A 57,671-nucleotide genomic window follows, 5' to 3' on the forward strand; every position below is an offset into this window, starting at 1 on the left:
GCGTGTCGACCACCAGCCGGGTGCCCTGGGCGGCCAGTTCCCGGGCCACCTCGCACGGGTCGGGCGGGGCGCAGGTGTCCTCGCCGTCGGTGATCAGCACGATCCGGCGGGCGGTCGTGCCGGTGCCGAGATCCCGGGCGGCGGAGCGCAGGGCCAGTCCGACCGGGGTGAAGCCGGTCGGCCGCAGGGTGGCCACCGCCGCCTTGGCCGCGGTGCGGTCCACCGGCCCGACCGGCACGATCTGCTGGGTGTCCAGGCAGCCCTGCTTCTTGTCCTTGCCCCGGTAGGTCGCGCCGAGCACCCGGATGCCGAGCTGGGTCTCCCCGGGCAGTGCGTCGACCACCTCGTTGAAGGCCTGCTGGGCGACCGAGATCCGGCTGCGTCCGTCGATGTCGTCGGCCCGCATCGACCCGCTCACGTCGAGGACCAGCTCCACCTTGGGCGGCTCGACGGGTTCCTCGTCGTCGGCGCGGGCCGGGGCGGGGCCGGTCAGCGAGGTCGCCGCCAGCAGTCCGATCAGGACGGCCGTCGATCGTCGTCTCGTGTTGATCACGGGGCGAAGTGTAGTGAGATCCACTGTGGAGTCCCGTCGGGGACCGCCCCGGACGCGCGACGTCGCGACCCCGGTGGTCGGGCCATCCGGATGGTGGATGGCGGACGTCCGTTCGACGGTCGGTAACCGTCCGTTAGATGCTAGATGTAAACTATTTGCCGTGCGAAGCATCAGTCGGAAATCTGACTGAAGTCGACCCGTTGTGCCGGTGGCACAAGGTGGCTAAGCTCTTTTTGCGCGCCCCAATCGCCCGCTTCCCCCGTGGCAGGCGATCGGGGCGCGTCCTTTTGCGCCGTCTTCCCGCCCGTTCTGCGCCGTCGCGGTCTCCCGCCGCCCGCGCTACGGCTCCGTGACCTCCCGCCGCCCATCCTGCGGCTCCGTGACCTCCCGCCGTCCGTGCTGCGGCTTCGCGGTCTCCGCCGCCCATCCTGCGGCTCTGCGGTCTTCCGCCGTCCGTGCTGCGGCTCCGACGCCCTTCCCGCCTTGCCGCGACCGGTGGCGGGTGGGGACCACCCGGCCGACCGACGGCAGGCCCGACGCCGGCCGGAATGCCGGGCGTCGGGACCGGGGTCGGATCAGATCCAGCGGCCGTCCAGCCACATCCGAGCGGACCAGTCGTCGTACGGCAGGAGGGTGCCGACGAAGATCGGGTAGAAGTACGCGAAGCAGAGCGCCACCAGCAGCACGTAGGCCCCGACGATGACCCCACCGATCAGTCGCCGGTCGGCGATCTGCTCGGCGGTGACCGCATCGACCTCCGCCCCCTCAGCGAGCACCACGGCGACCGGTTGCCGGCTGTCCGGTGCGGGGCCGTCCGGTGGGGAGCTGTCGGGGCGGAGGTCGTCCGGTGCCGGGGCGGCCCGGGCCGGGGTGGTGGGGCCGGTGGTGGTGGGGGTGGCGATCGCGCCGAGCACGTAGACCACCGCCAGCACCAGGAACGGCAGCGCCGGGGCGGCGTAGAAGGAGAACATCGTCCGGCCGTCGAGGGCGTACCAGAACCAGGGCAGCAGACCGGCCGCCACGGTCACCAGGATCGCCCCGGCCCGCCAGTCCCGCCGCGCCACCCCGAGCCAGAGGGTCGCCCCCAGGGCCGGCAGGAACGACCACCAGAGCAGCGGCGTGCCCAGCAGCAGGATCTCCGAGGCGCAGGTCGGAGCGCCGCACGCGCCGTCGCCCGACCAGTGGAACGCCACCGGTCGACCCAGCAGCAACCACTGCCAGGGCCACGACTGGTACTTGTGCGCGGTCTCTAGGCCGGTGTGGAACTCGAACGCCGCCTTGTGGTACTGGAACAGGTTGGTCAGCGAGCCGATGATCGGGGTGTCGCTCAGCCCCGGGAGGTTGGGGTACCGGGCCGCGGACCGGTAGTAGCCCTCGTCGGAGAGCAGCCAACCCGACCAGGTCGCCACGTACGTCCCGACCACCAGCAGCCCGGCGAGCACCAGCCAGGGCAGCTCGTCGAGGAGCGCGTCGCGCCACGGCCGGCGCACCCCGGCCGACCGGCGGACGCCGACCTCCCAGAGCAGGGCCAGCAGCCCGAAGGCCGGCACGAAGTAGATGCCGCTCCACTTCACCGCGCAGGCGCAGCCGAGCAGCACCCCGGCGAGCAGCCGCCACCAGGGCCAGTTCCGCCAGCCGCCGGCGGGGCGACCGGCCCGGCCGGGGGCGGTCGGGTCGAGCCCCGCGTCGAGCGCGCGGGACCAGCGCCGTCGGCGGGCGTCCCGGTCGAGCACCAGCGCGCCGAAGGCGGCGAGCACGAACAGCAACAGGAAGATGTCGAGCAGCGCGGTACGGGAGAGCACCAGGTGGAAGCCGTCCAGGGCGAGCAGCAGGCCGGCGGCGCAACCGAGCGTGGTGGAACGGAACATCCGGCGGGCGATGCGGGTCAGCATCAGCACCGAGAGGATGCCGGCCAGCGCCGCGCCGATCCGCCAGCCGAACTCCGGGGCGGTGGTCATCAGGTGGCCCGGTACGGAGATGTTGGTCTCCGCGTCCTGGTAGCCGAAGGCCCACTCGCCGAGCCCGATCAGCCACTTGCCCAGCGGCGGGTGGACCACGTAGGACGGGCCGTTGTCCTTGTAGTTCCACTCGACGCCCCGGTCGATCAGGCCGTAGGCGTCCCGGGCGTAGTAGATCTCGTCGAAGATCTTGCCCTTCGGGCTGCTCAGCCCGAGCAGGCGCAGGACGGCGGCGATCGCCACCACCACGGTGGTGGCGATCCACGAGTTCACGTCCAGCCGGGTCTCGACGGTGGCGAGCCGGCGGCGGACGATCGCCGGCACGCCACCTCCGCCGCCCTCGGGAGGGGGTGCCTCCGGGTCGGATCGGTCCGCGTTCGCACCCTGTGCTGTCGACGCACTCGTCACCCGGCGATCGTAGGCTGAGAAGGTGCCCGGTGGCGTCCATCGTCCCCGAGATTGGTACGACTATCGATGAAGGAGCACGTTTCGTGGGCGAAATGTCCGAGACTGGACGCCTGATCCTGCTCGGTGCGCCGTTGGGCAATCCGGCCGACGCGTCCGCCCGGCTCCGTGACGCCCTCGCCACCGCCGACGTGGTCGCCGCCGAGGACACCCGCCGGCTCATCCGGCTCGCCCGCGATCTCGACGTCACCGTCGGCGGCCGGATCGTCTCCTACTTCGAGGGCAACGAGGAACGGCGTACCCCCGAACTGGTCGACGTGCTCCGCGAGGGCTACCTGGTCGCCCTGGTCACCGACGGCGGCATGCCCAGCGTCTCCGACCCCGGATACCGGCTGGTCACCGCCGCGCTCGACGCCGGGGTGCCGGTCACCGCCGCGCCCGGCCCGAGCGCCGTGACCACCGCGCTGGCCCTGTCCGGGCTGCCCTGCGACCGGTTCTGCTTCGAGGGCTTCCTGCCCCGTACGCCCGGCGGCCGACGTGCCCGGTTGGCGGCCCTCGCCACCGAACCGCGCACCCTGGTCCTCTTCGAGGCCCCGCACCGGATCGCCGCCGCCCTGGCCGACCTGGCCGCCGCGTTCGGCGTCGACCGGCCCGCCGCGCTCTGCCGGGAGCTGACCAAGACCTACGAGGAGGTCGTCCGCCGGCCGCTCGGCGAACTCGCCGAGTGGGCCGCCCGGGGCGAGCCACGCGGCGAGATCACCCTGGTCGTCGCGGGAGCGCCGGAGACCCCCGCCGAGCGTCCCGACGACGACACGCTGCGCGCCGCGGTGGCCGAGCGGGAGGACGCCGGAACGTCCCGCCGGGACGCGATCACCGAGGTGGCCACCGGGTACGGGCTGCGCCGCCGGGACGTCTACACCGTCGTGCACCGCTGACGGACCACCCCGCGCGCCGCACCCGCACCAGCAAGCCCGGGACGACACTCACCCGGCGGCGAGGGGGCCTGCGGTGACCGTCACCGGGCGGCGAACAAGGGGCGATCCTCACCTGGCGGCGAGGGTGCCCGGGGCGATCCTCACCAGGCGGCGGCGAGGAAGCCCAGGGCGATCAGGGCCGGCCCGGCGTACCCGACGCCGGTCGCCCAGCGGCGGTGCCGGGGGTCGGCCAGCAGGGTCGCGCCGGTCCACCGGACGATTCCCGCCCCGCAGCCGGCCACCACCAGCAGGCCGAGCAGCCACCGCAGGTGCCTGCCCACCCCGGTGTCCACGTACGCGGTGTCCCCGCCCGGTCCGGTCACCCGCGCCGGCAGCGCCGTGCCGGTGTCGGTGCGCTCGGCCGGCACCCCGCTGACCCGTATCCCGTGGGTCACGAACCGGTCGTCCCCGGCGGCGAAGATGCCCCGGCAGCGCTGGGTCAGCCCACCGCCCGAACAGTCGGTGATCACCACCGTCCCCGCCGTGGAGTGCCCGACGGCCAGCCAGAGCGGCCCCGCGCTCACCCAGGCGAAGAACGCCGCCACCAGGCTCAACGTCAGCAGAACGGCGAGCCCTTGCAGCGGGTCCGGTGGATGGACGAGGCGGGTCGGGCGGGGTCGGCGTGGCGTTCGCCGTCGCTGCTTGGGCTCCTTGCGCAGCGGGGTGCCGTCCCAGTGCACCTGCTCGATCGGCGCCCAGAAGAACCCGTCGTCGTCCGGTGGCGTCCCTGCGGCGGCGCGGCGGGCGGAGCGCGGCTGCCGTACCGGCACCCGCCGGGGCACCGCGTCGACCGGTGCCCCGGTGGTCGGCTCGACCTCGACGGTCGCCTCGCCGGGGCCGGGACCGGGCCGGGGCTGCGGGGCGACGGCGGCCCCGCGTGGCCCCGAGCCGTCCCCGGTGCCCGGGGCGGGTGGTCGCCGGTGACCCGCCGTCGACTCGTCGTGCCCCGATCGTCTGCCCGTCACGACAGCCATTGGACACTGGGTGTCGCTCGGTGTCCGTCAGTTGACTCCGCGTGTCGGGCGGCAATTCCGGCGTAAGGTCGATTTCCGTCGTCGGGGCGTGCTGCCACCTATTGGTTCGCGGACGCCCCGCGCGGGTCACTAGGCTTGCTGGTCATGAGTCACGTTCTCGCCGCGGTCGCCTGGCCCTACGCCAACGGTCCGCGCCACATCGGCCACGTGTCCGGCTTCGGCGTTCCCTCCGACGTCTTCGCCCGGTACATGCGGATGGCCGGTCACGACGTGCTCATGGTCTCCGGCACCGACGAGCACGGCACCCCGATCCAGGTGCAGGCCGACGCCGAGGGGGTCACCCCGCGCGAGCTGGCCGACCGGTACAACCGGGTGATCGCCGAGGACCTGCTGGCGCTGGGGCTGTCGTACGACCTGTTCACCCGGACCACCACCCGCAACCACTACGCGGTGGTGCAGGAGCTGTTCACCGGGCTGCACCGCAACGGCTACATCGTCCCGAAGGTCACCACCGGGGCGATCTCCCCGTCGACCGGGCGGACCCTGCCCGACCGCTACATCGAGGGCACCTGCCCGATCTGCGGCTACGACAGCGCCCGTGGCGACCAGTGCGACAACTGCGGCAACCAGCTCGACCCGATCGACCTGATCAACCCCAAGTCCAAGATCAACGGCGAGACGCCGGAGTTCGTGGAGACCGAGCACTTCTTCCTCGACCTGCCCGCCCTCGCCGACGCGCTGCGCCAGTGGCTGGACACCCGGGAGGGCTGGCGGCCCAACGTGCTGCGCTTCTCCCGCAACCTGCTCGACGACCTCCAGCCCCGGGCCATCACCCGGGACCTGGAATGGGGCGTGCCGATCCCGCTGGAGGGCTGGCAGGACCGCGGCGACAAGCGGATCTACGTCTGGTTCGACGCGGTGATCGGCTACCTCTCCGCGTCCATCGAGTGGGCCCGCCGCACCGGCGACCCCGAGGCGTGGCGGAAGTGGTGGTCGGCCGACGGGCAGGGCAAGGACGCCCCGGGCCACTACTTCATGGGCAAGGACAACATCGTCTTCCACTCGGTGATCTGGCCCGCCCTGCTCGGCGGCTACTCCGGAGCCGGATCCCACGACGGCCAGCCCGGCGAGCTGGGCCGGCTCAACCTGCCCACCGAGGTCGTCTCCAGCGAGTACCTGACCATGGAGGGACGCAAGTTCTCCTCCTCCCGCAAGGTGGTCATCTACGTCCGCGACTTCCTGGAACGCTACGACGCCGACGCGCTGCGCTACTTCATCGCCGTCGCCGGCCCGGAGAGCAACGACACCGACTTCACCTGGGCCGAGTTCCTCCGCCGCAACAACGACGAACTCGTCGCCGGCTGGGGCAACCTGGTCAACCGCTCGGTCTCCATGGCGGCCAAGAACTTCGGCGCGATCCCACCGGTCGACCCGGCCGGGCTCACCGAGGCCGACGAGGCGCTGCTCGCGGTGGCCCGCGCCGGCTTCGCCACGGTCGGCGACCTGATCGGCCGGCACCGGCAGAAGCAGGCCATCGGCGAGGCGATGAAGGTCGTCGCCGAGGCCAACCGCTACCTGTCCGAACAGGCCCCCTGGAAACTCAAGGCCGAGGCCGACAAGCCCCGGATGGGCACCATCCTGCACGTCGCCCTCCAGGTGGTCAGCGACGCCAACACCCTGCTCACCCCGTTCCTGCCGCACTCCGCGCAGCAGATCCACGAGCTGCTCGGCGGCACCGGCGTGCACGCCCCGATGCCGGTGCTCGAAGAGGTCGACGACCTCGACGGCGGCCCGGGCTACCCGGTGCTCACCGGGGACTACACGGTCGGCGCCCGCTGGGAGTCCGTGCCACTGCCGGCCGGTCGGCCGCTCGCCGCGCCGAAACCGGTCTTCCGCAAGCTCGACCCGTCCATCGTCGACGAGGAGCTGGCCCGGCTGGAGGGCTGAGCGCGCGGGCGGACGACGGACGGCCGGATGACGGGCCTCGAACCCGTCACCGCGTGGCCGGACGACGAACCGGCCCCGGGGAACCCCCGGGGCCGCGTCGGCGTGACGTCAGGCGCGGACCATCGATGGTGCGCCGATGAACTCCATGAGCGCCTGGTTCACCTCGGCGGGGTGGGTCCACGGAATGCCGTGCGGGGCACCCCGCAGCGTGACCAGCCTGCCGTCGGGCAGCATCGGCGCCAACCGCTGGCCCGTCTTCGGGTACGGCAGCACGTTGTCCCTGTCGCCCTGGATGATCAACACTGGGACGTCGATGTTCGGCAGGTCGCCCCGGAAGTCGGTCTGCCAGGCGTCCACCGAGTCGTGGGTGCCCTTGGCCGACGCCTGCGCGCCGATCTGCCAGTGCGCCCGGTAGGCCTCCTCGCTGACCCACCTGCCCCTGTTCTCGCTGTAGTTGAAGAACGCGTCGCAGAACTGGGTCAGGTAGGCGAACCGGTCCGCGAGGATCGCCTCCTGGAACCCGTCGAAGAGGCTCTTCTCCACCCCTTCCGGATTGTCCCCCGTCTGCAACAGGTACGGCGCCAACGGCGCCATCAGCACCGCCCGGTCCACCCGGTTCGACCCGTACGTGCCCAGGTAGCGGGTCACCTCACCGGTGCCCATCGAGTGGCCCACCAGGATCGCGTCACGCAGGTCCAACTCGGTCATCAGCACGTCGAGGTCGGCGGCGAAGGTGTCGTAGTCGTAACCCGTGGCCGGCTGGGCCGAACTGCCGAAGCCCCGCCGGTCGTAGGTGATCACCCGGTACCCGGCCGCGAGCAGCGGACCGGACATCTTCTCCCAGGTCGCCCCGTTGAACGGGAAGCCGTGGATCAACACGATCGGCTGACCCTGGCCGTGATCCTCGTAGTACAGGTCGATCGGGGCGGAGTTCTCCGTACCCACGGTGATGAAGGGCATGTCTTCTCCTGATCCGTCGGTGTCGGACGCCCCGCGCTTTCCCCGACCGCCCCCCGGTATGCCCTCACAGCGCGTACGGCAGGTCCACCACCTGGTCGTCGGTCACCTCGGCGGCCGGTGCCCACGTCTCGTACACGCCCCGTTCATGGCACTGTGCCCCGGTGTCGAGCACCGCGTCCGGATCGGGCCGGCGCAGCCGCAGCCGCAGCCAGCCTCCCTCCTCCCGGAGCACCAGACACGGCACACCCCGCCACCGGACGTACCGCAGCCGCCGGGCCACCGAGTCCACCGGGTACCGGGCCGCCCGGGTCATCGCCAGTACCCGGAACCCGCCGGGCAGATCCGCCACCGCCTCGTACTCGCCGCCCGCGTACCCGCCGACGAGCTGGGTGGAGCGGGGCGCCTCGCCGGTCGGCACGTACTCCTGGTCGGGGGAGAGCCCCGGCACCGCCGCCAGCAGGTGCCGCCACTGTGGCCCCACCATCCGTAGCCAGCCCCGCTGCTCCGCCTGGTAGCTGTAGAGGACCACCTCGGTGCCCTCGGCGGTGTACGCCAGCAGGCTGGCGTTGGCGGGCATCGGCAGGTCGGCGAAGTCCCGGGTGACGAACTCGGGAACCAGCTGCGCCGAACTCGGCACGAACCCGGTGCCCAGCACCGGCGGGCCGAGCCGCTCCCGGGGCGGCAACCCCAGCAGGCCGCGGTGCGCGTCGCCCACCGGCACGTCGTAGTCGCCGGGATCGGCGGCCCGCCAGCGCAGCGCGTACCCGACGTCGGTGCCGTCGCCACTGGTGCCGTCGCCGCGCAGCACCGCCAACGCGGCCGGCGTCCGCAGGTGCGCCACGTCGTGCTCGCGGTAGCAGAACCCGTGCGGCAGCCAACCCCGCACGTAGCCGGCGAGCTGCCGCGCGGAGAGCACCTTGACCATCCGGGTGCCCCGCCGGAGCACCGCCGAGGCGCGCACCGCGGCCAGCGTCGGGTCGCCGGCCGCCGCCGGCTGCTGGCTGAGCTGGTGCACGTACGACCAGCCCCGCTCGCGGTGCACCGGCATCAGCAGCGCCGCCTCCGGCTCCTCGACCGGCTCACCGGTGCCGGTGACCTCGGTGACCTCGGTGGCGTGCACGAACCGCCGCCACGGCCAGGCCGAGCCCGGTCGGGGTGCCCACTCGAAGCCCGGTGCCGCCTCGGCGCTGTACAGCTCGTAGGCCGCGCCCCGGGCCAGTTCCCCGGCCGGATGGACCACCCCGCCGTACGTCACGCGCAACCCGGTCCGCTCGGAGGCCGCGTCGCTGGCCCGGTCGGTGACGCTCATCCCGGCGACGCTAAGCCGGTCAGATGCCGGCCCGGTGAACAACCGGTGGCGTCCCGGGAACGCGCCCCGGGGCCGGTCACCCCCGGCCCCCGCCGTCGTCGACCGTACCGACCGGTCCGGGCCGGTGCGGCCCGGAACGCCGGGGGTGTGTGATGCTGACCTCGATGACCGGACCGACCGAATCCCGCAAGCAGCGCGCCGCCCGCCGGGCCGGGGAGTTCCCGCCCGCCCCGCCGCCGCTGCCCCGTCCCGTGCTGGACAGCCACACCCACCTCGACATCACCGTCAGCGAGGCCGGGGTGCCCGGCGGGGGCGACGCCGCCGACCCGGTGGCCGCCGCGATCGAGGTGGCCGCCGCCGTCGGCGTGGACCGGCTGGTGCAGGTCGGCGTGGACGTCGACTCGTCCCGCTGGGGCGCCGACGTCGCCGACCGGTACCCGGCGGTGCTCGCCACCGTGGCGCTGCACCCCAACGAGGCCCCCCGGCTGGCCGACCTGGACGCCGCGCTGCGCGAGATCGAGACGCTGGCCGCCCGGGACCGGGTCCGGGGCGTCGGCGAGACCGGCATGGACTTCTTCCGCACCGGCGACGACGGTCGGGCCGCCCAGGAGGAGAGCTTCCGGGCGCACATCGCCATCGCCAAGCGGTACGGCAAGGCCCTGGTCATCCACGACCGGGACGCCCACGCCGACGTGCTGCGGATCCTCGACGACGAGGGCGCCCCGGACACGGTGGTGCTGCACTGCTTCTCCGGCGACGCCGACTTCGCCCGCGAGTGCGTCCGTCGGGGTCACCTGCTCAGCTTCGCCGGCACGGTCACCTTCGGCAGCGCCGCCGCGCTGCGCGAGGCCGCCGCGCTCACCCCGGTCGACCAGCTCCTCGTGGAGACCGACGCGCCGTACCTGACCCCGATGCCGCACCGGGGCCGACCCAACGCGTCGTACCTGATCCCGCTGACCGTGCGGTCGCTGGCCGAAACCACCCGGACCGACCTCGACGAGCTGTGCGCCGCCATCTCCGCCACCGGCGACCGGGTCTTCGGGCCGTGGTGAACGGCCCGGTGGCCGCGACTACGCTTCGGGGCGTGACCGGCCTGCTCGGCCCGGCGGAGATCCGGGAACTCGCCGCGCGCCTCGACGTCAACCCGACCAAGAAGCTCGGCCAGAACTTCGTGCACGACCCGAACACCGTCCGCCGGATCGTCACCGCCGCCGGCCTCACCGGAGACGACGTGGTGCTGGAGGTCGGCCCGGGCCTCGGCTCGCTCACCCTGGCCCTGCTGCCCGCCGCCGCCCACCTGCACGCGGTGGAGATCGACCCGGTGCTGGCCGGCGCGCTGCCGCAGACCGCCGCCGTCCACGCCGGCCCGGACGCCGCCCGACTCACCGTGCACCGGGCCGACGCGCTGCGGATCACCGCCGCCGGGCTGGCCGACCCGCCGCCCACCGCCCTGGTGGCGAACCTGCCCTACAACGTCGCCGTGCCGGTGGTGCTGCACCTGCTCGCCGAGCTGCCCAGCCTGCGGCACGGCCTGGTGATGGTGCAGAAGGAGGTCGCCGACCGGCTGGTCGCCGGCCCCGGCTCCAAGGTGTACGGCATCCCGTCGGTCAAGCTCGCCTGGTACGCCCGCTCCCGGGCCGCCGGCCGGGTGCCACCGAACGTGTTCTGGCCGGTGCCGAACGTCGACTCCGGACTGGTCGCCTTCACCCGCCGCGAGCCACCCCGCGACGACGTGCCCCGGCGGGCCGTCTTCGCCGTGGTCGACGCGGCGTTCGCCCAGCGGCGCAAGACGTTGCGGGCCGCGCTGGCGGGCTGGGCGGGTGGCCCGGACCGGGCCGCGGCGGCGCTCACCGCCGCCGGGGTCGACCCCGGTGCCCGGGGGGAGTCGCTCACCGTGGAGCAGTTCGCCGCGATCGCCGCGTCGGCTCCGACGCCCGCGCCCGCCGCACAGTAGGCTGACGCCGTGGCCGCCGAGGGGTGCGCCGCTGCTGCGCGTCCGACCTGGTTGCCGGCCGGTACGCCGCCGGCCGCCGACTCCGCCGAGGAGCTGATCGTGGAGATCCCGTTCGACATCCGCCCGTACCGGTGGGACGTCACCCGGTGACCGAGGCCTGGCGACCGGACGACGACGACCATCAGCGCCGGGGCAGCAGCGGGCCGGTCCGGGTCCGGGTACCCGCGAAGGTCAACCTGCACCTCGGGGTCGGACCACTGCGGCGGGACGGCTACCACGAGCTGAACACCGTCTACCACGCGATCTCGATCTACGACGAGCTGACCGCCCGCCGGGGCGACACCCTCACCCTGACCATGGAGGGCGAGGGCACCGGCGAGCTGGCCCTGGACGACTCCAACCTGGCCATCCGGGCGGCCCACGCCCTCGCCGGGTACGCCGGGGTGCCGCCGCACGCCCGACTGCACCTGCGCAAGCAGATCCCGCTCGCCGGTGGGCTGGCCGGCGGCAGCGCCGACGCCGCCGCCGCGCTGGTCGCCTGCGACGCCCTGTGGGGCACCGGGCTGTCCCGCGACGAGCTGGCCGGGATCGCCGCCGACCTCGGCTCCGACGTGCCGTTCCTGATCCACGGCGGGACCGCGCTGGGCACCGGCCGGGGCGAGGCGGTCAGCCCGGTGCTGGCCCGCCCCACCTCCTGGCACTGGGTGGTGGCCGTCGCCGACGGCGGCCTGTCCACCCCCGCGGCCTACCGGGAGCTGGACCGGCTCCGCGCCGCCGGCACCGCCGGTGCGCCGTTGGGCAGCACCGACGGGCTGCTCGGCGCGCTGCGCCAACGGGATCCCCGGGTGCTGGCCCGCTGCCTCGGCAACGACCTCCAGGACGCCGCGCTGTCGATGCGCCCGGCCCTGGCCGACACGCTGAAGGCGGGGGAGGCCGCCGGGGCGCTCGCCGGCATCGTCTCCGGCTCCGGACCGACCTGCGTGTTCCTGGTCCGGGACGCCGCCGACGCGGAACGGGTCGCCGCCGAGGTGGCCGCCGCCGGGGTGTGTCGGGAGACCAGGGTGGCCCACGGTCCGGTCACCGGCGCCCGCGTCGGCTGACCGCGCTGCCCGCGCCGGCTGACCCGCGCCGCCCACCGGCACCGTCGGGCCGCCGCGTACCCTTGCCCCAGGCGTCCCCAGGTGCCCGCCGGCACCGGGACGCCTTGATCATGGGAGATGAGGACGTGGCCAACATCGTCAACCTGGACCGGGTGTCCAAGGGGTACGGCGCCGCCGGGCCGCTGCTCACCGACGTCTCACTCGGCCTCGACGACGCCGACCGGATCGGTGTGGTCGGCCTCAACGGCGCCGGGAAGTCCACCCTGCTGCGGATGCTCACCAAGCAGGAGGATCCCGACGACGGCCGGGTCACCCACCGCCGTGACCTGCGGGTGCTCTGGCTGCCGCAGGCGCTCACCCTGACCCCCGAGGCCACCGTCCGGGACGTGGTGCTCGGCACCGCCTGGCTCGCCGAGGGAATGGGCGCCGAACACGAGTGGGCCGGCGACGCCGGGGTCCGCGCCATCCTCGACGGCCTCGGCATGCCCCACCTCGGCCTCGACCAGCCGGTCGGCCCGATGTCCGGTGGCGAGCGTCGCCGGGTGGCGCTGGCCGCCCTGCTGGTCCGCGAGTCGGACCTGCTCATCCTCGACGAGCCCACCAACCACCTCGACGTCGGCGGCGTCGACTGGCTGGCCAGGCACCTGGTCGGCCGCCGGGGCGCGCTCGTCGTGGTCACCCACGACCGGTGGTTCCTCGACGCGGTCTGCACCACCACCTGGGAGGTCGCCGACCAGACCGTCCGGGCCTACGAGGGCGGCTTCGCCGCCTGGACGCTGGCCCGCGCCGAACGGGAACGGGTCGCCGCCGCCACCGAGGCCCGCCGGCAGAACCTGCTCCGTAAGGAGATCGCCTGGCTGCGGCGCGGCCCGCCGGCCCGCACCTCCAAGCCGAAGTTCCGCATCGACGCGGCCAACGCGCTCATCGACGACGTGCCGCCGCCGCGCGACACCATGTCGTTGCAGCGGATGGCGACCGCCCGGCTCGGCAAGCAGGTGTACGACCTGGAGCACGTCCGGCTGCACGCCGGGCCGAAGGAGATCCTGCACGACACCACCTGGCAGGTCGGCCCCGGTGACCGGATCGCCATCCTCGGCCGCAACGGCGCCGGCAAGACCACCCTGCTGCGGCTGCTGGCCGGCATCACCCGCGCCGACGGCGGCCGGTTCCACACCGGCTCCACCGTCAAGCCGGCGTTCCTCTCCCAGGAACTCGCCGAACTCCCCAGCCACCTGCGCGTCCTGGAGGCCGTCGAGGAGGTGGCCCGGCGGGTGCAGCTCGGCGACCGGGAGATCTCGGCCGCCCAGCTCGCCGAGGTGTTCGGCTTCGACGACCGCCGGCTCTGGACCCCGGTCGGCGACCTCTCCGGCGGGGAGCGCCGCCGGCTCCAGATGCTCCGGCTGCTCGCCGGGGAACCCAACGTGCTGCTGTTCGACGAGCCCACCAACGACCTGGACACCGACACCCTCGCCGCGCTGGAGGACCTGCTCGACTCCTGGCCCGGCACGATCATCGTGGCCAGCCACGACCGGTACCTGATCGAACGGGTCACCGACGCCGCGTACGGGATGTTCGGCGACGGGCGGCTGGTGCACCTGCCCGGCGGCGTCGACGAGTACCTGACCCGCGCCGCCGGACCCGGACCCGCCCGGACCGCGCCCGGCCCGGACGCCGCCCCGGCCGCCCCGGCCGGGGGCGGGATGTCCGCCGCCGACGCCCGGCAGGCCCGCAAGGAGCTGACCCGGCTGGAACGGCAGATCGGCAAGCTCGACCAGAAGGAGGCCACCCTCCTCGACCAGCTCGCCGCGAACGCCACCGACTACGCCCGGGTCGCCGAACTCGACGCGCAGCTCAAGGAAGTACGCGCCGAACGGGAGCGGACCGAGGAGACCTGGCTGACCCTGGCCGACGAGATCCCGCCGCTGTAACCCCGTACCGCCCCCCGTGTGCGGCGTCACACCCTCGCGTACGGGACAATCGTCGGCGACCCTCACCCGAACGGCGTTGGAGACACAGTCATGGCCCACACCCCCGTCAACCACCCCGCGCGGCCGGTCTACCGGGCGATCGGCGGGCTCCTCGGTCTCTACCTCGTGGTCTTCGGCGTGCTCGGCGTCATCGCCAGCGCCGGCAACGACATCTTCGCCCAGGACGACACCAAGGTCCTCGGTCAGGGCACCAACCTCGGCTTCTCGCTGCTGTCCGTGCTGTTCGGGGTGGTCATCCTGGTCGGCACGGTGATCGGCCGCAACCTCGACGTGGCGATCAACCAGTGGCTGTCCTACACCCTGATGGTGATCAGCCTGGCCGGGCTGGCCTTCCTCCAGACCGACGCCAACGTGGCCAACTTCAGCATCCTCACGGTGATCGTGCTGATGACCCTCAGCCTCGTCCTGCTGATGGTCGGCATGTACGGCAAGGTCGGCACCGACGACGAGAAGGAAGCCTGGCAGAAGGCCCGCCTGGTGCTCTGACCCGTACCCGCGGGCAGGCCGGGTGCCTGGCGTTTCGCCCACGCCGGACGGCGGGACGGGGGACAATTCTCCCGATATCGCGTCCACGTGCAGGAGGGGCCATGGCGCACTTCCCGGTCAACCACCCGGCCCGCCCGCTGTACCGGGTCTTCGCCGGTCTCGTCGGCGTCTACATCCTGGTCTTCGGCGTCTGGGGCGTGGTGCAGACCTGGGGCGAGCCGCTGTTCGCCCGGGGCAGCCACTGGGCGCTGGGCCTGCGCACCAACCTGGCGTTCTCGCTGGTCTCGGTGGTCTTCGGGCTCGTGTTGATCGTCGGGGCGTCCCGGCGCGGCAACCTCGGCCACGTCATGAACCTCACCGCCGGGGTGGTCTTCATGGTCACCGGCATCGCGATGATGAGCGTTCTCCAGACCCGCGCCAACATCCTCAACTTCTCGATGTCGACGGTGATCGTCTCGCTGCTGTTCGGGCTGCTGCTCCTCGCCACCGGCCTGTACGACAAGATCGGCACCGACGAGCACGCCGAGCGGGAGCGGGCCGACCGCCTCCACCCGGCCCGCTGACCGGCCCGCCGCTCGTCCTGCTGTCCCGGTGCCCGGCTGCCACTTGCCCCGCTCTCCCGGGGCCCGGCCCGCCGGGGCCGACCGCCGGTCAGCCGGGCTTGCGTACCGTGGTCAGTCCCGGCCCGGCCTCCAGATGGGACAGCCCGTTCCAGGCCAGGTTCACCAGGTGCGCCGCCACCGTCTCCTTGCCCGGCTTGCGGACCTCCAGCCACCAGCGGCCGGTCAGTGCCACCATCCCCACCAGCGCCTGCGAGTACAGTTCGGCCAGCTTCGGGTCGTAGCCCCGGCTGGAGAACTCGGCCCCCAGGATGTGCTCCACCTGGTGCCCCACGTCGTTCATCACGCTGCTGAAGTTGCCGGTCGCCGACATCAACGGCGACTCCCGCACCAGCACCCGGAACCCGCTGGTCTCCTCCTCGATGTAGCCCAGCAGGGCCAGGGCGGCCTGCTCCAGCAGCTCGCGGGGGTCACCCGCGGTCAACGCGGTGGTGATCCGGTCCAGCAGGGCCCGCACCTCGCGGTCGACGACCACCGCGTACAGGCCCTCCTTGCCGCCGAAGTGTTCGTAGACGACCGGCTTGGAGACCCGCGCCCGCGCCGCCACCTCCTCGATCGAGGTCGCGTCGAAGCCCTTCTCGGCGAAGACCTGCCGACCGATCGCGATCAGCTGCTCGCGTCGCTGCGCGGCCGACATCCGTACCCGGGACGCCGGTTTCGCGCCCGCCGCCGGCACCGACCGTCGTCGCGCGCCGGGACCGTCCCCGGTCGGGGTCTGGGCCATCTCGTCACCTCGCCGGCGCTCGGTGACGCCCTGTCGTGGAATGCTCCGGTCGTGCCCGTCTGTCTCGGTCACCCGGCCATCCTGCCAGGTGGAGCCCCGCGGCACCGCCGGGTTCGCTGCGCACCGGCTTCCCCGGGGTGATGTCGTACGGGTGTTCTAGTCTTCCGGCCATGACCGATCCGACGGCCGCTGAGGTGCGCCGGCTGCGCGCCGGGGAGGGGCTCTCCGTCCGCCAGATCCAGGCCCGCACCGGTCTCGGCCGCAACCGGGTGTACGCGCTGCTGCGCGGCGTCCCGCCACCGGCGTGGACCCGGAGGCCGACCGCCAAGGACGAGCTGCGCACGGCGGCGGTGGCGCTGCGCGGCGAGGGCCGCTCGGTCGACGACATCGCGGCCCGGTTGGGGGTGGCGAAGTCGACCGCCTACCTCTGGGTCAGGCATCTCCCCCTCGACCCGGACGACGATGCCGCCCGGGAACGTCGGCGGGCGCGGGCCAGGACGATGGCGGACAGCCGGTGGGCAGCGCACCGGGCCGCGCGCGACGCCGCCCAGGAGCAGGTACGAACCCAGATGCGGGAGCTGGTGGGTCAGCTCGGCGACCGCGAGGTGCTGCTGCTCGGTGCGGCCCTCTACTGGTGCGAGGGCACCAAGTCCAAACCCTGGCGCCGCCACGACCACGTACAGTTCGTCAACACCGATGCCCGGCTACTGCGGTTGTTCCTCCGCTTCCTCGCTGCCTGCGGGGTCGACCGGAATGTTCCCACCTACCGGGTGAGCATCCACGAGTCGGCCGACGTCGCGGCGGCGGAACGCTGGTGGGTCACGACCCTTGAGCTGCCGGCTGACCGGTTCCGGCGGGCCACCCTCAAGCGTCATCGGCCGACGACCCGCCGCAACACCGGCGAGGACTACCACGGTTGCCTGGTCATCGACGTGCCGAAGAGCCGGGAGCTGTACTGGAAGATCGAGGGCATCGTGGCGGCACTCACCGGGGAGATCACATAGGGGTGGGGGCGGCCTCGGTGGAGGCGCTAAGCTGTCTTGCGTCACATTCGGCCGTGGTGTAATTGGCAACACCCGGGTCTTTGGTACCCGTATTTCAGGTTCGAACCCTGGCGGCCGAGCCGTCTGTCGTGTTTTCCGTCGATCGGGGTAAGGGGCCAGGTGTCCCCGCAGTCTGGTTAGCATGGCGGCGAGACTGTCGCCTTCCCCGACGGGAGCCCACCCGTGTCCCAGCCCCACCGCCGTACCGTCGTCGTGCTCGCCGCGGGGGAGGGCAAGCGGATGAAGTCGGCGCTGCCCAAGGTGCTGCACCCACTGCTCGGCCGTACCCTGCTGGGCCACGTGCTGGCGGCGGCCGGGCCGCTGCGCGCGGACCGCACCGTGGTAGTGGTCGGGCACGGGGCGGACCAGGTCCGCGCCCACCTGGCCGAGGTCGCCCCGGACGCCACCGGAGTCCTCCAGGCCGAGCAGCTCGGCACCGGGCACGCGGTGCGGATCGCGCTGGACGCCGTACCGGACGCCACCGGCACCGTCGTGGTGATCAACGGTGACGTCCCGCTGCTGCGGACCGGGACGGTGGAGGCGCTGGTCGCGGCGCACGAGGGTGAGGGGGCGGCGGCCACGGTGCTCGCCGCCGAGGTGCCCGACCCGACCGGGCTGGGGCGGATCGTCCGGGACGCCGCCGGCCGGCTGGAGCAGATCGTGGAGGAGCGCGACGCGACCCCGGCCCAGCGGGCGCTCCGGGAGATCAACGCCGGCATCTACGCCTTCGACCTGGCCCGGCTCCGGGCCGCGCTGGGCAAGCTCTCCACCGACAACGACCAGGGTGAGGAGTACCTCACCGACGTCTTCGGGCTGCTCTTCTCGGCCGGTGAGCCGGTCGGCGTGCACGTGGCCGCCGACCACGTCGAGACGTTGGGCTGCAACGACCGGGTGGAGCTGGCCGGGTTGCGTGGGCTGCTGCGGGACCGGGTGAACGAGGCCTGGATGCGGACCGGGGTGACGATCCTGGACCCGGCGACCACCTGGATCGACGTGACGGTCAGTGTCGGGCGGGACGCGGTGCTCGACCAGAACACCCAGCTGCGGGGGGCCACGGTGGTGGGTGCCGAGGCGGTGGTCGGGCCGGACGTGACGTTGGTCGACACGGTGGTGGGTCCGGCGGCGACCGTGCTGCGCAGCCACGCGGTGGGCGCCGAGGTGGGACCGGGTGCCAGCGTCGGCCCGTACGCGTACCTGCGGCCGGCGGCGCGGCTGGCCGAGAAGGCGAAGGTGGGCACCTTCGTCGAGGTGAAGAACTCCGACGTGGGGCCGGGCGCGAAGGTGCCGCACCTGTCGTACGTGGGGGACGCGACGATCGGGGCGAAGGCGAACATCGGCGCGGCGACGATCTTCGTGAACTACGACGGGGTGAACAAGCACCGCACGGTGGTCGGTGACGGCGCGTTCGTCGGCTGTGACACCAACCTGATCGCACCGGTCGAGGTGGGCGCCGGGGCGTACGTGGCGGCGGGCAGCGCGCTCAGCCAGGACGTGCCGCCGGGTGCCTTGGGGGTGACCCGCGCACCGCAGCGCAACATCGAGGGCTGGGTGCTGCGCAACCGGGCGGGGACGGTCTCCGCGCGGGCCGCCGAGCAAGCGCGAGCCGCTGCCGAGGGTGCGTCGGACGGTTCGCCGTCGACAAGCGAAGGTGAGGCAATCCACGGGGGTGCCGAGGCGGTGTGAGGGTCGTCGGTGTCGGGGCATACTGCAACCGAATAGCCCCGGCCCACCGCCGCCGGGCACCACCGACCAACGGGAGCAGACGAGCCCATGGGTAGCATCGTGGCCGAAAACCGCAAGAGCCTGATGCTCTTCTCCGGACGTGGCTTTCCGGAGTTGGCCAAGGAGATCGGTGAGGTGCTCGGTGTAGCGCCGACCCCTTCCGACGCGTACGAGTTCGCCAACGGGGAGATCTTCGTCCGGTTCCGTGACTCGGTACGCGGTTCGGACGCCTTCGTGGTCCAGTCCGTCACACACGGGGTCAACACCTGGGTCATGGAGACCCTGATCATGATCGACGCGTTGAAGCGGGGCTCGGCGAAGCGGATCACCGTCGTGCTGCCGTTCTACCCGTACTCCCGGCAGGACAAGAAGCACCGCGGCCGGGAGCCGATCTCGGCCCGGTTGGTGGCGGACCTGCTCAAGACGGCCGGGGCCAACCGGATCCTCACCGTGGACCTGCACACCGCGCAGATCCAGGGTTTCTTCGACGGCCCGGTGGACCACCTGTTCGCGATGGACATCCTCGCCGAGTACGTGGAGCGCAAGTTCGCCGGTCGGCCGATGACCGTGGTGGCGCCGGACTCGGGCCGGGTGCGGGTGGCGGAGCGCTGGACGGACCGGCTCGGCGGCTGCCCGCTGGCGTTCATCCACAAGACCCGGGATCCGTTGAAGCCGAACCAGGTGGTGGCGAACCGGGTGGTCGGCGAGGTCGAGGGGCGGGTCTGCCTGATCGTCGACGACATGATCGACACTGGTGGGACGATCACCAAGGCGGCGGACATCCTCAAGGAGTCCGGCGCGGCGGAGATCGTGGTGGCCTCCACCCACGCCCTGCTCTCCGACCCGGCGACCGAGCGGTTGAAGAACAGCCCGGTCACCGAGGTGGTGGTGACCAACACGCTGCCGCTGCCGCCGGAGAAGCAGTTGGACAAGCTCACCGTGCTGTCGATCGCGCCGCTGCTGGCGCGGGCGATCCGGGAGGTCTTCGACGACGGGTCGGTGACCACCCTCTTCGGCGGGCTCAGCTGACGCCCGGACCGGGGGCCGCGCCGGCCGGTCGGCGGTGACCGGACCGGGGGCTGCGTCGCCCGGTCGGCGGTGACCGGACCGGGGGCTGCGTCGCCCCGTCGGCGGCGGCCGGGCCGGCACCGACACGCGGGGTGGCGGGGCAAGACGGGGACTGCCGGAGAGCCCGGAAAGACCTCGGGTAGACTGGTGCGGTTGCCACGGCGAGGGTGCCCGGCGGGTCGCTGACAGAGCGCCGCACGGAGGCACCGTCATCGACGCGGTGCTCCGGGCAGTCGTTCATGACGCATGAGCCCCAAGCGAGCCCCTCGCCCCAGCACCGCCAGACGACAAGCCGCCGTAGCGTTAGCATCAGGAGTTTTCCCGTGTCCGAGGTAAAGATCAGCGCCGAGCCCCGTACGGAGTTCGGCAAGGGTGGTGCCCGTCGTACCCGCCGAGCCGGCAAGGTGCCCGCTGTGCTGTACGGCCACGGCGAGAAGCCCAAGCACATCGCGCTGCCGGCGCGGGAGTTCGCCGCCGCCATCCGTAAGGGCGGGGCCAACCAGCTCTTCGCGATCGAGGTCAGTGACGGCACCCAGGTGCTGGCGCTGCCGAAGGCGATCCAGCGTGACCCGATCCGGGACAGCTTCGAGCACGTGGACCTGCTGCTGGTCCGTCGGGGCGAGAAGGTCACCGTCGAGGTCCCGGTCCAGCTGACCGGTGAGGCCGCGCGGGACACCCTGATCGTGCACGACCACGACACCCTGTCGGTGACCGCCGACGCCACCAAGGTGCCGGACCACCTGGAGGCGTCGATCGAGGGGCTGGAGGCCGGCAGCCAGGTCACCGCCGCCGACGTCGAGCTGCCCGCGGGTGTCGAGTTGGCGGCCGACGCGGAGCAGACGGTCGCCTCGGTGACCGCCGCCCCGACCGCCGAGCAGCTCGAGGCCACCCTGCCGGAGGTCGAGACCCCCGAGGAGCCGGAGGCCGCCGAGGCCGCCGAGGGTACGGAGGCCGCCGAGACCCCGGCCGCCGAGGGTGCCGAGAACGCCGAGGCGAAGACCGAGGCCTGATCGGCCGCATCGTTTCACGGCAGGCGCTCCCGTCGCGGGGGCGCCTGTCGGCGTATCGGGGCACCGACGGTGAGGGGAGGTACGGGACGTGACGGACGAGACGGGGCCGTGGCTGGTGGTCGGCCTGGGTAATCCGGGTCGGGAGTACACCGGGAACCGGCACAACGTCGGCTTCATGGTCGCCGAGTTGCTCGCCGTACGGCTGGGCGCGCGGTTCGGCCGGTACAAGCGGGTGGTGGCGGATGTCGCCGAGGGGCGGATCGGTTTCGGCGGCCCGAAGGTGGTGCTGCTCAAGCCGCAGACGTACATGAACCTGTCGGGGGGGCCGGTGGCCGCGCTGGCGCAGTTCCACAAGATCCCGGCCGACCGGGTGATCGCCATCCACGACGAGCTGGACATCCCGTACGGGCAGGTGCGGGTGAAGCTGGGCGGTGGCGAGGGGGGGCACAACGGTCTGCGCTCGATGTCGAAGTCGTTGGGGACGAAGGAGTACGCCCGGGTGCGGTTCGGCATCGGCCGGCCGCCGGGGCGGCAGGATCCGGCGGACTTCGTGCTGTCGGACTTCGGCGCGGCGGAGCGCAAGGAGTTGGCGTTCCTGGTGGACCGGGCCGCCGACGTGGTGGAGTCGGTGGTCACCAAGGGTGTCGAGCCGACCCAGAACGCGTATCACGGGGCCTGAGGCGCGGGGGCGTACTCGAAGCGCGGTGGAGGTGCCGGTAGTCTGCGCCTTCTGACGTGGCCCGACCCCCGCGCGGGCCGTGGTGCGGCGACGGGAGCGAGTTCGTGGGCAGTCCTCCGATGATCGACGGCGCGTTCGCCCGATGGCTGGCGGACCGGGCCGGGCAGGCCCTGGTGGAGCTTCGGGCCGAGCTGGGGTTCGCGGACGCCGGGGCGTTGAAGTCGGCCGGGGACAAGGTCTCGCATGATCTGATCCGCAGCGAGCTGGCGAAGTGGCGACCCGGTGACGCCGTCCTCTCCGAGGAGGACGAGGGGTCACGGCTGGTGGGCGCCGGCGGGGTGTCCCGGTTGACCGCCGACCGGGTGTGGATCATCGACCCGTTGGACGGCACCCGGGAGTTCTCCGAGCCGGGGCGGTCGGACTGGGCGGTGCACGTGGCGCTCTGGGCGCGCAACGCGCCGTCGCCGCACGGGCTGGTGGCGGGCGCGGTGGGTCTGCCGGCGCAGCACCGGGTGCTGGCCACGGACTATCCGCCGGCGTACCCGCCGATGACGGTGGAGGCGGCCACCTCGGGGGCGCGCACGCTGCGGTTGGCGGCGAGTCGGAGCCGGCCGCCGGCCTTCCTCACCGCGCTGGCCGAGGACGTGGGCGCGCAGTTGGTGCCGATGGGTTCGGCGGGGGCGAAGATCGCGGCGGTGGTGACCGGGGACGTGGACGCCTACATCCACGCGGGCGGCCAGTACGAGTGGGACTCGGCGGCGCCGATCGCTGTGGCGACGGCCACCGGCCTGCACGCTTCCCGAATCGACGGTTCTGCGCTGAGATACAACGAGGCGGATCCGCGCCTGCCGGACCTGCTGGTCTGCCGTAAGGATCTCGCCAGCCGGTTGCTTGCAGCGTTGCAGAGACATTCCGGGTAGCCTGAGCGCTGTTTTTGATTTATCCGACCGGAAAGGTCTGGAATCCATGAGCGGATCCGCGCCGATCGAGCCCCTGGCATGAGCGCCCCCACCCACTCCTACCAGGTCTCCCACCTCGACGCCCTGGAGGCGGAGAGCATCTTCGTGATGCGTGAGGTGGTCGCCGAGATGGAGCGGCCGGTGCTGCTCTTCTCGGGTGGCAAGGACTCGATCGTGATGCTCCGGTTGGCGCAGAAGGCGTTCGCGCCGGCGAACATCCCGTTCCCGGTGATGCACGTCGACACCGGGCATAACTTCCCCGAGGTGCTCGACTACCGCGACCAGCGGGTCACCGAGCTGGGTCTGCACCTGATCGTGGCGAGCGTGCCCGACGCCCTCGCGGCCGGGACGGTCCGCGAGTCGGCCGACGGGATGCGGAACCGGATCCAGACGCCGGTGTTGTTGGACGCGGTGGAGAAGCACCGGTTCGACGCGCTGTTCGGTGGGGCGCGGCGGGACGAGGAGAAGGCGCGGGCGAAGGAGCGGGTCTTCTCGTTCCGGGACGAGTTCGGGCAGTGGGATCCGAAGAACCAGCGGCCCGAGTTGTGGTCGTTGTACAACGGTCGGCACCATCCGGGTGAGTCGATCCGGGTGTTCCCGTTGTCGAACTGGACCGAGTTGGACATCTGGCACTACATCGCGCGGGAGCGGGTGCCGTTGCCGTCGATCTACTACGCGCACGACCGGGAGGTCGTCGAGCGCGACGGCATGTTCTACGCCGTCAACGAGTTCTTCACCCCCCGGGCCGGTGAGGAGCCGTTCACGGCCCGGGTCCGGTACCGCACCGTCGGGGACGCCTCCTGCACCGCCGCCGTCCGCTCGGACGCGGACACGGTGGAGAAGGTGATCGAGGAGGTCGCGTCGACCCGGATCACCGAGCGGGGCGCGACCCGGGGCGACGACCGGGTCAGCGAGGCCGCCATGGAGGACCGCAAGCGGGAGGGCTACTTCTGATGAGCACCGACATGCTGGCACCGGCCGGCTCCCCGACCGAGGCCCGGCCGATGGACCTGCTGCGGTTCGCCACCGCGGGCAGTGTCGACGACGGCAAGTCGACCCTGATCGGGCGGCTGCTCTACGACACGAAGTCGTTGTTCACCGATCAGTTGGCGGCGGTGGAGGCGGTCAGCGCGGCCCGGGGTGACGAGTACACCAACCTGGCGTTGCTGACCGACGGTCTGCGGGCCGAGCGGGAGCAGGGCATCACGATCGACGTGGCGTACCGCTACTTCGCCACGCCCCGCCGCAAGTTCATCATCGCCGACACCCCGGGGCACACCCAGTACACCCGCAACATGGTCACCGGTGCCTCCACCGCCGACCTCACCCTGGTGCTGGTGGACGCGCGGAAGGGGCTGGTGGAGCAGTCGCGGCGGCACGCGTTCCTGTGCTCGCTGCTGCGGGTTCCGCACCTGGTGCTGTGTGTCAACAAGATGGACCTGGTCGACTTCTCGCAGGAGGTCTTCGAGCAGATCGCCGACGAGTTCACCGCGTTCGCGGCGAAACTCGACGTGCCGGACCTGACCGTGGTGCCGGTGTCGGCGTTGCAGGGCGACAACATCGCCACCCGCTCGGAGAACATGCCCTGGTACGAAGGCCCGTCGCTGCTGCACCACCTGGAACGGGTGCACATCGCCTCGGACCGTAACCTGGTCGACGTCCGGTTCCCCGTGCAGTACGTGATCCGCCCGCAGTCGACCACGGTCACCGACTACCGCGGCTACGCCGGTCAGGTCGCCTCCGGCGTCCTCAAGCCCGGCGACGAGGTGATGGTCCTGCCGTCCGGGTTCACCAGCCGGATCAGCGCCGTGGAGACCGCCGACGGACCGGTCGACGAGGCGTTCCCCCCGATGTCGGTCACCGTCCGCCTCACCGACGAGATCGACATCTCCCGCGGCGACATGATCTGCCGACCCCACAACGCCCCCACCCCGACCCAGGACATCGAGGCGATGGTCTGCTGGATGGACGAGACCCGACCGCTCCAGGTCGGCGGCAGGTACACCATCAAGCACACCACCCGGACGGCGCGGACGATCGTGCGGGGCCTGTACTACCGCCTCGACATCAACACCCTGCACCGCGACGAGACCGCCAGCGAGCTGCGGCTCAACGAGATCGGCCGGGTGAGGCTGCGCACCACCGTGCCGCTGCTCGCCGACGAGTACCGCCGTAACCGCACCACCGGCGGCTTCATCATCATCGACGAGGCCACCAACCGCACGGTGGCCGCCGGCATGATCGTCGACACCGCCTGAGGCCGACCCGCACCCACCCCGCCGTGGTCAGGGCAGGCGGGTGGTGCCGGGGGCGGGGAGGGCGGTCAGGGTGCCGGGGGCGGGGAAGCCGCGCTCGGCGTACGCGGCCGTGACGGCGGTCGCCACCGTGTCGGAGCGGTCCGCCTCGACCAGGGCCAGGACGCAGCCGCCGAAGCCGCCGCCGGTCATCCGGGCACCGAGCGCGCCGGCCGCGAGCGCCGCCTCGACGGCGGTGTCGACCTCGGGGACGGTGATCGCGAAGTCGTCCCGCATGGAGGTGTGCGAGGCGGTCAGCAGCGGCCCGATCTCGCGCACCCGGCCGGCGCGCAGCAACGCGACGGTGTCGAGTACCCGCTGGTTCTCGGTGACCACGTGCCGGACCCGGCGTCGGGTCTCGTCGTCGGGCAGCCGGCCCAGGGCGTCGTCGAGGCCGGCGGCCGGTACGTCGCGCAGCGCGGGCACCCCGAGCAGGTCGGCGGCGCGTTCGCAGGCGGCGCGGCGGGAGGCGTACTCGCCGTCGGCGTGCCGGTGCGGGGCGCGGCTGTCGATCACCAGGATGGCCAGGCCGGCGGCGTCCAGGTCGAACGGGATGTGGTCGACGGACTCGTCGCGGCAGTCGAGGAAGAGGGCGTGGCCGGCGCGGCAGCGGATCACCGCGGACTGGTCCATGATCCCGGTGGGTGCGCCGACGTAGGCGTTCTCGGCGCGCTGGGCCAGCCGGGGCCGGCGCTCGGTGGGCAGGTCGAGCCCGGCCAGGTCGGCCAGGGCGGTGAGCACCGCGGCCTCCAGCGCCGCCGACGAGGAGAGCCCGGAACCGAGCGGCACGTCCGAGGCGATCGCCAACCGGGCACCGGGTACGGCGTACCCGGCCTCGCGCAGCGCCCAGACCACTCCGGCGACGTAGCCGCCCCAGCCGGTGACCCGCCCGGGGGCGTCGACCTCGGCGGCCCCGAAGTCGACCGGTCGGTCGGCGATCTCCGACCGGACCGTCCAGTGTTCGTCGGGCCGGGGGCTGGCGGCGACCACGGTACGCAGCGGAAGGGCGAAGGGGAGCACGAATCCGTCGTTGTAGTCGGTGTGCTCGCCGATCAGGTTGACCCGTCCGGGTGCGGCCCAGCGGCCCGCCGGCTGCTCGGCGTACCCGGAGCGGAAGGCGGCGGTGGCGCGGTCGGCGACGTCGGTCGTGGCCGGGGCGGCGGTGGCCTGCCCGTCCGCTGCCGGCGTCACGACTGCTCCAGGACGTGCGCGCGGTAGAAGGCCCAGGCGTCGCCCACCATGTCGGTCAGGGTGGGTTTCTCGGGCACCCAGCCGAGTTCCTGGCGGGCCAGGTCGGCGGAGGCGACGAGGGCGGCCGGGTCACCGTCGCGGCGGGGCGCGATCTCGACCGGCAGCGGGTGGCCGGTGACCTCGCGGACCACGTCGACGACCTGGCGGTTGGTGAAGCCGCTGCCGTTGCCGAGGTTGTAGATGCGGTGCCGGCCCGGCACGGCGGCGGTGAGGGCCAGCAGGTGGGCACGGGCGAGGTCCTCGACGTGGATGTAGTCGCGGACGCAGGTGCCGTCGGGGGTGGGGTAGTCGTCGCCGAAGAGCTGGAGCTTCTCCCGGCGTCCGGCGGCGACGTCGAGGGCGATGGGGATGAGGTGGGTCTCCGGGTCGTGCCGTTCGCCGATGGCGAGCCCGTCGCGCAGGTACGCCCCGGCGACGTTGAAGTAGCGCAGCGAGACGGCGGCCAGGTCGTGCGCGACCGCCTCGGAGGTGAGGACCAGGTCGACGGCGAGTTTGGTGGCCCCGTACGTGTTGGTGGGGGCCTTGACGGCGGTTTCCGGGATGGGCAGCTCGACCGGATTGCCGTAGACGGCGGCGGTGGAGGAGAAGACCAGGCGCGGCACCCGGGCGTTCCGGACGGCGTCGACCAGCGCGATCGAGCTGACCGTGTTGGCGTGCCAGTACGCCTCGGGGCGGACCATCGACTCACCGGCGGCGATCAGCGCGGCGAAGTGCAGGACCCCGTCGTAGCCGGCGTCCGGGGTGAGCACCTGGGCGGCTTCGTGCACCGGCAGGTCGACGTGGGTGGCGTCGGGGGCCAACGCGGCCCGGTGGCCGGTGCGCAGGTCGTCCAGGACGGTCACCCGGTGGCCGGCGTCGAGCAGCATCCGGGTCACCACGCTGCCGATGAACCCGGCACCGCCGGTGACGAGCAGTTTCACGTCGGTCCTCCTGCCTGGCCGCGCCCGCTGCGGCCGTTCGTGGTCACCCTACGGCGGGGTGCTGTCGCCGCGCTGTGCGTCGTCGGTGGCCACTATTCCATCATGAACCTTCATGACTGAACAGATCCGCACATTGCCCGCGTCCGGTGACCGGCGGTCCTACCATCACTTCCATGCGGGAGGCGGGTGGTCCCGGGGCCGGCCCCAGGAGACGTACGCCGGCACGGAGCCGGCGCGCACCCGGGCCGGTGGCCCGCGGTGTCGCCCGGTTGGTCGTCCGGGCCGCCGACGGGGCCACCCGGCTGGTCACCGGTCTGCTCGGCGCGAGCCCCGCCGCCGGGCGGGAACGGATCAGCGAACACGAGCTGCGCGACCTGGTCGCCGCCAACACCGTCATCGATCCGGACGAGCGGCGGATCATCGACGAGGTGCTGGTCGCCGGGGCCAGTCTGGTCCGCGAGGTGATGATGCCCCGCACCGAGGTGGTCTTCCTCGCCGCCGGGCTGACCCTCGCCGAGGCGGAACGGCTGGTCCGGATGGAGCCGCACACCCGCTATCCGGTGGTCGACGGCACCCACGACGACGTGGTCGGCTTCATCCACCTGCGGGACGTGCTGCTCCGCCCCGACCTGGACCCGACCACCACGGTGGGCGGGCTGAGCCGGGAGGTCAAGCGGCTGCCCGGCAGCAAGCGGGTGCTCGCCGCGCTCACCGAGATGCGCCGCGAGGGCCACCACCTCGCCGTGGTGGTCGACGAGTACGGCGGCACGGCCGGCATCGTCACCTGCGAGGACCTGATCGAGGAACTGGTCGGGGAGATCTACGACGAGCACACCGGCCCGCCCGAACCGGCGTCCGCCGGCCTGCCGGCCGTGGTGGACGGCCGGCTCAACCTGGCCGACTTCGCCGAGCGGACCGGGGTGCCGCTGCCCGCCGGACCGTACGAGACGGTCGGCGGATACCTGATGGCGGCCCTTGGCCGGCTGCCGGTCGCCGGGGACGAGGTTCCGGTCGGCTCGTCGGACGATCCACCGCCGACGGAACCGGCCGACGGGTGGTTGCTGCGGGTGCTCGCCCTCGACGGCCGTCGGGTCTCCCGGGTCGCCGTGTCCGCCGCCCGCCTGCCGGAGCCGCGCCGGGGCGCCACCGTGCCCACGGAACCGTCGGGACGCGGGGGCACCGTGCCGCCGGAACCGCCGGGACGCGGGGGCACCGTTCCGCCGGAACCGCCGGGACGCGGGGGCACCGTGCCCGTGGAGCCGTCGGGAGGCGAGGTCACCGCCCCGGCGGGACAGGCGGCGAGTCGACCCGCCGGCCCGTCATGACGTACCCGGGGCGTTGCTGACAGAATTGCCGTCATGTCCGACGTTCCCTCCCGTCCCCGCGTCTTCTCCGGCATCCAGCCGACGGCCGACTCGTTCCATCTCGGCAACTACCTGGGCGCGGTACGGCACTGGGTGGCGTTGCAGGACACCCACGAGGCGTTCTACTGCGTGGTCGACCTGCACGCGATCACCGCCGGGCACGACCCGGCGGTGCTCCGGCAGCGCACCCGGGTGGCCGCCGCGCAGCTCTTCGCGGTCGGCATCGACCCGGACCGCAGCGCCCTGTTCGTCCAGTCGCAGGTACCCGAGCACGCGCAACTGGCCTGGGTGCTGGGGTGCATCACCGGTTTCGGCGAGGCGAGCCGGATGACCCAGTTCAAGGACAAGTCGCAGAAGCAGGGCAGCGACCGGTCCAGCGTCGGGCTGTTCACCTACCCGATCCTCCAGGCCGCCGACATCCTGCTCTACCAGGCCGACGCGGTGCCGGTCGGCGAGGACCAGCGGCAGCACCTGGAGTTGTCCCGCGATCTGGCCCAGCGGTTCAACTCGCTGTTCGGGCCGACCTTCACGGTGCCCGCCCCGCACATCGTCAAGGACACCGCGAAGATCACCGACCTGCAGGAGCCGACGGCGAAGATGTCGAAGTCGTCGTCCTCGCCGGCCGGCATCATCGACTTGCTGGAGGATCCGGCCCGCTCGGCCAAGAAGATCCGCTCGGCCGTCACCGACACCGGTCGGGAGATCGTCTTCGACACGGAGACCAAGCCCGGGGTGTCCAACCTGCTCACCATCCACTCCGCGCTCTCCGGTCGGAGCATCGACGACCTGGTGGCCGCGTACGCGGGGCGGGGCTACGGAGACCTCAAGAAGGACCTCGGTGAGGTGGTCCGCGAGTTCGTCACCCCGATCCAGGAACGCACCCGCACCTACCTCGACGACCCGGCCCAGCTGGACAAGCTGCTCGCCGCCGGGGCGGAGAAGGCCCGTGCGGTCACCGTGCCGACCCTGCGGACAGCGTACGAGCGGGTCGGGTTCCTCGCGCCGGTCCGCTTCGAGTAGCGGTGGGCGGGGCGGCGGTACGGGTCGGTACGACGGGCGGAGGGGTGGCGCGGAGCGTGGACCGCAGGGACGGGGTTCCGGTGACCGGCGAGACCATCCAGATCGGGATCGCGGTGGACATCCCGCAGCCCTGGGGTGAGCAGCTCACCCGACGCCGGGTGCAGACAGGTGATCCGCAGGTCGTCCCGGCGCACGTGACCCTGCTCGGCCCGACCGAGATCCCGGTGGAGGCGCTGGGCGCGGTCGAGGCGCACCTGGCCGAGGTCGCCGCCAGCCACCTGCCGTTCACCCTGCACCTGCGGGGCACCGGCACGTTCCGGCCGGTTACCCAGGTGGTCTTCGTGGCGGTGGCGGCCGGGATCAGCGAGTGCGAGCTGCTCGCCGCGGCCATCAACGCCGCGCCCGACCTGCGCCGGGAGCTGCGCTTCCCCTACCACCCGCACGTCACCGTGGCGCAGGACGTCGCCCCCGAGGCGCTGGACCGGGCGTACGAGGATCTCGCCGACTTCTCGGCGATGTTCGAGGTCGAGGGGTTCACCCTCTTCTCGCACAGCGGGCAGACCCGGTGGCAGCCGCGCCGGGACTTCCGGCTCGGCGGCTGACCGGTCCACCGGTGACCGTTCCGACGGCTCCCGGTCCGTCGGAGGCCGGTCGGGCGGTCCGTGGTCCGTCGGAGGTCGGTTGGTCGGCACCGGTGACGACAGATCGGCGAGGATGACGTGGTGGACGCGTGGGACCGGTGGACCGCCGGCATGGACCGCCGGTTCACCGTGGCCCGGCACCGGTGGCCGCGGCTCGACCACGTCTGGCGGGCGGTGGATCTCTACGGCGAGGTGCTGGGCGGTCGGTTGGCCGCCGCCATCGCGTACTACGGATTCTTCGCGGTCTTCGCCCTGGCCCTGGTCGCCTACTCGGTCTTCGGGGCGATCCTGGAGGACAACGACGAGGTCTCCGACGCGGTGGCCGAGTTCCTGCGGGACAACCTGCCCTTCCTCGACCCGCAGCAGATCGCCGAGAGCAGCAACGCCGTCGGGGTGGTGGGTCTGGTCATCCTGGTCTTCACCGGGATCGGCTGGGTCGAGGCGATCCGGTCGTCGCAGCGGTTGATGTACGGCTTCAACCAGCAGCCGGGCAACCTGGTGGTCCGCCGGCTGGTGGACCTGGGCGTGCTGCTGCTGGTCTTCGTGATGCTCGGTGTCTCGGTGGCGGCCGTGGACGCGTTGGAGTCGGTGCTGCGGTTCCTGCTGCGGGCCACCGGCTCGGTGGGGCTGACCACCGTCAGTGCCGTCCTCAGCGTGCTGGTCAACGCGGTGCTGGCAACGGCGCTGCTGGTGGCGGTGCCCCGGCTCCGGATGAGCCGGCGACGGCTGCGGCCGGTGGTGCTGCTGGTGGCGGTCGGGATCACCCTGCTCAACACGGTGGGGCGGTTCTACATCGTGCGGACCGAGCGGAACCCGGCGTACGCGGTGGTGGCCGGCGCGGTGGCGGTGCTGCTCTACCTGTACCTGCTCAACCAGTTGGTGCTCTTCGGTGCCGCGCTCGCCGCCACCAGCCGGCACGGCCGGGTGGTGGACCTCTCCGAGGGGGCGGTGATGCGGCAGGTCAACGTCGAGGCCGACGTCGACACCGAGACCGACCCGGGCACTCCGGGAGGCGCGGGCTGACGCCGGGTGGTGTGCCCGCCGGGCGGACGCCGGGGAGGGGGCTGAGGGTCGTGACCGGCGCGGGTCACCCGGGTCCGGCGGTCGCTGGAAAAGATGAACGGGGACGGATGCCGCCGTGGGCTCCGGTCGCGCCGCCCATGATGAACCGGTGGGCGCACTCGTGACGCTGGACCTGCCGGACGACTCCCCGTTGCTCGGGCTGCCCTGGATCATCACGGTCGGCCCGCTCGCCGACCCGGTGGAGTGGGAACCGGTGGTCTGCGGGCCGTACGAGCGTCCGCACGCGTTGGCGCTGGCCGAGGCGGTGGTGGCCGACGAACAGTTGATGGCGGTGGTGGAACCGCTGGTGCCCGCGCTGTCCGCCGAGGAGATCCGGGGCGAGGTCGCCGCCGCGCAGCGCGCCGCCGACGACGAGGCGGCCGGGATCGAGGCGGCCGACCTCTACGGTGACTTCGACCAGGTGCTGGACGAGCAGGACGACGGGCCGGGGGAGGCGTGGGCGACGGCCACGGCCGGGGCGACGTCGCCGGAGCCGCTGCCGGTCCCGACTGAGGAGCAGGTCCGGGCGGGCTTCGGGCGGATCGCCGGGCTGCTGCGCGCACGGTGATGGCGCCACCGGCTCGCCGGCCCGGCGGAGCACCCGTGGCGCGACCGGCATCCGGTGGCGCGAGGGGGAATCCGGTGGGCTGCCCGTGGCGGGACCGGTATCCGGTGGCGCACCGGTGGCCCGGGGAAGCCACTTCCCGGGACACCGGTGCCACCCTCACCCCCCACCACAAGGGGTCGGCAGCCGGTCGCCCGTCGGCGCGGGGCACAACGGACGACCAGGTCACAGGCGGGTTACCCGGCTCAGCGCCGTTCGAACCACGCGGCGGCGTCCACCGGCAGGACGTGTCCGGCGTCCTGCGCGGTGAGGTCTGCGCTGGCCACCACGGGGTGGCCGTACCCGTCGATCCGGGCCGGAGCGCCGCTGAGGTTGACCACGCAGGTCAGCACCGCGTCGTCGGCGCAGCGGCTGAACGCGAGCAGGCCGGGACCGGCCTCCTGCCAGGTCACCGGACCGGCGGCGGTCGCCAGCGCGGGGTGCTCGTGCCGGATCCGCAGCGCGGCCCGGTACAGCTCCAGCGTCGAACCGGGCGTCCCGGTCTGGGCGGCCACCGAGAGGGCACGCCAGGTCGCCGGGGCCGGCAGCCAGCTCAGCGCGCTGCCCGCCGGACCGAAGCCGTACGGGGCCAGCTCGCCACTCCACGGGATCGGCACCCGGCAGCCGTCGCGGCTCTCCCCGGTCCGCAGGAACGCCGGGTCCTGCCGGAGCGCGTCGGGCAGGTCCAGCACCTCCGGCAGACCCAGCTCCTCGCCCTGGTAGAGGTAGGTGGAGCCGGGCAGGGCCAGCATCAGCAGGGCGGCGGCCCGGGCCCGGCGCAGGCCCACCTCGCCGTCGCCGTACCGGGTGACGTGCCGCTGCCGGTCGTGGTTGGACAGCACCCAGGTGGTCGGTGCGCCGACGATGGTCGACTCGGCCAGCGCGGTGTCGATCACCTTGCGGAACGAGTCGGCCGACCAGGTGGCGTCGAGGAAGTCGAAGCTGAACGCCTGGTGCAGTTCGTCGGGGCCGATGTAGCGGGCCAGCCGTTGCGGGGTCTCGGCCCACGCCTCGGCGACCGCCATCCGACCGCCGGGGTAGCTGTCCAGGATCGGCCGCCAGGCGCGGTAGATGTCGTGCACCTCGTCCTGGTCGAAGTAGGGCAGCCGGCCCTTGCCGAGCAGCTCCGACTGCCGCCGCCCGGTGGTCATCGAGCTGAAGCCGACGTCCGGCAGCCCCTCGGCCTTGATCATCCCGTGGGCCACGTCGATCCGGAACCCGTCGACGCCCCGGTCGAGCCAGAACCGGAGCACGTCTTCGAACTCGGCGCGCACCTGCGGGTGCCGCCAGTTCAGGTCCGGCTGGGCCGGGTCGAACAGGTGCAGGTACCACTGGCCGTCCGGCAACCGGGTCCAGGCTGGTCCGCCGAAGATGCTCTCCCAGTCGTTGGGGGGCAGCTCACCGTTGACGCCCCGGCCGTCGGCGAAGAGGTAACGCTGCCGTTCCGGGGAGCCGGGGCCGGCGGCGAGGGCGGCGGTGAACCAGGAGTGCGCGCTGGAGGTGTGGTTGGGCACCAGGTCCACGATGATGCGCAGGCCGAGCGCGTGCGCATCGGTGATCATCGCGTCGAAGTCGGTGAGACTGCCGAAGAGCGGGTCGACGTCGCGGTAGTCGGCCACGTCGTAGCCACCGTCGATCTGCGGCGAGGTGTAGAACGGGGTCAGCCAGAGCGCGTCCACGCCGAGGTCACGCAGGTAGGGCAGGCGCTGCCGGATGCCACCGAGGTCGCCGACGCCGTCGCCGTCGGAGTCGGCGAAGCTGCGGACGTACACCTGGTAGACGACCGCGGCACGCCACCAGTCGTGGTCGGAGGTGCGGGGCGTGGAGTGGGCGGCGGTCATCGGTGGGGATCCCCGTTCTGCGGCGGCACGGTGGTACCCGCACGGTGCCGGGTGCCGGGTGCCGGGCGCGGGTGCTGAGAGAATGCCGGCCGGATCCTGCAAGCGTCAAGCATCTCTTGCGCAAGAAATGACGTCCGTCACCTGCGGCCAGGGTCGGGCGTGCTTCCGGGCCGTCCCATCAACCGGGAAGCCGGCCGCGCCCCGCCGGGACAGCGGTCAGGTCGGGACGGCGGTCAGGTCGTGGCGGCGGTCAGGCCGGGACGGCGAGGGCGGGCGACGCCGGACGCTGCCGGCCGGCGTCGGCCTGGCGTACCACCGCGGTGGACCCGCGCACCACCAGCTCCGGGCGGAACAGGTATTCCGAGTGCGGGGCGGCGTGCCCGTTGATCTCGTCCACCAGCGCCCGGACCGCGGCCACCGCCATCGCGGCCACCGGCTGCCGCATCGTGGTCAGCGGCGGATCGGTGAAGGCCATCAGCGGCGAGTCGTCGTAGCCGACCACCGACAGGTCACCGGGGACGGACCGGCCGCGTTGCCGGGCGGCCCGGACCGCGCCCAACGCCATCAGGTCGGAGCCGCAGACGATCCCGGTCACCCCACGCTCGATCAACCGGCCGGCGGCGGCCTCGCCGCCCTCGACCCCGAACAGGGACAGCTCGGCGAGCGCGTCCAGCTCGGTCCCGGTCGCGCCGAGGCGGGTCATCGCGGCCCGGAAGCCGGCCACCCGGCGCTGCACCGGCACGAACCGGTCCGGCCCGGTGACCAGGCCGATCTGCCGGTGCCCGAGGGCGACCAGGTGGGCCACGGCCAGCTCGGTGGCCTCCCGGTCGTCGCACGAGACGAAGGGCGCGGCGATGCCGGGGGCGTACCCGTTGATCATGACGACCGGCAGCGGGCGGGCGATCAGCGCGCGGTACCGGTCGTGGTTGGCCGCCGTGTCGGCGTGCAGGCCGGAGACGAAGACGATGCCGGAGACCTGGCGGTCCAGCAGCATCTCCACGTACTCGTCCTCGGTGACCCCGCCCGGGGTCTGGGTGCACAGCACCGGGGTGAACCCGCTCTGCGCCAGGGTGGACTCGATCACCTGGGCGAACGCCGGGAAGATCGGGTTCTCCAGCTCGGGCACCACCAGCCCGACCAGTCCGGCGCTGCGCTTGCGCAGCCGGGCCGGACGCTCGTACCCGAGCACGTCGAGAGCGGTCAGGACGGCCTGCCGGGTCTCCGGGGCCACGCCGGGGCGGTCGTTGAGCACCCGCGACACCGTGGCCTCGCTGACTTCGGCCTGTTGGGCGATGTCGGACAGTCGAGCGCGCATGGCCGAACTTTAGCCCACGGGCAAGTTCTTGCGGGCGCTTCTGCAAGCCCTTCCATTGGCTGCAACCTCTTGCTAACGTCCCGGCAACACACGAGAGCAGCGACCCGGCCGGTCCGGCGTCGGTTGGCAAGAACTTTCAGCTTTTCCCAGGGCGGGCCGCCCTCCCCCGGCGGTTCGCCATGACGACAGGAGTACCGATGCGCATCCGTACCGCGGGTGTGGTCACCGTCCTCGGCCTGGCGCTCGCCGCGTCGGGCTGCGGCGGCGACACCAGCAACGACGAACCGGCCGCCAAGGCGACCACCCCGGCCGCGAGCGGCAAGCTCGTCATCTGGGCGGACGACAAGCGGACCGCGGCGCTCAAGCCGTTCGCCGAGAAGTTCGGCCGGGACAACGGCGTCACCGTCGAGGTGCAGGCCGTCTCCAAGGACCTCCAGACCAACTTCGTCACCGCCTCGCAGCAGGGCAGCGGCCCGGACGTGGTGGTCGGCGCGCACGACTGGATCGGCAACCTCGTGCAGAACGGGGCCATCGACCCGGTGCAGCTCGCCGCCGAGCAGAAGTCCGGCTTCAACGAGACCGCGATCAAGGCGGTGACGTTCAACGGCCAGCTCTACGGCGTCCCGTACGCCACCGAGAACATCGCGCTGATCCGCAACACCGCACTGGCCCCCGACGCGCCGAAGACGATCGAGGACCTGGTCGCCACCGGCAGGAAGCTCAAGGCCGAGAAGAAGGCCAGCGAGATCCTCTGCCTCCAGTCCGGACAGAACGGCGACGCCTACCACATCTACCCGCTGTACACCTCGGCCGGCGGCTACCTGTTCGGCACCGCCGCCAACGGCGACTACGACCCGAAGGACCTGGGCGTGGGCAAGCCGGAGTCGATCGAGGCGTTCAAGAAGATCGGCAAGCTCGGCGAGAAGGGCGACGGCGCGCTGAAGCGCTCCATCACCGGCGAGAACTCGATCGCCACCTTCACCGGCAAGAAGTGCGCGTTCCTGGTCTCCGGCCCGTGGGCGATCGCCGACGCCAAGAAGGCCGGCATCTCCTACGACATCTCCCCGGTGCCCGGCTTCGCCGGTGGCAAGCAGGCCCAGCCGTTCGTCGGCGTCCAGGCGTTCTACGTGGCCGCCAAGGGCAAGAACAAGGCGCTGGCCCAGGAGTTCGTCACCAACTACGTCACCACGCCGGAACTGGCGGTGGCGCTCTACCAGGCCGAACCGCGTCCGCCGGCGCTGACCGCCGCGTTCGACCAGGTCAAGGGCACCGACCCGGACCTGGCCAAGTTCTCCGAGGCGGGCAAGGGCGGCCAGGTGCTCCCGGCGATCCCGGCGATGGCCGCGATCTGGGACCCGTTCGGCAAGGCGGAGGCCGCCGTGATCGGTGGCGCCGACCCGGCGAAGACCGTCACCGCCGCGGGTAAGACGATCTCGGGTCAGATCAAGTAATGAGCACGCTGTCCGGCCCGGGGCCTGCCCAGCAGGCCCCGGGCGGCGGGCTTCCGGGCACGCCGCGCACCGTGCGCCACCACGCGCCGATCACCGCGACCGGTCTGGTCGTCAAGGTGGTCCTGCTCGGCCTGGTGGCCGGGATCGCGATCTGGGCGGCCTTCCCGCTCGTCGCCGCCCGGCTCTGGGGCGGACTGGCCGTCCTGGCGGTCACCACCGTCGGCCTGGGCTACCTCTACCTCACCCGCCGGCACATCCCGGCCAAGTACCTGGTGCCAGGAACGATCTTCCTGCTCGCCTTCCAGGTCTTCCCGGTGCTCTACACCGCGAGCACCGCGTTCACGAACTACGGCGACGGCCACCGGGGTTCCAAGGACGAGGCGATCGTCGCCATCGAGAGCTCCTCGGTCAAGCAGGTCCCCGGCTCCACCGAGTACGCCCTCGCCGTCGCCACCAGGGGCGACCCGGCCACCGGCCCGCTGGTCTTCCTGGTGACCGACCCGGCGGCCGGCACGGTCTCCGCCGGGGACGCCGACGGGCTGCGCCCGCTCGCCGCCGCCGACGTGACCGTCACGCCCGGCGGCCGGGTCACCGCCGCCCGGGGCTACACGGTGCTGACCTTCGGCCAGGCCAGCGTCCGCAGCGAGGAGATCACCGGCCTGGTGGTGCCGACCCCGGGCGGCGCGCTGCGCGCCACCGGCCTGTCCCGGGCCTACGAGGGCAGGGCGATCCGGGCGTACGACCGCAAGTGCGACTGCGTCACCGACAGCGAGACCGGCCGCACCTGGACCGCCGACCCGAAGACCGGTGCCTTCGTCGCCGCCGACGGCGAGCGGCTCGCCCAGGGCTGGCAGGTCGGCGTGGGGCTGAAGAACTTCGCCCGGGTGCTCACCGACCCGGACATCTCCGGCCCGTTCTTCGGCACCCTGCTGTGGAACTTCGCCTTCGCGATCGGCTCCACCGGGTTCACCTTCATGCTCGGCATGGCCGTCGCGCTGGCCCTGCACTCGCCCCGGATGCGGGGCACCAACCTCTACCGGGTCCTGCTGATCCTGCCGTACGCCATGCCGTCGTTCGCGATGCTGCTGGTCTGGCGGGACATGTTCAACACCGACTTCGGCCTGGTCAACAACCTGTTCGGGCTCGGTGTCGACTGGTTCGGCGAAGCCTGGTCGGCCCGGCTCGCGGTGCTGCTGGTGCAGCTCTGGCTGGGGTACCCGTACATGTTCCTGGTGGCCACCGGTGCGCTCCAGGCCATTCCGAAGGAGCTGACCGAGGCCACCTCGGTCGACGGGGCGTCGCCGTTCCAGTCGTTCCGGGCGGTCACCCTGCCCCTGCTGCTGGTCGCGCTCTCGCCGCTGCTGATCGCGTCGTTCGCGTTCAACTTCAACAACATCAACGCGATCTGGTTGACCACCGAGGGCGGCCCGTTCGCGCCGGACAACCCGACCAACGGGGCCACCGACCTGCTGATCACGTACACCTACCGGTTGGCCTTCGGCGCGCAGGGTGCCGAGTTCGGCCTGGCCGCCGCGGTGTCGATCTTCATCTTCGCGATCGTCGCCACGGTCTCGGCGGTCAGTTTCCGGCGTACCCGCCAGCAGGAGGAGGTCTACTCGTGACGACCCACCCGAACGTCGCCGGGGCGGCCGCGCCCCGGCGGGACGCGGCCGGCCCGCCCGATGCCCGGCCGGGCGCCGGAGGAACGGCTGCGGTCCGGCCGGGCCGCACCGGGCGTGGCCGGGGCGGCCCCGGGCGGCGCGCGGGCCGGTGGCTCGCCCAGGTCGGCTGGCGGCACGTGGCCGGCGCGCTGGCGGTGGCGTTCAGCCTCTTCCCGATCCTGTTCGTGCTCTCCGCCGCGCTCAACCCGCTCGGCACGCTCTCCTCGACCGAGCTGCTGCCGACCGGAGCCTCGCTGGAGAACTTCGGCAACCTGTTCGAGCGGACGGAGTTCGGCCGCTGGTTCCTCAACTCGCTGCTCATCGCGGGCGGGGCCAGTCTCGCGTCGATCTTCCTGTCCTCGCTGGCGGCGTACGCGTTCTCCCGGATGCGCTTCGCCGGACGGCGGTTCGGGCTGCTGACCCTGCTGCTGATCCAGATGTTCCCGCAGTTCCTGGCCATCGTGGCGATCTTCCTGATCTTCAGCCGGGTCACCGACCTGTGGCCGTCGATCGGCTTCAACACCCCGTGGGGCCTGTTCCTGCTCTACCTGGGCGGGGCGCTGGGCATGAACACCTGGCTGATGAAGGGCTTCTTCGACACCCTGCCCCGCGAGCTGGACGAGTCGGCCACCATGGACGGCGCGAGCCACGCCCAGGTCTTCTTCCGGATCATGCTGCCGCTGGTGGCGCCGATCCTGGCGGTGACCGCGCTGCTGTCGTTCATCGGCACGATCAACGAGTTCATGATCGCCAACGTGTTCCTCACCGACACCGGGTCGAAGACCCTGGCGGTCGGCATGTTCGGCCTGGTCGCCGGGGAGCGGAACAACAACTTCGGGATCTTCGCGGCTGGCACCCTGCTCACCGCGGTCCCCACCGTGCTGGTCTTCCAACTGCTCCAGCGCTACATCGTCTCCGGCCTGACCGCCGGCGCGGTCAAGGGCTGACCTGACCCACCGGACCACCGTCGTGTCGTCGTGTCGCCGGGCCGGTGCCCGTGCGGGGCGGGGCCGGCGGTGGTCCGGGTTCCGCGCGGCGGACGACCGCCCCGCCGCCGTCCGACCGGGAGGTCGCACCATGTCCCTGCCGCCGCACCACGACGGCTCGGCGCTGTACGTGCCCGAGCAGGAACCCGCCCTCGGGCAGCGGGTGCCGGTCTTCGTCCGGGTGCCCCGGGACGGCGACGTCCGGCAGGTGCACGTCCGGACCACCGGCGACGGCGAACCCCGCTTCGTCGAGGCGACCGTCGACCGCCGCGACGACCACGAGGTGTGGTGGCGGGCCGACGTCGAGGTGCGCAACCCGGTCAGCAACTACCGCTTCATGCTCACCGGGGAGACCGGCTACCGCTGGCTCAACGCCGCCGGTCAGGTCGACCACGACGTGCCCGACCACGGCGACTTCAAGCTGGTCAGCCACGCCCCGCCGCCTCGCTGGGCGCGGGACGCGCTGGTCTACCAGATCTTCCCCGACCGGTTCGCCCGGTCCGCCGCCGCCGACGGCCGCACCCCGCCGGACTGGGCGGTCCCCTGCGACTGGGACACCCCGGTCGTCGGGCGCGGCCCGCAGACCCCGTACCAGTTCTACGGCGGTGACCTGGACGGCATCACCGAACGGCTGGACCATCTGGACCGGCTCGGCGTCAACACGGTCTACCTGACGCCGGTCTTCCCGGCCCGCTCCAACCACCGGTACGACGCGGCCAGCTTCGACACCGTGGATCCGCTGCTCGGCGGGGACGCGGCGCTGGTCCGGCTGGCCGACGCCGTCCGGGCCCGGGGCTGGCGGCTGCTCGGCGACATCACCAGCAACCACACCGGCGACGCGCACGAGTGGTTCACCCGCGCCCTGGCCGACGTCGACGCCCCGGAACGGGAGCTGTACTACTTCGACGTGCCCACCGGCGGCGGGGAGCCGACGTACGAGTCGTGGAACGGGGTGCGGTCGCTGCCCAAGCTCAACTGGGGCAGCGCGGAACTGCGCCGCCGCTTCGCCACCGACCAGGACTCGCCGCTGCGCCACTGGCTGCGCCCGCCGTACGGGTTGGACGGGTGGCGGGTGGACGTGGCCAACATGACCGGCCGGCGGGGCGCGGACGCGTACACCCACGAGGTGGCGCGGCTGCTGCGGGAGGTGGTCACGCAGACCCGGGCCGACGGGCTGCTGCTCGCCGAGCACGGCCACGACCACACCGGCGACCTGGACCGCGACGGCTGGCACGGCACGATGAACTACGTCGGCTTCACCGACCCGGTCTGGTCCTGGCTGCGCCGCGACGGCACGTCACCCCACCCCGGCGAGCCCTCCCACCGGTCCGCCGACGAGCCGGTACCGAACTTCCTCGGTACCCCGGGCGGGGTACGACGGCGGGACGCCCCCGCGGTGCTCGCCACCATGGACAGCTTCCGGTCGCTGGTCTCCTGGCGGTCGTACACCCACTCGTGGCAGCTGCTCGGCTCGCACGACTCGGCCCGGATCCGCACCGTGGTGGGGGACGCCGCCCGGCAGGAGGTGGCTGCCGGGCTGCTCGTCACCATGCCCGGCACCCCGGTGGTCTTCGCCGGTGACGAGCTGGGGCTGACCGGTGTCAACGGCGAGGGCTCGCGTACCCCGATGCCGTGGCACCGACCGGCAAGCTGGGACGTCGGCACGTTCGCCGCGTACCGGGCATTGCTGGCGCTGCGCCGGGACACCCCGGCGTTGCGGCACGGCGGGCTGCGCTGGGTGCACGTGGACGCCGACACGCTCGTCTTCCTGCGCGAGGCGACCACCGGCGCGGTGCTGGTGCTGGCCCGCCGGGCGGCCGGCGTACCGGTGCGGTTGACCGGCCTGCCGCCCGGGACTTCCGGTGCCTTCAGGACCTCCGGTGCCTCCGGTGCTTCCGGTGCCTCCGGTGCTTCCGGGGCGGGAGGCGGGCACGGTGAGAACGCCTACGGTGGCGCTCCACCCCTGCGGAGGGCCGCCGACGGCGCGGTGACCCTCCCTGGTGACGGTCCCACCTTCCAGGTCTGGCACCTCTGACCACCCACCCCGCACCCGCACCTCTCGTGGGATGTCTGTTGGAAGATCGTGCTCGATCCTTGTTGTAGTGGCCTGTCCGCGCGCGAAAGCCACTACAACAAGGATCGAGCGCGATCTTGAGCCGCGGATCATGCGGTGGGCGGAGTGGTGACCGGGGGAGATCACGGATTGAACTCAGCCGGCGGGCCACCTACTACAAAGTGTCGTTGATGGGGGAGGATTGCCGACGTGGAAGCTCTTCGACTGATCCTTCTCTATGTCCATCTGATCGGGTTCGCGCTGCTGCTCGGCGGCGCGGTGGCCCAGTACGTCAGCGGCAAGCTGCGGATCAACGCGGCGATGCTCTGGGGCTCGGTGATCCAGTTGCTGACCGGCCTGGGGCTGTCCGCGCCGCTGCGGGACGGCGACGAGCCGGCCCCCGCCAAACTTGTTACCAAGTTGGTGCTGGCCCTGCTCATCTTCGTCATGGTCTTCTTCTCCCGTAAGCGGACCCAGGTCGCCCGGGGTCACTTCCTGGCGATCATCGGGTTGACCCTGGTCACGGCGGCCGTGGCGGTGTTCTGGCGATAGCCGGTGGGGGCGGTGGGTGGGCCGGAAACCCGGCGTTCACACCTCCCGGCCGGTCCTCACCAGGCATGGTGAGTGATGTGCCCCACCCCAGGGTTACGCCGGGATAACGAGCGTTCAACAGTCGTGCACGATTGGCGGCCGGTGGGTGGGCGTGGGGCTACGCTCCCGTCCGTAACGTGGGATGCCGGCAGCACACGCTGGTCGGTTCAAGGGCTGCCACCGCACGAGGCGGTGTGCAATGGAAGGAGACGTCTTGCGCTCTGTGCGTGGGATGCGGATCGCCTCTGCCATCGCGGCGGGTGGGCTCGTGCTGGGTGCCGCCGCGTGCGGTGAGGCGCCCGACGACGACAACAACGCCGGTGGCAGCGGCGACAAGAAGTACAGCGCCTGCATGGTGACCGACGTCGGCGGCATCGACGACAAGTCGTTCAACACCTCCGCCTGGAAGGGCCTGGAGGAGGCCAAGAAGGCCAACGACAACATCGACATCAAGTACGTCGCGTCGAAGGCCGAGGCGGACTACGAGGTCAACCTGACCGGGTACGTCAACCAGAAGTGCGACTTCATCCTGGCCGTCGGCGGCCTGATGTCGGACGCCACCAAGAAGATCGCCGCCGCCAACCCGAACCAGCAGTTCGGCATCGTGGACGCGAACCCGGGCACGGCCAACGTCTACCCGATGCAGTTCGACACCGCCCAGGCCGCCTTCCAGGCCGGCTACCTGGCCGCCGGGATGAGCAAGAGCGGCAAGGTCGGCACCTACGGTGGCCTGCCGATCCCGCCGGTGACCATCTTCATGGACGGTTTCGCCGACGGCGTGGCGCACTACAACAAGACCAAGAGCAAGAACGTCCAGGTGCTGGGCTGGGACAAGGCGACCCAGAAGGGTTCCTTCACCAACGACTTCGCCAAGCAGGACGAGGGCAAGAAGGTCTCCGACGCGCTGGTCGCCCAGGGCGCGGACATCGTCATGCCGGTCGCCGGCGGCGCGGGCCTCGGCACCACCTCCGCGGCGAAGGCCTCGGGCGGCAAGTACTCGGTCGTCTGGGTCGACGTCGACGGCTGCGAGAGCACCCCGGACTGCGCGGCGCTGCTGACCACCGTGGTCAAGAACATCCCGGACGCCGTCAAGGACGCCGTGCTCAAGGCCGCCGGTGGCGAGAAGCTCGCCGCCACCCCGGGCTTCGTCGGCAACCTGGCCAACAACGGTGTCTCGATCGCCCCGTACCACGACTTCGACAGCAAGGTCCCGGCGGACCTCAAGGCCGAGGTCGAGAAGCTGAAGGCGGACATCGCCGCCGGCACCATCACGGTCACCTCGAAGGCCCAGCCGACCAAGTGACCGCCGCGTCGGCCGTCGCGATGGGATCATCGGCAGCGGCGGCCGGCGGGCACCGGGCATGACGACCGGCCGTCCCGGCGTCCGTGGGGGAACCCGCGGGTGTCGGGGCGGCCGGTCCGCGCACCGGTCGACCGGCGACCCCGGTGGCCGGCAGCTAGGCTGCACCATCGCTCGCACTCCAGGAGGTTGCGCTGAGACTCGAACTGCGCGGCATCACCAAGCGGTTCGGTGATCTGGTCGCCAACGATCACATCGACCTGACGGTGGAGCCTGGAGAGATCCACGCCCTGCTCGGCGAGAACGGCGCGGGCAAGTCCACCCTGATGAACGTGCTCTACGGGCTCTACCAGCCCGACGAGGGCGAGATCCTGGTCGACGGCCGGCCGCTGAAGCTCAGGGGCCCCTCCGACGCCATCGCCGTCGGGATCGGCATGGTGCACCAGCACTTCATGCTGGTGCCGGTCTTCACCGTGGCCGAGAACATCATGCTCGGCGCGGAGCAGGTCCGCGGCGGCATCGTCGGCTTCCTGGACCGGCGGCGGGCCCGCCGCGAGGTGGCCGAGGTCTCCGCGCGGTACAACCTGCGGGTCGACCCGGACGCGGTGATCGAGGACCTGCCGGTCGGCATCCAGCAGCGGGTCGAGATCGTCAAGGCGCTCACCCGCGACGTCGACCTGCTGATCCTGGACGAGCCGACCGCCGTGCTCACCCCGCAGGAGACCGAGGAGCTGCTCACGGTCATGCGGTCGCTCAAGGCGGCCGGCAAGTCGATCGTGTTCATCACCCACAAGCTCGGCGAGGTCAAGGCCATCGCCGACCGGATCACCGTGATCCGGCGCGGCCGGACCGTCGGCACCGCCTCCCCCGAGGCGAGCCGGGACGAGTTGGCGGCGCTGATGGTCGGCCGCAACGTCCGGCTCACCGTGGACAAGGAGTCCGCCACCCCGCAGCGACCGATCCTGGAGGTCGCCGGCCTGGTCGTCGACGACGACCGGCGGGTCCGCGCGGTGGACGGCGTCGACCTGACCGTACGCGCCGGTGAGGTGCTCGGCGTGGCGGGCGTGCAGGGCAACGGGCAGACCGAGCTGATCGAGGCGATCATGGGGCTGCGCCCGACGCTCGCCGGTACGGTGACCCTCGACGGCGAGTCGATCCACGGCTGGTCCACCAAGAAGGTGCTCCGCGCCGGGGTCGGCTACGTCCCCGAGGACCGCAGCGTCGACGGCCTGGTCAAGGAGTTCAGCGTCGCCGAGAACCTGGTCCTCGACATCTACGACCGGCCGCCGTTCGGCAAGGGCCTGGCGCTGCGGCCGGACGCCATCGCCGCGTCGGCGCGGGAGCGGATCGAACAGTTCGACGTGCGTACCCCGTCGGCGGACGCGGCGGTGGGCACGCTGTCCGGCGGTAACCAGCAGAAGGTGATCGTGGCCCGGGAGCTGTCCCGGCCGCTGAAGCTCTTCATCGCCGCCCAGCCGACCCGGGGCGTGGACGTCGGCTCGATCGAGTTCATCCACAGCCGGGTCATCCGCGAGCGGGACGTCGGCACCGCCGTCCTGGTGGTCTCCAGCGAACTGGACGAGGTGATCGGCCTCGCCGACCGGATCGCGGTGATGTACCGGGGCCGGATCATCGGCATCGTCGGCCCGGACACCCCGCGTGAGGAGATCGGCCTGCTGATGGCCGGCATCACCCCGGACACCCCCGGCACCGCCCCGTCCGGCGGCGCCGCCACCCCCGGCCCGGCGACCCCGGCGGCCACCCCGGGCGCGGCGACCCCGGCGGCCACCCCGGGCGCGGCCACCTCGGGCACAACGACCCCCACCGAGGCGGCCGGCGGTACGACCGGCGGGGTGGCACCGGCATCCGAGCGCCCTGGTAACGAGGACGAGGCATGAGCAACCCGAACCCGGTGTCCGGCTCCCCGGACAAGGAACCGGCGACCGAGGCGGAGCTGACCGCGACCGGCAGGGCCGACCGGGGTGCCACGATGACCTCCCCGAAGCAGCCCGCGCCGGGGCCCCGGCCGACGCTGGGCCGGCTCTTCCTGGACAACCTCTGGGCCGCCAACACGGTCACCGTCACGATCCTCGCGCTGGTCCTGGCGATGCTGGTCGGCGCGGTCCTGATCATCGTGTCGGACCCGGAGGTGCTGGCCACCTACGGCTACGTCACGGCCCGCCCGACCGACGCCCTGAACGCGAGCTGGACGGTGGTCAGCGAGGCGTACGCCAACCTGTTCAAGGGGGCGGTCTTCGACCCGGAGGCGTCCGGCTTCACCGCCGCGCTGAGCCCGATCTCGGAGACCCTCACCTACACCGCGCCGCTGGTCTTCACCGGGCTGTCGGTGGCACTCGCCTTCCGGGGCGGCCTGTTCAACATCGGCGCCCAGGGCCAGGCGACGATGGGGGTGATCCTGGCGGCCGTGGCCGGCTTCGCGCTGCCGCTGCCCCCGGTGGTGCACCTGGTCGTCGCGTTGATCGCCGGTGCGGTCGGCGGCGCGGTCTGGGGTTTCGTGCCCGGCATCCTCAAGGCCCGGACCGGCGCGCACGAGGTGATCAACACGATCATGCTCAACTACGTCGCGGTCTACTTCCTGTCCTGGGTCATCGTGCAGAACGGCGTGCAGAACCCGGACCGGTCGGACGCGATCAGCCGGCCCGTCGACTCGTCGGCGGCGTTCCCCCGGCTGCTCGGCGACGACCTGCGGGTGCACGCCGGCATCCTGCTCGCGGTGCTGGCCACCTGGGCCGTCGCCTGGCTGCTCAACCGGTCGACCCTCGGCTTCGAGCTGCGGGCCGTCGGGGCCAACCCGGACGCGGCCCGGACCGCCGGCATCAGCGTCACCAAGACGTACGTGCTGGTGATGGTGATCGCCGGGATGCTCGCCGGTCTCGGTGGCAGCCAGATGGTGCTCGGCTCCACCGCGAACGCGCTGACCCCGCTGGTGATCGCGCAGATCGGCTTCGACGGCATCCTGGTGGCGCTGCTCGGCCGGGTGAAGCCCTGGGGGGTGCTGCTGGCCGCGCTGCTCTTCGGCGCGCTCCAGGCCGGCGGCAACCGGATGCAGTCGTACTCCGGGATCTCGCTGGAACTGGTCACCGTGCTCCAGGCGCTGATCGTCATCTTCATCGCCGCGCCGGCCCTGGTGAAGGCGATCTTCCAGCTCCGGGCCGCCCGTGCCGCCCGGTTGCAGACGAGCCTCGCGAAGGGCTGGTGAGGCATGTCCACCACCGCTGTCCCCGACGTCGCCGTGGCCGCGGTCGACGAGGGTTTCTGGACCCGCCCCCGCAAGGTCGGCCTGGTCCTGCTGGCGCTGGGTGTGCTCGCCGCCGGGCTGTTCGGGGCGCTGGCGACCGGCCAGCAGGCCCGGTTCACCCTCAGCGAGACCGAGGGCGGCGCGGCGCTGGAGATCCACGGCACCCTGGGCGCGGTCCTGTTCGGGGTCGTCGCCGCGGCGGCCGGCGGCGCGCTGCTGGTCGGGGTGCCGAGGCGCTGGTTCACCGTGCTGCTCGGCGTCGGTCTGGTCGGCTTCGTGCTGAGCTTCCTGTGCTGGCAGGTCTCGGCCGCTCCCGAGGGCCGCAACTTCATGCCGATGGTCAACATCGTGCGGGGGACCTTCATCCTGGCCCTGCCGCTGATCTTCGGCGCGCTGGCCGGGGTGCTCTGCGAGCGGTCCGGGGTGGTCAACGTCGCCATCGAGGGGCAGCTGCTGATGGGCGCGTTCAGCGGCGCACTCTTCGGCAGCCTCACCGGCAGCGTCTGGGTGGGTCTGGTGGCGGCGGCGATCGGTGGCGCGCTCATCTCGCTGCTGCTGGCCGTCTTCGCCATCCGTTACCTGGTCGACCAGGTGGTCATGGGGGTGGTGCTCAACCTGCTGGCGGTCGGCGTCACCGGCTTCCTGTACGAGCGGCTGATGCAGACCAACGCGGAGAAGTACAACAGCGCGCCGCGGTTCGGCAACTGGGAGATCCCGCTGCTGAAGGACATCCCGCTGCTCGGTCCGGCGCTGTTCCGGGGCAACATCTTCCTCTACCTCGGCCTGCTGCTGGTGTTGGTCATCCACTTCGCGCTGTTCCGGACCCGGTGGGGGCTGCGGACCCGGTCGGTGGGCGAGCACCCGACCGCCGCCGACACCCTCGGCGTGAAGGTGCTGCGACTGCGCTACCGCAACGTGCTGCTGGCCGGTCTGGTGGCCGGCATCGGGGGCGCGTCGTACACGCTGGCGCTCTACAGCTTCACCAAGAACATGATCGGCGGTAAGGGCTTCATCGCCCTGGCCGCACTGATCTTCGGCCGGTGGAGTCCGACCGGTGCGCTGCTCGCCGCGCTCTTCTTCGGCTTCGCCGACCAGCTCGCCACCTACCTCGGCGCGATCGGCAGCAGCATCCCCAGCCAGTTCCTGGCGATGCTGCCGTACCTGGCGACCATCCTGGCGGTGGCCGGACTGGTCGGTCGGGTCCGGGCACCCGCCGCCGACGGCAAGCCGTACGTCAAGGGCTGAGACGCGGGCCGGCGCGATCCGTCCCGCCGGGTCGGGTCGTTGTCGGCGACGGGCGCGGTGTGCGGCGGTGACCGGCCGGCACCCGACGGGTGTCCCGGCCGGCTGACCTGGGCAGAATGAGGGATATGAGCGACATCGACTGGAAGCGGCTGCGGGCCGCCGCCACCGAGGTGATGCGGCACGCCTACGTGCCGTACTCCCACTTCCCGGTCGGCGCGGCGGCCCTGGTGGACGACGGCCGGGTGGTGGTCGGCTGCAACGTGGAGAACGCCGGGTACGGGGTGACCCTCTGCGCCGAGTGCGGGGTGGTCTCCGCGCTGCACGCCACCGGCGGCGGACGGCTGGTCGCGATGTCCTGCGTCGACGCGACCGGTGAGCCGCTGATGCCGTGCGGCCGGTGCCGGCAACTGCTCTGGGAGAACGGCGGCCCGGAGTGCCTGGTCGAGTCCAGGACCGGTCCGCTGCGGATGGCGGAGCTGTTGCCGCACGCCTTCGGCGTGGCCGACATCGAGGCCGTCGTCGGCGGAACCCCGGTGCCGGTGGTACCGGACCGGCTGGCCGCCTGGCGGGGTCGGGGGACCGTCTTCGTGCACCCGGACCTCTCCGCCGGGCGGCAGGTCTGGACGGCGTACTGGGAGCGGTCGGCGGGGGACACCGACGAGGCCGGACCGGGGGTGCTGGAGGAGGGGCCGAGCTGGGGCGACCCGGCGGAGGCGATCACCTGGGGGCTGGCCCGTACGCCCAGGGTCGTGGTGGTGGACGCGGAGGGCACCATCTTCTGGGCCGGCGAGGGCGAGCCGCCACTGGAGATCCCGGCCCGCTGGGCCGCCTCCTGAACCGGCCGGCGTCCGGGCCGCTACCTGCAACGACTTCAGAAGGAACTCAACGGTGAGTGCTTTTACCGCGGTCGACGTCATCCGGGCCAAACGGGACGGGGGCGTGCTGAGCGACGGCCAGATCGACTGGGTCGTCGACGCCTACACCCGGGGGCTGGTGGCCGACGAGCAGATGTCGGCGCTGGCCATGGCGATCCTGCTGCGCGGGATGACGGTGCCGGAGATCGCCCGGTGGACCGCCGCGATGATCGCCAGCGGCGAGCGGCTGGACCTGTCGGCGGTGGCCCGGCCGACCGTCGACAAACACTCCACCGGTGGGGTCGGTGACAAGATCACCCTGCCGCTCACCCCGCTGGTGGCGGCCTGCGGCGGCGCGGTGCCGCAGCTCTCCGGCCGGGGGCTCGGGCACACCGGCGGCACGCTGGACAAGCTGGAGTCGATCCCCGGCTGGCGGGCCTCGTTGGGCAACGCCGAGTTCATCGCCCAGCTCCGCGAGGTCGGCGCGGTGATCTGCGCGGCCGGTGACGCGCTCGCCCCGGCCGACCGCAAGCTGTACGCGCTGCGCGACGTCACCGGCACCGTCGAGGCGATTCCGCTGATCGCCAGTTCGATCATGAGCAAGAAGATCGCCGAGGGCACCGGGGCGCTGGTCCTCGACGTCAAGGTCGGCTCCGGCGCGTTCATGAAGAACGTGGCCGACGCCCGTGAGCTGGCCGGGACCATGGTGGCCCTCGGCGACGCGCACGGGGTCAAGACGGTCGCCCTGCTCACCGACATGTCCACCCCGCTCGGCCTGACGGTCGGCAACGCGGTCGAGGTGACCGAGTCGGTGCAGGTGCTGGCCGGCGGCGGCCCGCCCGACGTGGTGGAACTGACCCTGGCACTGGCCCGGGAGATGCTCGACGCCGCCGGCCTGCCCGACGCGGACCCGGCCGCCGCGCTGCGCGACGGGCGGGCCATGGACGCCTGGCGGGCGATGATCCGCGCCCAGGGCGGTGACCCGGACGCCCCGCTGCCCACCCCCAACGAGGTGGAGACGGTGCGCGCCGGGGCCGACGGGTTCGTCGGGTCGGTCGACGCGTACGCCATCGGGGTGGCCGCGTGGCGGCTCGGTGCCGGTCGGGCCCGCAAGGAGGACCCGGTCAGCGCCGCCGCCGGGGTCGTGCTGCACAAGCGTCCCGGCGACCCGGTACGGGCCGGCGACCCGCTGTACGAGCTGCGGACCGACGACCCGGCGCGGCTGCCGGCGGCGCGGGCCGAGGCGGACCGAGCGGTCCGGGTCACCGCCGCCGCGCCGCCGCCGTCGCCGCTGGTCATCGAGCGGATCGACTGAACCGCCGGCCCGGTCACGACCGGTGCGGCCGATCGGGGTGGCCGGCATGGCGCTGGTCGCCACGGAACGTTATTCTCCCTGGCCAGGGGGATCGAACGGCGGTGACGCCGACGTGAGCAGACAGGGAATCCGACCGTGCTGGTAGCCGCCCCGGATCCACGGGAGGTCCGCGAGGCGAGCCTCGACGAGTTGTCCCGGCTCGGCCTGCCGCTGCCGCCGACCAAGTTTCCCCTGGTGTGGGAGCCGGGCGACGAGATCGAGCTGCGGCCCACCGGGGAGATCGAGGCCCGTATCGCGGTGCTGCACCTGATCCTGGCCCGGTGCTTCGGGATGCCCGCGCAGACCGCGATGAGCTGGCTGCTCGATTCCCACCTGGTCGACATGGTCACCCCGCCGGAGTGGCAGTTCGTGGTGGGCGGCCGGGGCGACCACCGCTCGTTCGTCCTGCACCACGACGCGCTCTTCTCGCTGTCCTGGGTGCTCGGCCTGAGCAAGCAGCTCGACCCGACCGTGCCGGTGGACGAGCGGCTGGTGGAACGGATGCCGTACCTCGCCGGTGGGGAGACCTTCGACCAGTGGCGGGCCCGGATCCTGGCCGCTCCGCAGCACCCGGCGGACGCCGCCGCCCTGCTCGACCTGCACTACTGCCTGGACTGGGCGTACCTGGAGGTGGAGCGGTCGGGGCACCGGCTGCCCGGTCTGGTGGACGCGAACGCGATCGGCCAACGCCGCTGGGCGTTGGAGTGGGCGGTGATGCTGCGCGGGCCGTACCACGACGAGCCGCCCGGCTGGGAAGAGGTCGACCTCTCCACCTGACCCGGTCCGGGTGCCGTGCCCGGTGCCCCGCCGGGGTCGCCGGGTCGCCGGCCGGGTGCGGGCCGTCGCAGGTCGGCGGGTCAGCTGCCGAGTCGGGTCGTGCCGGAGGTCAGCGGGGACGCCAGACGGTGAGTCGTACCGAGGCGGTCACGGTGACCGGTGCGGGCAGGGCGTCGATCGCCACGGCGAGCCGGTGCGGGTCGGTGTGCCAGGCGCTCGGCCCCATCCCGACCAGGGTGGTGACCTCGGCCCGGTCCAGCGGGAGCCGGGCGGTGTGCACGGTGGCGTGGTGCGGGGTGAACCGGCCGGAGAGGCTGTCGGCGACCCGGTCGGCCTTGGCCGGGTCGACCCGCAGCAGCCCGAGCACGTCGACCAGTTCGGCCAGGTGGTCATCGGTGGGGGTGACCACCAGCAGCGCCCCGGCCGGGTGGAGCACCCGGTGGAACTCGTCGCCGTTGCGCGGCGCGAAGACGTTGAGCAGCACGGCGACCGAGTGGTCGGCCAGCGGCAGCGGCCGCCAGGTGTCGGCGAGTGCGGCGGCGGCGCGCGGGTGGGCGCGGGCGGCGCGGCGCAGCGCCGGCTTGGCGACGTCCAGGGCCAGGCCGACGGCGTCGGGCAGCGCCGCCAGCACCGCCGCGAGGTGCCGCCCGGTCCCCGCTCCGGCGTCCACCACCAGCGGGTACGCCCCGAGGCCGGCGGCACCCGCGTGGGCCGCCGCCTCGGCCAGCGCCGCCGAGATGACGTCGTAGTGCCCGGCGGCGAGGAAGTCGGCCCGGGCGGCGACCATCGCGGGGGTGTCCCCGGCGTGCGGGGCGCGGCCGGTGAGCAGGTTGACGTACCCCTGGCGGGCCAGGTCGAAGCTGTGCCGGCGGGGGCAGCGCAGCGCGCGGGCGTCGGTGGCGGCGGCCAACGGCCCGGCGCAGACCGGGCAGCGCAACCGGGCGACGACCAACGGATGCCCCGCGTCGACGGGCCGCGCGAGGTCGTCGGGTCGGGCCGGGTCGTCGGGTCGGGCCGGGTCGTGAGGGCGTGCCGGGTTGTCGGGCCGGGCCAGGTTGTCGGGTCGGGCCGCGTCGTCGGGTCGGGCCGGGTTGTCGGGTCGGGCCGGGTCGACGGGCTGCCCGGACGGGTGCGGCGCGCTCACCGCAGCAGCCTACGGCGCAGGCCCGACGGGACCGTCGAGGTGTCCGGGCCGCCCCGGTCGACGCCACGGCGCGGACCTGCGGTGCCCGGGCCGGGTCCGGCGCGGTGGCGGCCCCCGCGAGCCTGGTCGTGGGTCGTCGGTGCGCGTGACTAGGGTCGGGGGATGGTCGCAATCCGATACGAGGACATCGTCAAGGTCCCGAAAGCGCTGCTGCACGATCACCTCGACGGCGGCCTGCGGCCGGCGACGGTCGTCGAGCTGGCCGCCGAGGTGGGGCACGAACTGCCGAGCACCGATCCGACGGCGCTCGGCCGATGGTTCGCGGAGGCGGCGAACTCCGGTTCGCTGGAGCGCTACCTGGAGACCTTCGCGCACACCGTCGCCGTCATGCAGACCGCCCCGGCGCTGCGCCGGGTGGCCCGCGAGTGCGCGCTCGACCTGGCCGCCGACGGCGTGGTGTACGCGGAGGTCCGGTTCGCCCCCGAGCAGCACCTGGAGCAGAACCTCACCCTGGACGAGGTGGTCGAGGCGGTCGTCGCCGGCTTCGTCGAGGGCAGCGCCGAGGCCGCCGCGGCGGGCACCCCGATCCGGGTCGGCACCCTGCTCACCGCGATGCGGCACGCCGCCCGGTCACAGGAGATCGCCGAGTTGGCCGTCCGGCACCGCGACGCCGGGGTGGTGGGCTTCGACATCGCCGGTGCCGAGGCGGGTTTCCCGCCCACCCGGCACCTGGACGCCTTCGAGTACCTCCAGCGGGAGAACTTCCACTTCACCATCCACGCCGGCGAGGCCTTCGGATTGCCGTCGATCTGGCAGGCCATCCAGTGGTGCGGGGCGGACCGGCTCGGTCACGGGGTGCGGATCGTGGACGACGTCACCCCGGGTCCGACGCCGACGCTCGGCCGGCTGGCCGCCTACGTGCGGGACAAGCGGATCCCGCTGGAGCTGTGCCCGTCGTCGAACGTGCAGACCGGGGCGGTGGCGTCGATCGCCGACCACCCGATCGGGCTGCTGCGGGAGTTGCGGTTCCGGGTGACGGTGAACACCGACAACCGGTTGATGAGCGGCACCTCGATGTCCCGGGAGATGGCGTTGCTGGTGGAGAACTTCGGCTACGGCTGGGCGGAGCTCCAGTGGTTCACCGTCAACGCGATGAAGAGCGCGTTCATCCCGTTCGACGAGCGGCTGGCCATCATCGACGAGGTGATCAAGCCGGCGTACGCGAAGCTGATCGGCTGACTCACCGGTGCGGGTGGCCGGCGACCAGGTCGGCCACCCGGCGCAGGACCTCCCGGGCGTGGGCCGCCTCGGCGCCGAGGCCGGTCTGTCGGCGCAGCACCGCCGGTTCGGCGCGCAGCAGCGCCACCCCGCGCCGGATCAGCACCCGGGGTGCCTTGCGCTGCTCGGCCAGGTCGCGGGCCAGCCGACGGACGAAGGTCGCCCCGCGTGGCCGGCGCAGCGCGTACGCCCCGGCGAGGATGCCCCGGCGACGGCACTCCTCGACTATCTCGGCAGCGAAAATCCCTTCGGCGATGAAGAGTGGCGATCCGGTCACCTCAAATGGCCGGGTGGCCACTTGTCGATCGGCGCCGATCGCATAGACCGGCACATCGGTCCGGCCGTGCCGGGCCAGTCGGGCAATTGTCTCCACGGCGGTTTCCGCGTCCCACGACTCGGGCGCGTCCCAGTCGACCAGTCCGTTCTGTCGCGGCAACGTAGGGTCATCGCCGTTCTTGTAGAAGTCGTCCAGACAGAGTACGGGGAGACCGGTTCGATGAGCTATGTACGACTTTCCGGACCCGGAGGGGCCGGCCAGCAGGACAACGCGGTGGGGATAGTCCATTACTTTGAGTAACTCCGGCCAGACAGATTGCGATCAAATTGCATCAACATCTCATCACACCTCCGGTGACCGACAACCTGGGCTTTCTCTTTCAGGGGAGGCGTGATGGAATCTCGGAGGTCCGACCCGCCGGGTCGGTTGCTGGGCGTTGCCCGTGGCAACGCGGAGACGCTGTAATCGCGAGGGCGGTGACGTGAGCAAACGGCCAACGACGGCGGGCTCCTTCCTGTCGCGTCTGCGTCGGCCGGCCGGCCGGCTCCGCGACATGCCGATCTGGTCCAAGCTCGGCCTGATCATGATCGTGCCGACCATCGCCACGGTCGTCGTGGGCACCAGCGGCCTGGTGGACCACCTGCAGACGCTCAACAACGCCAACCGGGCGGGTGACCTGGCCAATCTGGTCGGTTACTCCGGTGACCTGGTCAACACCCTCCAGGACGAACGCACCAACGCCGTCCTGCTGCTCGGCTCCCCCAAGGGGCAGGCCCGGGCGCAGTACCAGGAGGCGTACAACCGGGTCAGCCAGCGGGTCGACCAGTCCAAGGTGCCCTACTCGCAGCAACGCGCCGAGATCGAGGGCCTGCCGGCGACCCTGGAGACACAGCTCGACCGGATCGACGGCGACCTCACCGAGATGCCCGGCATCCGCAGCCAGGTCTACAACGGCAAGCTCCGCCTCAGCGAGGCGGTCAGCCGGTACACCGGTCTGATCAACAACCTGATCACCATCCGCGACTCGGCGACCCAGCTCGCCGGCGACAACGACCTGAGCGACCAGATGCGGGCCGCCGCCGCGATGGCACGGGCCAAGGAGTACGCCTCGGTCCGCCGGATCGCGGTGCACCAGGTGCTGCTGCAGAAGGCGTACACCCCGGCCCTGCGGGAGCTGTACATCTCCAGCAACACCGGTGAGCAGCAGGCGCTCCAGAGTTTCCAGGCGGTGGCGACCCGCGCCGAGCGCGAGTTCCAGGACCAGAGCGTCTCCGGCTCCGACCGGCGTCAGGCGGACATCTACGCCGGCCAGGTCAGCGCGCTGAACAGCGACAGCCTGGACGGCCTCACCTTCACCACCGACCAGTGGGACGCGGCCATGGTCGCGTACGCCCAGCTCAACCGCTCCGTCGAGGTACGCCTCGACAGCGACGTCGTGGCCAAGGCCGACGAGCTGCGCTCCGACGTCCAGCGTCAGGTCTTCCTGGAGACCGGCCTGCTGCTCAGCATGCTGCTGCTGGCGATCCTCTTCGCCTACCTGGTCGCCCGGTCGATGGCCCGATCCCTGCGCGAGCTGCGTCAGGGTGCCCTGTCGATCGCCCAGTTCGGCCTGCCGCAGGCGGTGGCCCGGCTGCGCGACCCGCAGTTCACCGGCCAGCAGTCCCCGGCCCAGCTCGCCAACCAGATCGCCGAGCCGCTGCCGGTCCGCAGCCGGGACGAGTTCGGCCAGGTGACCGAGGCGTTCAACGCCGTCCACCTGGAAGCCGTCCGGACCGCCGCCGAGCAGGCCGCGCTCCGTTCCTCGGTCGCGACGATGTTCGTCAACCTCGCCCGCCGCTCACAGATCCTGGTCGACCGGCTGATCGGCCACCTCGACCGGCTGGAGCGCGGCGAAGAGGACCCGGACCGCCTGGCCGAGCTGTTCCAGCTCGACCACCTCGCCACCCGGATGCGCCGCAACGACGAGAACCTGCTGGTCCTCGCCGGTGCCGACTCGACCCGGGTGCAGCGGGAGCCGGCCGCCCTGATCGACGTGCTGCGTGCCGCGCAGTCCGAGGTCGAGCACTACACCCGGATCGAGTTCGGGATCATCGACCGGGACATCGAGGTCTCCGCGCACGCGGTCAACGACCTGGTCCACCTGGTCGCCGAGCTGTTCGACAACGCGACGGCGTTCTCCCCGCCGGATTCCCAGGTGATGGTCGAGGCCCGCCGGGTCGGCGACCGGGCGTCGCTCTACGTCGAGGACCGGGGCATCGGCATCAGCGCCGAGCAGTTGGCCGACCTCAACGAGCGGCTCGCCACCCCGCCCCAGGTCGACGTGGCCGTCTCCCGGATGATGGGCCTGGTCGTGGTCGCCCGGTTGGCGTCCCGGCACGGCGTCAAGGTGGAGCTGCGTCCCGGCACCGACCGGGGCACGGTGGCCGAGGTGGTCCTGCCCACGTCGGTGCTGGTGCCCCGCGCCCTCACCGGCCGGGCACCGGGCACCCCGGGTCTGCCGGCCGCCGGCCCGCAGTTCGGCGGCGCCCCCACCCCCGCCTTCGGTGGTTCCGGCTCCCCGGCCCCGGCCTTCGGTGGCTCCGGCTCCCCGGCCCCCGCCCTCGGCGGTGCCCCGGCCTTCGGGGCACTGCCCGCGCTCGGCAACGGCCAGCCGTCGGCCGCCCGGCACGGCGAGTCCGGCAACCAGGTCACCTTCGGCGGACGCCCCTTCGACCCGGCTCCGCGCAACGGTTCCCCCGCCCCCGCCAACGGTGGCCGGGGGATGCCCGCCTGGTCGGACCTCACCGGTGCCGGCGGGATCAACGGCGGGGACGCCTTCACCCCGCGCAGCACGAACGGCCAGCAGATCGACCCGCTGCCCCAGCGGCGCAGCGGCGACGACCCGGATAGCACCGGGCAGCAGCCGGTCATCCCGCGTCAGCTGCCGAGCAGCCCGGAGGCCCGGCCGTACAGCTCCCCGCCGGTCCCGCCGGTGTCGGCACCGCCGCTGCCCCCCTCGTACCCGTCCGCGCCGGTCTCCGGGCAGCCCGTCTCCGGCTACCCGGTGTCGGGTCAGCCGGCGTCCGGCTACCCGGTCTCCGGTCAGCCGGTGTCGGGCCAGCCCGTCTCGGGTTACCCGGTGTCGGGTCAGCCGGTCTCCGGTCACCCGGTGTCGGGCCAGCCCGCCGCGGGATATCCGGTGTCCGCGTCGCCGTACGCCAGCCAGCCGGGTCCGGTCGCGCCGGTCTCCGCGTCGCCCGGCGCCCCGCTGCCGTCCCGGCCGACCTCGGGCGGTGCCGCGCCGGGTGCCGCCGCGCCGCCGGCCTGGCCGCCGGTGGCCAACCCCGAGCGGGACACCGCCACCCCACCGGTCCCCGAGCGGCTCGCCGCCGCCCTGGACATGACCACCGAGCTGCCCCGGGTGCCACGCTCCGAGCCGGCGGCGCCGGCCCCACGGCAGCCCGTGGCACCGCCGGTGCGGGCCGGGCAGGCGTCGTCGGTCGGTCAACGGCCGTCGGCCCCGCAGCAGGCACCCCAGCAGCGGTACGCGGACGAGACGATGGAGCTGCCGATCTTCCGGGAGCTCGAATCGGCCTGGTTCCGTACCCGCAAGCCGGGTCCGGACGAGGCACCCGGTGCCCGCCAGCCGGCGGGCGGCGGCACCATGACCGCGCGGTCCACCACGGCCGGCCCCGCCGTTCAGTACCCCGCCCCAGGGACGACAGGTAGCGCACCGATGGCAGAGACTGCGCCGGCCGGAGGTATGCCGCGCGACAACGGGACGACGAACGGCGGCCTCCCCGGTCGCGGTGACGGCCCGGCGACCCGTCGCCCCGCCCCGCAGCCCACCGCCTGGCAGACCGCCGCCGACGACGGCTGGCGGGCGGCGGTGGCCGCGACCGAGGCACCGGTGGCCGGGACCACCCAGACCGGCCTGCCGAAGCGGACGCCGATGGCGCAGCTCGTGCCGGGGGCGATCGAGAAGCCGGCCGCGTCGGTGCAGCGACGTACACCGGAAGCGGTCAGGGGTCTGCTCTCGGCCTACCATCGAGGTGTGCAACGTGGCCGGACCACCTCGGACAACCCCACCAACCCGGACGCCACTCCGGGCGGGCAGCAATCCTCGCCGTCTGGCTTCGGCCCGGCGGGCGGGAGCGGGCAGAAGGAGCAAGAGGGATGACAACTACGCAGGATCTTGGTTGGTTGCTGGCCAACTTCGCCGACCGGGTGCCGGGTGTCGCACACGCGGTCGCGGTATCCGCCGACGGCCTGCTCCTCGCTTCGTCGCGCGACCTGCCCCGGGACCGGGCCGACCAGCTGGCCGCGATCGCGTCCGGCCTGGTCAGCCTGACCCAGGGGGCGGCCCGTTGCTTCGAGGGCGGCGCAGTGTTGCAGACCGTCGTCGAGATGGACAACGGCTTCCTGTTCCTGATGTCCATCTCGGACGGGTCGTCGTTCGCCGTGCTGGCCGCCCGCAGCTGCGACGTCGGTCAGGTCGGCTACGAGATGGCGTTGCTCGTCGACCGGGTGGGTGACGCGCTCACCCCGCAGGCCCGTACGGCCGTCGGAATGATGGGCTGATCGGGCTGGCCATCCGGTCGGCACGGGACGACGACAACAACGACGGGTTCCACCGGGTGAGAACCGGTGCCGGGTACGAAGGAGGTGAGCGGCTACATGATCGATCGTGACGAACCGACAGGCGCGTTGGTCCGAC

General features: G+C 72.5%; 49 protein-coding genes, 1 tRNA gene and 1 pseudogene (2 of these 51 running past the window's edge). 39 read left to right on the forward strand and 12 right to left on the reverse strand.

All coding sequences use genetic code 11. From position 1 onward, the window contains the following. Positions 1-553, reverse strand: the 5' end (the start) of a protein-coding gene (locus O7612_RS04850; RefSeq protein WP_282270854.1) for a VWA domain-containing protein. It extends 728 nt beyond the left edge of the window; 553 of the gene's 1,281 nt are visible here — the first part of the coding sequence; its start codon is at positions 551-553; the stop codon falls past the left edge of the window. Positions 554-1,128: 575 nt separating this feature from the next. After that, positions 1,129-2,919 (reverse strand): phospholipid carrier-dependent glycosyltransferase, encoded by a 1,791-nt coding sequence (locus tag O7612_RS04855; protein ID WP_348774267.1) that lies wholly within the window; start codon positions 2,917-2,919, stop codon positions 1,129-1,131. An 83-nt stretch (positions 2,920-3,002) separates the two neighbouring features. Here O7612_RS04855 and rsmI point away from each other — a divergent pair, with 83 nt between their 5' ends. Further along, on the forward strand, positions 3,003-3,851 hold the full coding sequence (gene rsmI, locus O7612_RS04860) for a 16S rRNA (cytidine(1402)-2'-O)-methyltransferase (RefSeq protein WP_282270858.1): 849 nt from the start codon (positions 3,003-3,005) through the stop codon (positions 3,849-3,851). A 140-nt stretch (positions 3,852-3,991) separates the two neighbouring features. On the opposite strand, the gene O7612_RS04865 is transcribed toward rsmI, so the two are convergent. After that, on the reverse strand, positions 3,992-4,864 hold the full coding sequence (locus tag O7612_RS04865; RefSeq protein ID WP_282270860.1) for a hypothetical protein: 873 nt from the start codon (positions 4,862-4,864) through the stop codon (positions 3,992-3,994). A gap of 144 nt (positions 4,865-5,008) precedes the next feature. On the opposite strand from O7612_RS04865, the gene metG reads away from it, so the two are divergent. Continuing rightward, positions 5,009-6,811 (forward strand): methionine--tRNA ligase, encoded by a 1,803-nt coding sequence (gene metG, locus O7612_RS04870; protein WP_282270861.1) that lies wholly within the window; start codon positions 5,009-5,011, stop codon positions 6,809-6,811. A 108-nt stretch (positions 6,812-6,919) separates the two neighbouring features. Here metG and O7612_RS04875 read toward each other — a convergent pair whose 3' ends face one another. Both O7612_RS04875 and O7612_RS04880 read right to left on the reverse strand, forming a co-directional pair. Further along, entirely contained in the window at positions 6,920-7,771 is an 852-nt protein-coding gene (locus tag O7612_RS04875) for an alpha/beta hydrolase (protein WP_282270863.1), read from the reverse strand. A gap of 64 nt (positions 7,772-7,835) precedes the next feature. After that, complete coding sequence (locus O7612_RS04880; RefSeq protein ID WP_282270864.1) at positions 7,836-9,080, reverse strand: hypothetical protein; 1,245 nt, start codon at positions 9,078-9,080, stop codon at positions 7,836-7,838. Positions 9,081-9,232: 152 nt separating this feature from the next. On the opposite strand from O7612_RS04880, the gene O7612_RS04885 reads away from it, so the two are divergent. The 7 genes from O7612_RS04885 (at position 9,233) to O7612_RS04915 (ending at position 15,171) form a co-directional block, all read left to right on the forward strand. Next, positions 9,233-10,132, forward strand: a complete 900-nt coding sequence (locus O7612_RS04885; RefSeq protein ID WP_282270866.1) for a TatD family hydrolase — start codon at positions 9,233-9,235, stop codon at positions 10,130-10,132. 32 nt (positions 10,133-10,164) lie between these two features. Beyond that, positions 10,165-11,034, forward strand: coding sequence for a 16S rRNA (adenine(1518)-N(6)/adenine(1519)-N(6))-dimethyltransferase RsmA (gene rsmA, locus O7612_RS04890; RefSeq protein ID WP_282270869.1), 870 nt, complete (start codon positions 10,165-10,167; stop codon positions 11,032-11,034). Positions 11,035-11,043: 9 nt separating this feature from the next. Further along, positions 11,044-11,184 carry a hypothetical protein gene (locus O7612_RS04895; RefSeq protein ID WP_282270872.1) on the forward strand — a complete coding sequence of 47 codons (141 nt, stop codon included), beginning with the start codon at positions 11,044-11,046 and terminating at the stop codon, positions 11,182-11,184. Continuing rightward, entirely contained in the window at positions 11,181-12,134 is a 954-nt protein-coding gene (locus O7612_RS04900) for a 4-(cytidine 5'-diphospho)-2-C-methyl-D-erythritol kinase (protein WP_282270874.1), read from the forward strand. The genes O7612_RS04895 and O7612_RS04900 overlap by 4 nt, the downstream gene beginning before the upstream one ends. 125 nt (positions 12,135-12,259) lie before the next feature. Further along, positions 12,260-14,062, forward strand: coding sequence for an ABC-F family ATP-binding cassette domain-containing protein (locus tag O7612_RS04905; protein WP_282273799.1), 1,803 nt, complete (start codon positions 12,260-12,262; stop codon positions 14,060-14,062). 90 nt (positions 14,063-14,152) lie between these two features. Further along, entirely contained in the window at positions 14,153-14,608 is a 456-nt protein-coding gene (locus O7612_RS04910; RefSeq protein WP_282270875.1) for a DUF4383 domain-containing protein, read from the forward strand. Between the two features lie 101 nt (positions 14,609-14,709). Beyond that, complete coding sequence (locus O7612_RS04915) at positions 14,710-15,171, forward strand: DUF4383 domain-containing protein (RefSeq protein WP_282270876.1); 462 nt, start codon at positions 14,710-14,712, stop codon at positions 15,169-15,171. Between the two features lie 88 nt (positions 15,172-15,259). Here the strand turns inward: O7612_RS04915 and O7612_RS04920 are convergent, their stop codons facing one another. Beyond that, positions 15,260-15,952 carry a TetR/AcrR family transcriptional regulator gene (locus tag O7612_RS04920; RefSeq protein WP_282270877.1) on the reverse strand — a complete coding sequence of 231 codons (693 nt, stop codon included), beginning with the start codon at positions 15,950-15,952 and terminating at the stop codon, positions 15,260-15,262. A gap of 170 nt (positions 15,953-16,122) precedes the next feature. On the opposite strand from O7612_RS04920, the gene O7612_RS04925 reads away from it, so the two are divergent. The 9 genes from O7612_RS04925 (at position 16,123) to O7612_RS04965 (ending at position 24,691) form a co-directional block, all read left to right on the forward strand. Further along, on the forward strand, positions 16,123-16,956 hold the full coding sequence (locus O7612_RS04925; protein WP_282270878.1) for a helix-turn-helix domain-containing protein: 834 nt from the start codon (positions 16,123-16,125) through the stop codon (positions 16,954-16,956). A gap of 47 nt (positions 16,957-17,003) precedes the next feature. Further along, a tRNA-Gln gene (locus O7612_RS04930) sits at positions 17,004-17,075 on the forward strand. 103 nt (positions 17,076-17,178) lie between these two features. After that, the gene (gene glmU, locus O7612_RS04935; protein ID WP_348774269.1) at positions 17,179-18,678 is read left to right on the forward strand and encodes a bifunctional UDP-N-acetylglucosamine diphosphorylase/glucosamine-1-phosphate N-acetyltransferase GlmU; all 1,500 of its coding nucleotides are present in this window, start codon (positions 17,179-17,181) and stop codon (positions 18,676-18,678) included. A gap of 87 nt (positions 18,679-18,765) precedes the next feature. Further along, on the forward strand, positions 18,766-19,746 hold the full coding sequence (locus tag O7612_RS04940) for a ribose-phosphate diphosphokinase (RefSeq protein ID WP_282270879.1): 981 nt from the start codon (positions 18,766-18,768) through the stop codon (positions 19,744-19,746). Positions 19,747-20,108: 362 nt separating this feature from the next. Next, positions 20,109-20,795 carry a 50S ribosomal protein L25/general stress protein Ctc gene (locus O7612_RS04945; protein WP_282270881.1) on the forward strand — a complete coding sequence of 229 codons (687 nt, stop codon included), beginning with the start codon at positions 20,109-20,111 and terminating at the stop codon, positions 20,793-20,795. An 88-nt stretch (positions 20,796-20,883) separates the two neighbouring features. Further along, complete coding sequence (pth, locus tag O7612_RS04950) at positions 20,884-21,474, forward strand: aminoacyl-tRNA hydrolase (protein ID WP_067307174.1); 591 nt, start codon at positions 20,884-20,886, stop codon at positions 21,472-21,474. Positions 21,475-21,593: 119 nt separating this feature from the next. Then, positions 21,594-22,394 (forward strand): 3'(2'),5'-bisphosphate nucleotidase CysQ, encoded by an 801-nt coding sequence (locus O7612_RS04955; RefSeq protein ID WP_282273801.1) that lies wholly within the window; start codon positions 21,594-21,596, stop codon positions 22,392-22,394. Between the two features lie 78 nt (positions 22,395-22,472). Beyond that, on the forward strand, positions 22,473-23,387 hold the full coding sequence (gene cysD, locus O7612_RS04960; protein WP_282270883.1) for a sulfate adenylyltransferase subunit CysD: 915 nt from the start codon (positions 22,473-22,475) through the stop codon (positions 23,385-23,387). After that, positions 23,387-24,691 carry a GTP-binding protein gene (locus tag O7612_RS04965; protein WP_282270884.1) on the forward strand — a complete coding sequence of 435 codons (1,305 nt, stop codon included), beginning with the start codon at positions 23,387-23,389 and terminating at the stop codon, positions 24,689-24,691. The genes cysD and O7612_RS04965 overlap by 1 nt, the downstream gene beginning before the upstream one ends. 27 nt (positions 24,692-24,718) lie before the next feature. Here O7612_RS04965 and galK read toward each other — a convergent pair whose 3' ends face one another. Further along, positions 24,719-25,918, reverse strand: coding sequence for a galactokinase (galK, locus tag O7612_RS04970; protein ID WP_282270885.1), 1,200 nt, complete (start codon positions 25,916-25,918; stop codon positions 24,719-24,721). Then, complete coding sequence (galE, locus tag O7612_RS04975) at positions 25,915-26,844, reverse strand: UDP-glucose 4-epimerase GalE (protein ID WP_282273802.1); 930 nt, start codon at positions 26,842-26,844, stop codon at positions 25,915-25,917. The genes galK and galE overlap by 4 nt, the downstream gene beginning before the upstream one ends. Positions 26,845-27,071: 227 nt before the next feature. Between galE and O7612_RS04980 the strand changes: the two are divergent. The 5 genes and pseudogenes from O7612_RS04980 to O7612_RS05000 form a co-directional block, all read left to right on the forward strand. Then, positions 27,072-28,070: pseudogene (locus O7612_RS04980) on the forward strand (hemolysin family protein); the annotation flags it as partial. 186 nt (positions 28,071-28,256) lie between these two features. Next, the gene (trpS, locus tag O7612_RS04985) at positions 28,257-29,282 is read left to right on the forward strand and encodes a tryptophan--tRNA ligase (RefSeq protein ID WP_282270886.1); all 1,026 of its coding nucleotides are present in this window, start codon (positions 28,257-28,259) and stop codon (positions 29,280-29,282) included. 44 nt (positions 29,283-29,326) lie between these two features. Continuing rightward, the gene (locus O7612_RS04990) at positions 29,327-29,884 is read left to right on the forward strand and encodes a 2'-5' RNA ligase family protein (RefSeq protein WP_282270887.1); all 558 of its coding nucleotides are present in this window, start codon (positions 29,327-29,329) and stop codon (positions 29,882-29,884) included. A gap of 150 nt (positions 29,885-30,034) precedes the next feature. After that, entirely contained in the window at positions 30,035-30,946 is a 912-nt protein-coding gene (locus O7612_RS04995) for a YhjD/YihY/BrkB family envelope integrity protein (protein WP_282273803.1), read from the forward strand. Between the two features lie 148 nt (positions 30,947-31,094). Next, positions 31,095-31,553, forward strand: coding sequence for a hypothetical protein (locus O7612_RS05000; RefSeq protein WP_282270888.1), 459 nt, complete (start codon positions 31,095-31,097; stop codon positions 31,551-31,553). Between the two features lie 242 nt (positions 31,554-31,795). Here O7612_RS05000 and O7612_RS05005 read toward each other — a convergent pair whose 3' ends face one another. Both O7612_RS05005 and O7612_RS05010 read right to left on the reverse strand, forming a co-directional pair. Next, positions 31,796-33,430, reverse strand: a complete 1,635-nt coding sequence (locus O7612_RS05005; RefSeq protein ID WP_282270889.1) for a glycoside hydrolase family 13 protein — start codon at positions 33,428-33,430, stop codon at positions 31,796-31,798. A gap of 250 nt (positions 33,431-33,680) precedes the next feature. Continuing rightward, on the reverse strand, positions 33,681-34,745 hold the full coding sequence (locus O7612_RS05010) for a LacI family DNA-binding transcriptional regulator (protein WP_282270890.1): 1,065 nt from the start codon (positions 34,743-34,745) through the stop codon (positions 33,681-33,683). A 197-nt stretch (positions 34,746-34,942) separates the two neighbouring features. Between O7612_RS05010 and O7612_RS05015 the strand changes: the two genes are divergently transcribed. The 12 genes from O7612_RS05015 (at position 34,943) to O7612_RS05070 (ending at position 50,276) form a co-directional block, all read left to right on the forward strand. Next, positions 34,943-36,196 (forward strand): maltose ABC transporter substrate-binding protein, encoded by a 1,254-nt coding sequence (locus O7612_RS05015; protein WP_282270891.1) that lies wholly within the window; start codon positions 34,943-34,945, stop codon positions 36,194-36,196. Next, a complete protein-coding gene (locus O7612_RS05020) occupies positions 36,196-37,818 on the forward strand; it encodes an ABC transporter permease subunit (RefSeq protein ID WP_282270892.1) in 1,623 nt (540 codons plus the stop codon). The genes O7612_RS05015 and O7612_RS05020 overlap by 1 nt, the downstream gene beginning before the upstream one ends. A 176-nt stretch (positions 37,819-37,994) precedes the next feature. After that, positions 37,995-38,804: a sugar ABC transporter permease gene (locus O7612_RS05025; RefSeq protein WP_282273804.1), complete on the forward strand. Its 810-nt coding sequence runs from the start codon at positions 37,995-37,997 to the stop codon at positions 38,802-38,804. A 130-nt stretch (positions 38,805-38,934) separates the two neighbouring features. Beyond that, positions 38,935-40,878: a glycoside hydrolase family 13 protein gene (locus O7612_RS05030; protein WP_282270894.1), complete on the forward strand. Its 1,944-nt coding sequence runs from the start codon at positions 38,935-38,937 to the stop codon at positions 40,876-40,878. A 228-nt stretch (positions 40,879-41,106) separates the two neighbouring features. Next, positions 41,107-41,448 (forward strand): hypothetical protein, encoded by a 342-nt coding sequence (locus tag O7612_RS05035; RefSeq protein WP_067309545.1) that lies wholly within the window; start codon positions 41,107-41,109, stop codon positions 41,446-41,448. A gap of 271 nt (positions 41,449-41,719) precedes the next feature. Further along, a complete protein-coding gene (locus O7612_RS05040) occupies positions 41,720-42,790 on the forward strand; it encodes a BMP family ABC transporter substrate-binding protein (RefSeq protein WP_282273805.1) in 1,071 nt (356 codons plus the stop codon). Positions 42,791-43,041: 251 nt separating this feature from the next. Then, positions 43,042-44,685, forward strand: a complete 1,644-nt coding sequence (locus O7612_RS05045; RefSeq protein WP_348774295.1) for an ABC transporter ATP-binding protein — start codon at positions 43,042-43,044, stop codon at positions 44,683-44,685. Continuing rightward, on the forward strand, positions 44,682-46,007 hold the full coding sequence (locus O7612_RS05050) for an ABC transporter permease (RefSeq protein ID WP_282270895.1): 1,326 nt from the start codon (positions 44,682-44,684) through the stop codon (positions 46,005-46,007). The genes O7612_RS05045 and O7612_RS05050 overlap by 4 nt, the downstream gene beginning before the upstream one ends. Before the next feature lie 3 nt (positions 46,008-46,010). Beyond that, a complete protein-coding gene (locus tag O7612_RS05055; RefSeq protein WP_282270896.1) occupies positions 46,011-47,291 on the forward strand; it encodes an ABC transporter permease in 1,281 nt (426 codons plus the stop codon). A 125-nt stretch (positions 47,292-47,416) separates the two neighbouring features. Beyond that, positions 47,417-48,127 (forward strand): cytidine deaminase, encoded by a 711-nt coding sequence (locus O7612_RS05060; protein WP_282270897.1) that lies wholly within the window; start codon positions 47,417-47,419, stop codon positions 48,125-48,127. Between the two features lie 52 nt (positions 48,128-48,179). Next, positions 48,180-49,460: a thymidine phosphorylase gene (locus O7612_RS05065; RefSeq protein WP_282270898.1), complete on the forward strand. Its 1,281-nt coding sequence runs from the start codon at positions 48,180-48,182 to the stop codon at positions 49,458-49,460. 135 nt (positions 49,461-49,595) lie between these two features. After that, positions 49,596-50,276, forward strand: a complete 681-nt coding sequence (locus O7612_RS05070; protein WP_282270899.1) for a DUF4272 domain-containing protein — start codon at positions 49,596-49,598, stop codon at positions 50,274-50,276. 109 nt (positions 50,277-50,385) lie between these two features. Here O7612_RS05070 and O7612_RS05075 read toward each other — a convergent pair whose 3' ends face one another. After that, positions 50,386-51,228: a putative RNA methyltransferase gene (locus tag O7612_RS05075; protein ID WP_282273806.1), complete on the reverse strand. Its 843-nt coding sequence runs from the start codon at positions 51,226-51,228 to the stop codon at positions 50,386-50,388. 354 nt (positions 51,229-51,582) lie between these two features. On the opposite strand from O7612_RS05075, the gene O7612_RS05080 reads away from it, so the two are divergent. Beyond that, positions 51,583-52,659 (forward strand): adenosine deaminase, encoded by a 1,077-nt coding sequence (locus tag O7612_RS05080; RefSeq protein ID WP_282270900.1) that lies wholly within the window; start codon positions 51,583-51,585, stop codon positions 52,657-52,659. A gap of 1 nt (position 52,660) precedes the next feature. Here O7612_RS05080 and O7612_RS05085 read toward each other — a convergent pair whose 3' ends face one another. Beyond that, entirely contained in the window at positions 52,661-52,975 is a 315-nt protein-coding gene (locus O7612_RS05085) for a hypothetical protein (protein ID WP_282270901.1), read from the reverse strand. 481 nt (positions 52,976-53,456) lie between these two features. Here O7612_RS05085 and O7612_RS05090 point away from each other — a divergent pair, with 481 nt between their 5' ends. From O7612_RS05090 to O7612_RS05100, 3 genes are all read left to right on the forward strand, one after another. Then, complete coding sequence (locus O7612_RS05090; RefSeq protein WP_282270902.1) at positions 53,457-57,134, forward strand: nitrate- and nitrite sensing domain-containing protein; 3,678 nt, start codon at positions 53,457-53,459, stop codon at positions 57,132-57,134. Beyond that, positions 57,131-57,535 carry a roadblock/LC7 domain-containing protein gene (locus O7612_RS05095; protein WP_067304724.1) on the forward strand — a complete coding sequence of 135 codons (405 nt, stop codon included), beginning with the start codon at positions 57,131-57,133 and terminating at the stop codon, positions 57,533-57,535. The genes O7612_RS05090 and O7612_RS05095 overlap by 4 nt, the downstream gene beginning before the upstream one ends. 96 nt (positions 57,536-57,631) lie before the next feature. Then, a protein-coding gene (locus tag O7612_RS05100) for a DUF742 domain-containing protein (RefSeq protein WP_067304754.1) crosses the window boundary here: on the forward strand, positions 57,632-57,671 show its beginning. The gene runs 338 nt beyond the window's last position; only the first 40 of its 378 coding nucleotides appear in the window; the start codon lies at positions 57,632-57,634; its stop codon lies off the right edge, out of view.

The organism is Micromonospora sp. WMMD987 (assembly GCF_029581435.1).
Classification (GTDB): domain Bacteria; phylum Actinomycetota; class Actinomycetes; order Mycobacteriales; family Micromonosporaceae; genus Micromonospora; species Micromonospora rifamycinica.

Bases quoted from the DNA above. Each gene is read 5' to 3' on its own strand.
- O7612_RS04875 (WP_282270863.1), bottom strand. From the start codon at position 7,771: ATGCCCTTCATCACCGTGGGTACGGAGAACTCCGCCCCGATCGACCTG.
- O7612_RS05040 (WP_282273805.1), top strand. From the start codon at position 41,720: ATGCGGATCGCCTCTGCCATCGCGGCGGGTGGGCTCGTGCTGGGTGCC.
- O7612_RS05030 (WP_282270894.1), top strand. From the start codon at position 38,935: ATGTCCCTGCCGCCGCACCACGACGGCTCGGCGCTGTACGTGCCCGAG.
- O7612_RS04880 (WP_282270864.1), bottom strand. From the start codon at position 9,080: ATGAGCGTCACCGACCGGGCCAGCGACGCGGCCTCCGAGCGGACCGGG.
- O7612_RS04915 (WP_282270876.1), top strand. From the start codon at position 14,710: ATGGCGCACTTCCCGGTCAACCACCCGGCCCGCCCGCTGTACCGGGTC.
- O7612_RS05005 (WP_282270889.1), bottom strand. From the start codon at position 33,430: ATGACCGCCGCCCACTCCACGCCCCGCACCTCCGACCACGACTGGTGG.
- O7612_RS04865 (WP_282270860.1), bottom strand. From the start codon at position 4,864: ATGGCTGTCGTGACGGGCAGACGATCGGGGCACGACGAGTCGACGGCG.
- O7612_RS05080 (WP_282270900.1), top strand. From the start codon at position 51,583: ATGGTCGCAATCCGATACGAGGACATCGTCAAGGTCCCGAAAGCGCTG.
- O7612_RS05055 (WP_282270896.1), top strand. From the start codon at position 46,011: ATGTCCACCACCGCTGTCCCCGACGTCGCCGTGGCCGCGGTCGACGAG.
- metG (WP_282270861.1), top strand. From the start codon at position 5,009: ATGAGTCACGTTCTCGCCGCGGTCGCCTGGCCCTACGCCAACGGTCCG.
- O7612_RS04925 (WP_282270878.1), top strand. From the start codon at position 16,123: ATGACCGATCCGACGGCCGCTGAGGTGCGCCGGCTGCGCGCCGGGGAG.
- O7612_RS05010 (WP_282270890.1), bottom strand. From the start codon at position 34,745: ATGCGCGCTCGACTGTCCGACATCGCCCAACAGGCCGAAGTCAGCGAG.
- O7612_RS04995 (WP_282273803.1), top strand. From the start codon at position 30,035: ATGGACCGCCGGTTCACCGTGGCCCGGCACCGGTGGCCGCGGCTCGAC.
- O7612_RS04910 (WP_282270875.1), top strand. From the start codon at position 14,153: ATGGCCCACACCCCCGTCAACCACCCCGCGCGGCCGGTCTACCGGGCG.
- O7612_RS04965 (WP_282270884.1), top strand. From the start codon at position 23,387: ATGAGCACCGACATGCTGGCACCGGCCGGCTCCCCGACCGAGGCCCGG.
- O7612_RS04955 (WP_282273801.1), top strand. From the start codon at position 21,594: ATGATCGACGGCGCGTTCGCCCGATGGCTGGCGGACCGGGCCGGGCAG.
- galE (WP_282273802.1), bottom strand. From the start codon at position 26,844: ATGCTGCTCGACGCCGGCCACCGGGTGACCGTCCTGGACGACCTGCGC.
- O7612_RS04940 (WP_282270879.1), top strand. From the start codon at position 18,766: ATGGGTAGCATCGTGGCCGAAAACCGCAAGAGCCTGATGCTCTTCTCC.
- O7612_RS05060 (WP_282270897.1), top strand. From the start codon at position 47,417: ATGAGCGACATCGACTGGAAGCGGCTGCGGGCCGCCGCCACCGAGGTG.
- trpS (WP_282270886.1), top strand. From the start codon at position 28,257: ATGTCCGACGTTCCCTCCCGTCCCCGCGTCTTCTCCGGCATCCAGCCG.
- O7612_RS04920 (WP_282270877.1), bottom strand. From the start codon at position 15,952: ATGGCCCAGACCCCGACCGGGGACGGTCCCGGCGCGCGACGACGGTCG.
- O7612_RS05015 (WP_282270891.1), top strand. From the start codon at position 34,943: ATGCGCATCCGTACCGCGGGTGTGGTCACCGTCCTCGGCCTGGCGCTC.
- cysD (WP_282270883.1), top strand. From the start codon at position 22,473: ATGAGCGCCCCCACCCACTCCTACCAGGTCTCCCACCTCGACGCCCTG.
- O7612_RS05095 (WP_067304724.1), top strand. From the start codon at position 57,131: ATGACAACTACGCAGGATCTTGGTTGGTTGCTGGCCAACTTCGCCGAC.
- O7612_RS05020 (WP_282270892.1), top strand. From the start codon at position 36,196: ATGAGCACGCTGTCCGGCCCGGGGCCTGCCCAGCAGGCCCCGGGCGGC.
- O7612_RS05050 (WP_282270895.1), top strand. From the start codon at position 44,682: ATGAGCAACCCGAACCCGGTGTCCGGCTCCCCGGACAAGGAACCGGCG.
- O7612_RS04885 (WP_282270866.1), top strand. From the start codon at position 9,233: ATGCTGACCTCGATGACCGGACCGACCGAATCCCGCAAGCAGCGCGCC.